Source organism: Nisaea nitritireducens (assembly GCF_014904795.1).
Lineage (GTDB): Bacteria > Pseudomonadota > Alphaproteobacteria > Thalassobaculales > Thalassobaculaceae > Nisaea > Nisaea nitritireducens.
Genome location: NZ_JACZFS010000038.1, coordinates 1 through 57671, shown reverse-complemented (window position 1 = coordinate 57671; position 57671 = coordinate 1). Strand labels below are relative to the sequence as shown.

Sequence of the window (57671 nt, the reverse complement as noted above, 5' to 3'; positions counted from 1 at the left end):
GAACGTTGGACAGGATCGGGATCGTGTTCCGCCGTTCCACAACACTTTGGACATGTCCGAGAGGCTTAAGCAAAGCCGCGCGATCGATAACGATTTTCATATTCTTCTACTTACCGGCTGGAAAGTTGATCCCCCAATCGCCGACCCAGCGGCGAACGAGCGCCTCCGCGTGAGACAAGCGCATGAAACTATAGCACAAGTGCATGGCGCTTGCGGTAGTTTCAAAGGCAAAAAAGTTCGTGCTGCTGACCCATTATGGACGGCACGCGGACCTGCCCTGAAAGATCACGATTCCAGCATGCGCCGGAGCAGATCGACATCGTCGTTGAATTGCTTGTCCAGGCCGCGCAATTCCTCGACTTTTCTCACTGCGTGCAGCACCGTCGTGTGGTCCCGGCCGCCGAATTTCCGGCCGATATCCGGCAGCGATTGCGAGGTCAGCTGCTTCGACAGATACATCGCTACCTGCCGTGGCCGGGCAATCGCACGGGACCGGCGGGCCGAATGCATCTCCGAAAGCCGAATCTGGAAATGATTCGCGACCTGGCGCTGGATTTCTTCGACAGTCACCCGGCGGTCATTGGCCCGCAGCAGATCGACCAGAACTTCCTGGGTCATCTCCAGCGAGATCTCCCGGCCGACCAGGGTCGAATGGGCGACGATCCGATTCAACGCACCTTCAAGCTCGCGCACGTTGGAGGAGATCTTGTGAGACAGGAATTCGAGCACTTTCTCCGGCATCTCGACACCGAGGCGCTCAGCCTTGGACTGCATGATCCCGAGGCGCAGCTCGTAGTTGGTCGGATGAATGTCCGCGACCAGCCCCCAGCCGAGCCGCGACCGCAGCCGCTCTTCCATGCCTTCGAGATCGGTCGGCGACTTGTCGGCGGAAATCACCACCTGACGGTTCTGGTCCACCAGCGCGTTGAAGGTATGGAAGAACTCTTCCTGGGTTGAGTCCTTGCCGCTGATGAACTGCACATCGTCGATCATCAGCAGGTCGACCGACCGGAACTGCTCCTTGAACGCGACCGTGTCGCGGAAGCGCAGCGCCCGGATGAACTGGTACATGAATTTTTCGGCGGAGAGGTAGATCACCCGCCTGCTCGGATGCCGCTGCCGGACATGCCAGGCAATGGCATGCATCAGGTGGGTCTTACCAAGGCCGACCCCGCCATAAAGGAACAGCGGGTTGAACGGTACCGTCTCGCTTTCGGCGACACGGCGCGCGGCGGCGAAGGCCAACTCGTTCGGCTTGCCGACGACAAAGTTATCGAATGTGAAACGCGGATCCAGCGGCGCCTCGAAGTCCGGGCGCTCGTCCGAGCCGGAGAAACCGTGAACTGCGGGAGCTTTCAGCGGCACGGGGCGCTGCGCCGGCTCGACCATGCCAGCCTCCAGCGCGGCATCCGCAGCCTCGTCCCGGCTGGTCTCTGACCTGCCGCGGCTCGACGCGAAGATGGCAATGGATTTCACATCGGGATGTTCGACCGACCAGATGGCCCGCAGGCGATCGGAATATTGCGACCGGACCCGATCACGGACAAAGGGGCTAGGCGCTCGCATGATCGCCGTGCCTTCATCGATGCCTTCGAAGGTCAGCGGCTTCAGCCAGTTCCGGAAAACCGCGTCACCCAGTTCAGTCCGGAGTCTGCCTCGCACACGCGCCCAACACAGCTCGTGATCGCTCGAAATGCCGGCAGTCATGTCCTGACCTCCGGCGACCTGTCGTTGCGGCCCGAATTCACCCCACACATCCAAACCTCTTCTCGACCCCTTCTCCTGCGCGATCCTGGTCATCTCAGAGCCCCATCCGATGTAACGACCAGCCGGCCGGAAAATACATGTTCCGGACACAGCTTCCCTCAGACAAAATCGCCCCGGCGATTTCTTGCACTCTTCGGGCTGTGCGAAATAAATCTTTGAAACGTTGAAGGTTTTACTTGGCGACCGTTCGGACCGCCCTGTCAAACCGCAACGTTAAACGAATACCGAGCCTGAACTTTTGAATGGTCTTGTTCATTTTGTTTTCACTCCGGCGCGGCAGTAGGCAGTCAAACTACCCAAGTGCTTTTCGGCGCGCAACCGTGACTCTTTCCAAAATGACGATTTTTTTTCGCCGATTCCGCCGATCTTTTCCTTGACAGAATCAATCTCCACTTTGAATCAACGCCTTGAATTCCGTCCTTCAAAGATGACATCGCCTTTCCATTCCACCCACCGGAAAGGCGCGCTCAATCTATTGAATTTATTAGAGTTTTCAGAAATCGGTGTTGATTGAGTCGCGCTGACCACAATATTTAGAAGGTCATTTTGCAACAAATATTCAATAAAAATGCAGCTAAAGCGTCATGGCGGCTTCACACGCACCGGCGGCCGTGCCAGTCCGCAGAACAGCAAAAGCCGCACCCCGAGAGGCGCGGCTTTCACTTAAAGTATTCGTCAGGGCGTCCGTTTTTAGGCGGAGATTGCCTTGATCCGGGCGGACAGGCGCGACAGCTTGCGCGACACGGTGTTCCGGTGAAGGACACCTTTCGTCACGCCACGCTGCATTTCCGGCTGCGCTGCTTTGAACGCGGCCTGAGCGACTTCCTTGTCCCCACTGTCGATCGCCGTCTCGACCTTCTTGACGAAGGTACGGATACGGCTGATCCGGGCGTGGTTCATGACCCGGCGCCGTTCATTACGGCGAATACGTTTTTTGGCAGACTGATGTTGCGCCATTTGCTTCTAATCCCAGCTCGATGCGCGGAAATTCAAGAGGGCGGCTTATAGACGAGCACCCCCGTCGCGTCAACCGCGTAAATCCGACTGATTTAAGAATCAGCGGTTCTTGAAACTGGGCTGTCGCTTTTCCGCAAATGCCGACATCCCTTCTTTCTGGTCTTCGGTCGCGAAGGTGGAATGGAACATCCGCCGTTCGAAGTTGATACCTTCAGCCAGAGTGGTCTCATAGGACCGGTCGACAGCCTCTTTCGCCATCAGGACCGACGGACGGGAGAGAGTAGCGATCTTGCCAGCCACCTTGAGCGCTTCGTCCAGCAAATCTGCAGCCGGAATGACGCGGCTCACAAGTCCCGCCCGCTCGGCTTCCTCGGCGTCCATCATCCGTCCGGTCAGGCACATTTCCATGGCCTTTGACTTGCCGACAAAACGGGTCAGACGCTGCGTGCCCCCGGCCCCTGGGATCGTTCCGATGGTGATCTCCGGCTGGCCGAATTTCGCCGTATCGGCGGCCAGAATGAAATCACACATCATCGCCACTTCACAGCCGCCACCGAGCGCATAGCCCGCGACCGCAGCGATCACCGGCTTGCGGCACTGGGTCAGATCTTCCCAGCCGCTGGTGATGAAATCCTGGCTGAACACGTCGGTGAAGCTCTTGCTCTGCATCTCCTTGATGTCGGCGCCGGCGGCGAAAGCCTTCTCGCTGCCGGTAAGCACCATGCAGCCGACCTCGTCATCCGCCTCAAAACCGGCGAGCGCCTTGCTCAGCTCCGCCATCAGCGGACTGGACAGGGCATTCAGCGCCTTTGGCCGGTTCAGGGTGATGAGGCCGACGGCCCCCTTCTTCTCAACCAGTATGTTCTCGTATGGCATCGGATCGCTCCCATTCATCCGTTGCGCGCCAGCGGGACAGGCCCGCCGGTCATCTGGGCAATAAGGAATACCGGACAAGCGTATCAGCACCGTCCGGCGTGAAGTCCAGCGTCAGGCTCTCCCCCTCGCGCTGGTAGGTATTCTCGCCCGCCCTCGTCCAGCCGAGCTGACCGAGGGTTTCCGCATAGAAAGTCTGAATGCCCGCGACCGGCAGCGGTCCGCGGGCAAAGGCAACCACGATCCGCCCGCTGGCTGCATCGAATGCCAGCGAGGCATCGGGAATCTGTTCGAGACCCGGCATCAGGGGCAAATCGGCAAAGCCTTCAACAAAGCCGTCCGCCGCCCATGCCGTCCGGGCAGAAGCCAGCAGCAGGACGAAGACGAACACTCTGACGAGGAGCCGAAGCGCCCGGAGTGCGGACCCGCGCTTGTTGTTTTGCCGGATAGACATGATGGCAGCTTCTACCTCACCGCTGGCAGCGTGGACAATAGAAAGTGGATCGGCCGGACTGAACAATACGGCGGATCGGCCCGTGACCGGGCTCCACCGGGCATGCCGTGCCCTCGCGGTCATAGACGGCGAATTCATGCTGGAAGTAACCGAGCTCCCCGTCCGGCCGGGCATGGTCCCGTAGCGTGGAGCCGCCAGCCCGGATCGCCGCCTGCAGCACCTCCCGGATGTCCCCTGCCAGCCGCTCGGCCCGCGCGCCCTGCACGTTAGCGGCCTTGCGAAGCGGAGAGATACCGGAGCGGAACAGAGCCTCGGAAACATAAATATTGCCCAGCCCCGCGACGACCTTCTGATCCAGCAGAGCTGCCTTGATCGGCGTCTGCTTGCCTTTCAGGGCGGCGGCCAGCGCCGGGCCGTTAAAGGCATTGGAAAGCGGCTCGGGCCCCATCCCGGTAAAATGCTTGTGAGCCGGAAGTTCGGCCTCAGACGCGAGATCCATGGAGCCGAAACGGCGCTGATCGTTGAACCGGATCACTGTGCCGTCCTCGGTGGTGAAGACCACATGATCGTGCCGGTCCAGCTCCGCCGGGCGGGTCTCGTCGATGGTGACCCGGCCGGACATGCCGAGATGCCAGATCAGCACCGTGCCATCTTCCATATGGACGAGCATGTATTTTGCCCGCCGCGACATGCTCGCAACCCGCTGGCCTTCGAGCCGGGCAACGAAATCCTCTGGAAACGGCCAGCGCAGATCCGGACGCCGCTGCTCCACACGCACCAGCCGCTTGCCCTCCATAAAAGGCTGCAGGCCGCGCATTACGGTTTCAACCTCGGGCAATTCAGGCACGTCGCACCCCTTCGCTTCGGCGTCTGTTCCTCTGTACGGGAGCAGGCAGACATGGGCAAGCATGACCGGATGGCCATTGCTTCTCCTGTTGGATTGCCGCTCACTCTGGGCTAGATCACGGGTGGGGCGATCCTTGGGACCGCCTCCATGCGGCAGCGGGATTTGCGCGATGACTGAGAACGCCACCACCCATTTCGGCTTCAAGGATGTGCCAGTCGGCGAGAAAGCCGGGCTGGTGCGCGAGGTTTTCGACTCCGTCGCCGGGCGCTACGACCTGATGAACGACCTGATGAGCCTCGGCATCCACCGGCTCTGGAAGGCCGCGCTGATGGACTGGGTGGCGCCGCGCCCGGACCTTACCCTGCTGGACGTGGCCGGCGGCACCGGCGACATTGCCTTCCGTTACCGGGAACGCGGCGGCGGGCCGGTGATTGTCTGCGATATCAACGAGGCGATGCTGACTGTCGGTCGGGAGCGGGCGGCCGAGAATGGGGTCGAGGACCTGACCTGGACCGTCGGCAATGCCGAGATGCTGCCGATCGAGAGCAATTCGGTCGATCTCTACACCATCGCCTTCGGGCTCCGGAACGTGACCGACATCGACGCCGCCCTGCGCGACGCGCGACGTGTGCTGAAGCCGGGCGGGCGTTTCCTCTGCCTCGAATTCAGCCGTCTCGCCCTGCCGGCGCTCGATCCGGTCTATGATTTCTATTCCTTCAAGGTGCTGCCGGAAATCGGCGCCCGTGTCGCAGACGACCGCGACGCCTATCTCTATCTGGCTGAAAGCATCCGAAAATTCCCGGATCAGGAGCGCTTCGTCGACCGGATCGACGACGCCGGCTTCGGCCGTATCCGCTACCGCAATCTCTCCGGCGGCATCGCGGCCATCCATTCAGCCTGGAAGATCTGACCGATCATGTGGCGCGCCCTTCGTAATCTCGTCCGTCTGTGCAGCTCTGCCTGGATCCTCGCCCGGCACGGCGCGCTGGCTCCGCTTGCCAACGTCCCGCAAGCACCGGCGCTGGCATTCGCGGCGCGGTTTGTCCTGATGTTCCGGGACCGGCGCTATGACCGGCTGCGCCCCGGCGAGCGCCTCGCGGCAGCGCTCAGCGCCCTCGGCCCCAGCTACATCAAGTTCGGCCAGTCCCTCGCCACCCGGTCCGACCTGATCGGCGAGGAGCAGGCACACGATCTTTCCCGCCTGCAGGATCGCCTGAAACCCTTCCCGGTCGCCATTGCCAGGCAGACGCTTGAGGAAGAACTCGGCCGTCCCATCGAAGACGTGTTCAGCAGCTTCGACGAGAAACCGGTTGCCGCCGCCTCCATCGCCCAGGTGCATTTCGCGATCACAACAGACGGCGAGGAAGTCGCGGTCAAGATCCTGCGGCCCGATATCGAGAAACGCTTCGCCCGCGACCTTGACCTGTTTCACTGGATCGCCGAGCTCCTGGAAGAGCACTGGCCCTGGATCCGCCGCCTGAAGCCGGTCGAGGTGATCGACCTTTTCGCCGAAACCGTCGAGATGGAAATGGACCTCCGGATGGAGGCCGCCGCCGCATCCGAGCTGGCCGAGAATTTCGCGGACGACCCGGGTTTCCGGGTACCGCGGGTGAACTGGAGCCGCACTACCGCCCGGGTGATGACTGTCGAGCGGGTGCACGGCACGCGGATCGACGATCTGGAAACGCTGATCGAAAATGGGCAGGAGCCGACGGAAATCCTGCGCCGGGCCGCCACCGCCTTCTTCAACCAGGTGTTCCGCGACGGCTTCTTCCATGCCGACATGCATCCGGGCAACGCCTTCGTGGACGCCGAGGGCCGCGTCGTGCCCGTCGATTTCGGCATCATGGGTCGGCTCGACCAGAAGACCCGCTATTTCCTCGCCGATATGCTGACGGGTTTTATTACCGGGGATTACCGCAAAGTCGCCGAGGTGCATTTCCGGGCCGGGTACGTGCCGGCACACAAAAGCATCGACGCCTTCACCCAGGCCTGCCGCTCCATCGGCGAGCCGCTGCTCGGCCGCCCGCTGCACGAAATCTCGGTCGCCCGTCTGCTGGCGCAGCTGTTCCGCATCACCGAACAGTTCGAGATGGAAACCCAGCCCCAGCTCCTGTTGTTGCAGAAGACCATGGTGGTGGCGGAAGGCGTCGGCCGGACGCTCAATCCCGAGGTCAATATGTGGGAGCTGCCCCGACCGATGATCGAGGACTGGATGCTGGAGCATCGCGGTCCCCAGGCCCGGATCAGGGAAGCTACCTCCCACGCCATCGCCCTCGCCGAGCGCCTGCCGCAGATGGTCGAGACCGCCGACAGGGTGATGGGCTCGCTGACCGAGGGCGGGGTAAAGCTGCATCCCGATACCGTTGCCCGCTTTGCGGAGGAGAGCGCGAAACGCCGCCGCTCTTTCTGGCCGGTCTGGCTGGCGCTCGCAATCGCTGTCGCGGCACTGCTCTTCGGCTGAAAAACCAGCCCCCTGCGCAGCCGGTGCAGTACTGAGCCCGGACACTATTCCACGTCTGAAGGTCCTGACTGTCACCAGTGCTGCCAACAACCGGCTCGACACTCTGGAAGGCAGGATAGACCCGCGTTCAAGTCAGCGCGGCAACGCCGTCGCGCAGATCGGGCGACGCATCGAAACCGCGCATGGCCAGCATCACGGTGCGCGGAATATCCTGCTCCCCCGCTTCATAGTTCTGGACCGTACGGCTGGTCAGCCCAAGTGCAGACGCCGCTATGGTCTGCGACATTCCGTGCCCCTTCCGCCAGGCGCGAAAGAACATGGCAAGCGCTGTCCTGTGCAATGACGTCGCATCGATTTCGATGCCACACGGCCATTCCACGGCAATACCGTCATCGACAATCTTGCCCGCCTCGAAAACCTTCGGGTCGAGAAGTGGCTTCAGCTTCGGCCGGTTCCTGGCCCGCTCGGCAAAATCTATTTCGAGCTTTTCTCCCGTGTGGAAAACCAGCTCGGCCACTGCGGAATGTCCTTCCGTGCGAAAGCAGGCATCCTGGATTCGAAACAGCTCCATCAGTTCAACTCCGCCCACTTCGCTACGATCAACGCACGGTGCTCCGCAGCCCAATCAAGTGCCTCACGAACCTCCCGTGCCGGAAGCCCCGCGAGAATCCTATTATCCTCAAGCGCGACCAGCGCTTCGCGATGATCGGTCGTGATCACATGGAAATGTGGCGGGAGATGGTCGTCGAAATACATCACTATCCTGCAATTCGTGAATATCCTGATTGTCGGCATCCGGTTGACCCGCGCTGCAAATAATACGAAAATTTTTCGTGTTTGTATCCTCAAATATGAGAGGAACAGGCCGGTTTTTCAGCCGCGCCGAGGAAACAACCCTCACGCAGAGTCTCCCGAAGCCATTGCAGCGGTTCCGCCATCTCCGGGATGATAGTGCCCCCTCCTTGCCTCCCGACTGCACCGGCCCTAGAGTCCGCCTCGTCTGAGACATCTGAAAGGTCCGGGACATGGCCTCCGGCAAACGGGTTCTGCTGATCGTCGGCGGCGGCATAGCCGCCTATAAGGCGCTGGAGCTGGTGCGGCTGCTGCGCAAGCGCGGCATTGCCGTGCGCGCGGTGCTGACGAAAGCGGGCGAGGAATTCGTCACGCCGCTTAGTCTCTCGGCGCTGACCGAAGACAAGGTCTATACCGATCTCTTCTCCCTCACCGACGAGGCGGAGATGGGGCATATCCAGCTTTCCCGTTCCGCCGATCTGATTGTCGTCGCGCCGGCCACCGCCGATTTGCTGGCGAAGATGCGGGCCGGGCTGGCGGGCGATCTTGCCTCCACATTGCTGCTTGCCACCGACACGCCGGTGCTGGCCGCACCGGCGATGAATGTCCGAATGTGGACCCATGCGGCGACGCAGGAGAACGTGAAAGTCCTGACGGAGCGCGGCATTTCCTTCATCGGGCCGGACGAGGGCGACATGGCTTGTGGCGAGTTCGGGCCGGGTCGCATGGCCGAGCCTGCGGCGATTGCCGAAGCCGTCGCGGCGCAGCTTGATCCAGCGTCGAAACCTCTGGCAGGCAAGCGCGCCGTGGTCACCAGCGGGCCGACATATGAGCCGATCGATCCGGTGCGCTATATCGCTAACAGGTCTTCCGGCAAGCAGGGCCACGCCATCGCGGCGGCGCTTGCGGCAGCGGGTGCCGAGGTGACACTGGTCACCGGCCCGACGCGGGAGCCCGATCCGGCAGGGGTCACCGTCCAGCATATAGAGACCGCACGGCAGATGCTGTCCGGGGTCGAAGCCGCCCTGCCTGCCGATATTGCCATCTTCGCCGCCGCCGTCGCCGACTGGCGCGTGGCCGAGGAAGCGACGCAGAAGCTGAAGAAGGATGGCAGCGGGGATATCCCGGCGCTCTCCATGACCGAGAACCCGGACATCTTGAAGACGGTTTCCGGGCTCGACGGCAAACGGCCTGCTCTGGTTATTGGTTTCGCAGCCGAAACGGAAAACGTCATCCCCCACGCCACCGAGAAGCGCGCTCGCAAGGGCTGCGACTGGATCATGGCCAACGATGTCAGCCCGGCGACGGGCACCTTCGGCGGGGACGCCAACACCATTCACCTGATCACCGGGGACGGCGCCGAGGACTGGCCCACCCTGAGCAAGAAAGAGGTGGCCGCAAAACTCGCCACCCGCATCACGGAGCATTTCACGGCATGACTTCCGCCACCATCGACGTCCGCGTCCGCCGCCTGTCGCACGGCGCCGATCTTCCGTTGCCGGAATACCAGACACAAGACAGCGCCGGCATGGATCTGATGGCCGCGATTTCCGAGGATGTCGTTCTTGCGCCGGGCGAGCGCACGCTGATTCCTACCGGCCTTTCGATCGCCTTGCCGCCAGGCTTCGAAGCGCAGGTCCGGCCCCGTTCGGGGCTGGCGCTGCGCAATGGCGTTACCCAGTTGAACACGCCCGGCACCATTGATGCGGATTATCGCGGTGAGATCGGCGTTATCCTGATCAATCACGGCCAGCAGCCCTTCACCGTGACCCGCGGCATGCGGATCGCGCAGATGCTGGTGGCGCCGGTGATCCAGGCGCGCTGGCAGGAAGTCGAAGAGCTGGACGAAACAGCACGGGGTAGCGGCGGCTTCGGTTCGACCGGGACCGGGTAGCGCAGCTGACTGGGCGCTGGCGCGCGAACATACACACACTTGTTCCGTATCGGCCGTTTAAGAGCCGGGCGGGATTGACCAGCTTGAGCGGGACAGGACATCCCCGAGGGAGGAACACCAGATGAGCGCAACCGAATTCCGCGGAAAAATCTACGACAGCATCCTTGATACGGTTGGCGGGACACCCCTCGTCCGCGTCTCGAAGCTGGCAGCAGCCAAGGGCGTCAAGGCGGACATCCTTGCGAAGCTTGAGTTCTTCAATCCGCTGGCCTCGGTAAAGGACCGGATCGGCAAGGCGATGATCGAAGCCGCCGAAGCCTCCGGAGAGCTCAAACCGGGCGCCACCATTATCGAGCCGACCAGTGGCAATACCGGCATCGGCCTTGCCTTCGTCGCGGCTGCCAAGGGCTACAAGCTGGTCCTGACCATGCCGGAATCCATGTCGATCGAGCGCCGCAAGATGCTGGCGTTCCTCGGGGCCGAAATTGTGCTGACCGAGGCACCGCTGGGCATGAAAGGCGCAATCGCGAAGGCCGAGGAGCTGGTCGCCAAAACGCCGGGCTCCTTCATGCCGCAGCAATTCGCCAACCCGGCGAACCCGGATATCCATGTCCGCACCACGGCGGAGGAAATCTGGGCGGATACCGGCGGCGATATCGACGCCTTTGTCTCCGGTATCGGCACGGGCGGCACCATCACGGGCGCCGGCGGCGTGCTGAAGCAGCGCAACCCGAAACTCCATGTCGTGGCCGTCGAGCCAGAAGCCAGCCCGGTGCTCTCCGGCGGCAGCCCGGCACCGCACAAGATCCAGGGGATTGGCGCCGGTTTCGTGCCGGACATTCTCGACACGAAGATCTATGACGAGATTATCAAGGTCAGCAACGAGACCGCTATCGAGACCAGCCGCGAGGCAGCCCGCATCGAAGGCTTGCCGGCCGGCATCTCCTCAGGCGCCGCCCTTGCTGCTGCTTTCGAGATCGGCAAGCGCCCGGAAATGGAAGGCAAGCGGATCGTCGTCATCATCCCGAGCTTCGCCGAGCGCTATCTCTCGACCGCCCTGTTCGAGGGCCTCGGGGAATAAGCGGCATGGAACTGAACGACGAACAGTTCCATCGATATGCCCGCCACCTGATTCTGGACGAGGTCGGCGAGGAGGGGCAGGAGCGCCTCCTCTCGGCCCGGGTTCTGGTGATCGGCGCTGGCGGGCTCGGCTCGCCACTGCTGCTCTATCTCGCCGCCGCCGGGGTCGGCACTCTCGGCATTGTCGATGATGATGAAGTCGATCTGACCAACCTGCAGCGGCAGATCGCTCACGGCACCGCTTCGATCGGTATCTCCAAGGTCGCATCGGCGGCGGAGTCCGTCGCCCGGATTAATCCAGGCATTCAGGTGAACCAGTACGAGGAACGGCTGACCGCTGAAAACGCGGCGGCCCTTTTCGCCGACTATGACCTGATCGCCGATGGCAGTGACAATTTCGCCACCCGCTATCTCGTCAACGATGCCGCCTATTTTGCCGGCAAGCCACTGGTCTCCGGCTCCCTGCTCCGCTTCGAGGGTCAGCTTGCGACATTCCGCGGCGGCGTCTCCGGGCATGAGGGCGAGCCCTGCTACCGCTGCCTGTTCCCGACCGAGCCGCCACCGGGGATGATCCCGCGCTGCGAGGAGGCCGGTATTCTGGGGGCGGTCGCCGGTGTCATCGGCACGCTGCAGGCTACCGAAGTGATCAAGGAATTGCTCGATCTCGGCAGCAGCCTTTCCGGTCATCTCCTGATCTATGATGCGCTGGGCCCGACCTTTCGGAAGATGAAAGCCGCCCGCGATCCAGGCTGCGCACTCTGCGGCACCGACCCGAGCATCCGCGAAATCGCCTGATCTCCGCCTCAATTCGGTCCTGATCGTCATGTGTCATATGCCACGTCGATGATCGATATCGGATTGGAAATAATCCGGCCCGTTACCATATCTTCATCTAATCGAGTGAGAATGATGAGGACGCGACTGATTCCGCAATCGGGCGAAATCCAGGTCGGTCCGGGAGAGTAAGAACCATGAATGGGCACAAAGCGAAAAAACGAAACGGCGGCAACGGCGTGGTGCCAAGCGAAGCCGATCTCCAGGCCAGCGGGTCCTGGGGGCTGCCCCTTCTCGGGATCACCCTGGTCCTGAGTCTGGTTCTGGTCGGCGTAATGGTCGGCTCCGGCGACGCCAGCGCGTTTTTCGGCCAGTAAGTGGCGGTCTGTAAACCGGAAGCCTAGAACTCGAGTTCGAGCACCCTGTCAGGTGGCCTGTGGCCGTCGACGAACGTCTTCACGTTCACGATCACCTTTTCCCCCATATCGATCCGTCCCTCGATCGTCGCCGAGCCCATATGCGGCAGCAGCACGACATTGGAGAGGTTCAGCAGCTTCGGGTCGACCTGCGGCTCGTGCTCGAACACATCCAGGCCCGCACCGGCGAAGTCCCGGTTTGACAGCGCCTGAACCAGCGCCTCCTCGTCCACCACCTCGCCGCGCGAGGTGTTGACCAGATAGGCATGCGGTTGCAGCAGCGCGAGCCGACGCGCATTCAGCATGTGGTAGGTGGCAGGTGTGCGCGGGCAGTTCACCGAGACGATATCCATGCGGGACAGCATCTGATCCAGATTGTCCCAATAGGTCGCTTCCAGCTCCTGCTCGATCTCGGGATGCAACCGCCGGCGGTTGTGATAGTGGACCGAAAGCCCGAACCCGCGGGCCCGCTTCGCCACAGCCTGTCCGATCCGGCCCATGCCGATAATGCCGAGGCGCTTGCCGTGGATGCGGTGACCAAGCATCACCGTCGGCCCCCAGCCTTCCCACTTTCCGGAGCGGACCAGCTTTTCGCCTTCGACCAGACGGCGCGGCACCGCAAGGATCAGCGCCATGGTCATGTCCGCCGTATCCTCGGTCAGCACGCCGGGGGTGTTGGTGACGATGATGCCCTTCTTCTTGGCCGCAGGCACATCGATATGGTCGACACCCGTGCCGAAAGAAGCAATCAGCTTCAGACCCGGGCCGGCATCCTCGATCAATTTGGCGTCAAGCTTGTCTGTGACGGTCGGAACAAGAATGTCCGCTTCGGCCATGGCGGCCTTCAGCTGCTCCCTCGAGAACGGCTCATCCGACATGTTCAGCCGCGTATCGAATAGCTCCATCATCCGGGTTTCCACCGGATCCGGAAGCTTCCGCGTGACGATGACAAGCGGCTTACTGGTTGTCATGGATTTATCCTTCGCCCCGAAACCCTGTTCTTCCGGGAAATATCAGGCGTCCGGTGAATTGTCCACAAAGTGGCAAGTATCTCCGCTATATAGCGGCGCGCCCTCTTACTCCACCCCAATCGTAGTGGTAGGGTGGGCCGTCAATCCGGGATACGCACTATGTTTCTGAAACCGCTCTCGCTGATCCTCGCCCTGCTGATCGTCCCGACTTCGTTACTGGCCGGCCTGAATACGGCCGTTCGGGCCGAGACCGTTGGCAGCGTAACCGGCCTGCCGATTCCCCGCTATGTCACGCTTCAGGCCGAAGAGGTCAATGTCCGGACCGGGCCCGGCGTGCGGTATCCGGTGGACTGGGTCTTCGTCCGGGAGAACATGCCGGTCGAGATCGTTTCCGAGTTCGAGAACTGGCGGAAAGTCCGGGATTTTGAAGGCACCGAGGGCTGGGTGCATCAGAGCATGCTGTCAGGCCGGCGTTCCGTACTGGTGATTGGCCGCAACCGGACGCTCCGCCGCGAGTCCGCCGACAGCGCGCCGGCAGTGGCGCATCTGGAGCCGGGCGTGATCGCCTGGCTGGAAAGCTGCGCGCGGGAATGGTGTGAGATTGAAGTATCCGGCCTCAGCGGCTGGGTACACAGATCGGCGATCTGGGGTATCCGCGTGGACGAGTCCCTGCGCTGATAATAGAAGGGCGCTAAAACACAGGGGCGCTAGAATCTCGCGGGCTTTTGATCCGCCCTACAGTTCTTTCGCCTTGAGACGGATAATCAGATCGACCCGCTCGATTTCCGTGCCTTCCGGCGCATCCGGAAGATTGACGAAACCAACCCTCTCCGCCGGGATATCCGTCAGACGCAACTCGTCCTCGACGAAGAAATGATGGTGATCCGTGGTGTTCGTATCGAAATAGGAACGACCGGATTCAACCACGACTTCCCGCAGCAAACCGGATCCGGTGAACTGATGCAAAGTGTTGTAAACCGTGGCGAGCGAAACCGTGATCCCGGCTTCGCCAGCTTCCTTGTGAAGCTGCTCTGCCGTCACGTGACGGTCGCCCGCCGCATACAGAAGATCCGCAAGGGCAAGACGCTGACGCGTCGGGCGCAGTCCGGCCTTCGTCAGGCGCCCGGACAGGCTCTGCGTTTCGCTATGGGTTTCAGCACTACTCATTCCCGGTATCCCATTCGGTCTCTCGGGGTCTCGCCATTCAGGCGCCTCAATCCTTAGACAGAGCGTTAATCCGTCCCATATGTCAAGTCATCGGGCATCTTGCGCCACCTGATTGCTTGCGCTCCCTACTATATTTAGGGTAGGCGGTGCATGAAACGTGAGAGATGGCGCGGTCGCGCGGTTGCAGTCTATCATGGGGCCGAACAAGGTCCCGCCAGACGATAAGCGCTGACGTACGGGAAGGAACGGCATTGTTGGACTTCAAGGAAAAGAACAGCTTCGATTACGAAGACCTGATCAAATGCGCCAAGGGAGAGCTTTTCGGCCCCGGGAATGCGCAGCTTCCAATGCCGCCAATGCTGATGTTCGACCGCATTACCAACCTCTCGACCAGCGGCGGCGCCTACGACAAGGGTGTCGTGACGGCTGAGTTCGACATCAAACCGGATCTCTGGTTCTTCGATTGCCATTTCGTCGGCGATCCGGTGATGCCGGGATGCCTCGGCATGGATGCTCTGTGGCAGCTGCTCGGCTTCACGCTCGGCTGGATGGGCGGACCGGGCTCAGGCCGCGCGATCTCTGTCGGCGAAGTGAAATTCTCCGGTCAGGTACTGCCCTCGGCAAAGCGGCTGACCTACACGCTGGACCTCAAACGCGTTATCATGCGCAAGCTCTATATGGGGATCGCCGACGGCCGCGTTGATTGCGACGGCACCACGGTCTTCGAGGCCAAGGATATTCGCGTCGGACTGTTCCAGAACACGGCTGCCGAAGGAGCAAATTGATATGCGTCGCGTCGTCGTCACCGGGCTCGGGATCGTCTCCAGCATCGGCAACAATGCAGAGGAAGTGACCGCTTCCCTGCGTGCCGGCAAGTCCGGCATCGAATTCGCACCGGACTATGCCGATCTCGGTTTCCGCTCCCATGTCCACGGCTCGATCAAGCTGGACCCGGCGGAACATATCGATCGCAAGCTGATGCGCTTCATGGGTAACGGCGCGGCCTACAATTACATCGCGGCCCAGCAGGCTATCGAAGACGCTGGCCTGGAGCCCGAGGATATCAGCAACCCCATGACCGGCCTGGTCATGGGCTCCGGCGGCCCGTCGACATCCAACATGATGCAAGCCTTCGATACGGCGCGCGAGAAGGGTCCGAAACGGGTCGGCCCCTACATGGTGCCCCGGGTCATGTGCAGCACCAATTCCGCCACCCTGTCGACGGCCTTCAAGATCAAGGGCCTGAGCTATTCCATCTCATCGGCCTGCTCGACCAGCTCGCACTGCGTCGGCAACGCGTATGAACTGGTCCAGATGGGCAAGCAGGACGTCATGCTGGCTGGTGGCGGCGAAGAGCTGCACTGGACGCTCTCCGTTCTGTTCGACGCCATGGGCGCGCTTTCCTCGAAATATAACGACACGCCCGACAAAGCATCGCGCGCATACGATGCCAATCGCGACGGTTTCGTTATCTCCGGCGGCGGCGGGGTGCTCATCCTCGAAGAGCTTGAGCACGCGAAGGCACGCGGCGCCAAGATCTACGGTGAGATCGTCGGGTACGGCGCCACGTCCGACGGCGCCGACATGGTCGCGCCCTCCGGCGAGGGCGGCGTGCGGTGCATGCAGATGGCACTGAAAGACGTTGAAGGTCCGGTCGACTACATCAACGCGCACGGCACCAGTACGCCGGTCGGCGACACGATCGAGCTGGAAGGCATCCGCGAAGTCTTCAAGAACCGAAACGCAATCCCGCCGATCAGTTCTACAAAATCCCTGAGTGGCCATTCGCAAGGCGCGACCGGCGTTCACGAGGCGATTTACACGCTCCTGATGATGAAGAACGACTTCATCGCAGCCTCAGCCAACATCGAAACCGTCGACCCCGAGGTCGAGGACATGCCGATCGTTCGGGAGCGCGTCGACAATGCCGGGCTCCGCGTTGCCATGTCGAACAGTTTCGGATTCGGCGGTACGAACGCCGTGCTAGCCTTCCAGAAATACGACGCCTGATAGCGGAGCGACCGGGATGACCGACCTGATTGACGACGTGGCTGATCAACAGGACACGCAAGCGGCACCCTATAAAGGCCTGATGGCCGGCAAGCGCGGCCTGATCATGGGGGTCGCCAACGACCGATCGATCGCTTGGGGGATCGCAGCCGCAGCCGCCTCGCAAGGCGCCCAGCTGGCTTTCACATACCAGAACGAGTCCCTGAAAAAGCGGGTTCATCCTCTGGCGGAGAGCGTCGGCTCCCCGCTCGCCGTTATGTGCGACGTCTCGGACGACGACGCGCTGGATCGGGCATTCGATGAAATTGGCACTGCCTGGGGCGGTCTGGATTTCGTGCTGCACGCCATCGCCTATTCTGACAAGAACGAATTGAAAGGCCGCTACGCGGACACCTCGCGGGAGAATTTCCTCAACACGCTCGACATCTCCTGCTTCTCCTTCACCAACATCGCCCGCCGGGCATGGCCTCTGATGAAGGACGGCGGCAGCATGCTGACCCTGTCCTATCTCGGCGCCAACCGGACGACGCCGAACTACAATGTCATGGGTGTCGCCAAGGCTGCTCTGGAAGCGAGTGTCCGGTATCTGGCGGCCGATCTGGGCGAACACGGTATCCGGGTCAATGCGATCTCCGCCGGTCCGATGAAGACCCTTGCCGGATCGGCCATCGCCGATGCCCGTCATACCTTCCGCTTCGCAGAGACCAACGCACCGCTGAAACGCAATGCGTCCCTGACGGAAGTCGGGCAGGCCGGCCTCTATCTGCTGAGCGATCTGTCCGCAGGCGTGACAGGGGAAATCCACTATGTGGATGGCGGGTTCCATACCGTCGCCATCCCCAAGCCGGAACGGACGACGGAAGACTGATTCGCGAAGAGAGGTTCGTAAAAGGCCTCAGGAGCGCCGGCTGCGGAGGTCTACAATGCCTTCGCCGCTTTTCAGGTCATATCCCGGCAGCTTTTTCTTCAGCAGGTCCACGGCCAGTCCAGAGGACTGTGGACGCGTGATGCTCAGGATTTTCGGCGACCCGTCACTGGCTTCGAAGGGGAAGAGCAGGCGGAGGAAGTTCCGCTCTTCGCCGTGCGCATAATTACGGTGCACGATCGATAGGTTTGGCCATTTGGTTTCGCGGCAGACCAGGTAATCCTCGAGCTGGCAACGCCGCAGCGCTTCGTCATCAAGCTCAGCGAATTTCATCCCGGTCATATCCGCACCTTTCCAGAAGCCGGTGCCGGCATCCCAGTGCTCGATAAAATAGTTGTCGGGATCTTCCTCACCCACATCGAAAACATGGATGGCGCACTGCGGGGCAATGGCCCTTAGCACTTCGATCTTGAATTTGCCTTCGATCAGGCGCCCCTCGGGATCGCGGGCCTTCTCTATATAGAGTGCGCAGCGCTCCATCTGGTCCGGATCGAGCCCGTGCAGGAGTTCATCGCGCACATAGATCTTGCGGCTGCGGCTAAGATCGCTCTCCCAGACCTTGTAGCCAATGACCGGGTCGACCTGCCCTGGAACCAGAATTTTTCCGCCACTGCCCGTACCGACCGGCTCCCAGTCTTCCGGGATAACCTCGTCCAGCCGCTGCAAGGTTTTCATCGACGCCTCAAAATCGGGGCTATCGATGCCTTTGAGCAATGTGTCGGATATACCCGCTGCTGAAGCGAGTTTGTATTTCCGAATTCCCGTCTCGACGTAATAGCGGTGGCAACGGTGCCGCAATTCCGCTTCGAGCTTCGATATCGCTTGTTTGAATCGGCCCATACCTAAGACCTTATTCCCATTTCTCTGGGAATGCAATTTCCATTTTTCTGGGAATGATTTTCTCACCCATTAGTCTGGCGTAGATTTTTTAAAAATCTTTTATCCAATGTTTTCAAGGGATTTACTGTTTATCGTGCACCGTTGTATGCAATATAGACACGCTAGACGGGTATCCTGAACAATTTACGCTTGCGCTTTCCCATTTTTCTGGGAATAGTGACGATTATAAGAACCCTACTACTTGGAGACACCTCATGGCAGAGAGCTTGAAATCGTCCGAACAGGGTAAAGACATACTCGGATCCGCCCTTAAGACGGTTGAAGACGGTGACCGCGACGCCAGCCGTATGGTGCGCCGCCATTTCCGTTTAGAAAGCAGGCGCACGAGCATCTGCCTCCATCCGGAAGAGTGGTCGATGTTCGATCTCGTCTCGAAAAGGCTCGGCTACAATACCAAGGCGCTGATCAACGAGATTGACCGGACGCGCGGCTCCAGCTCGGTTCCTTCAGCAATGCGGGTTTTCATGCTTGGCTACTGGCGGGATCTCGCCCGGATGAATGCCGGCCGGGCAACTCAGGCCAGCGCAGCGGCCGCCAAGGGTTCATCGGTAATGACCGCATCCACACCCCAGCCAATGAGGCTTGCAGCCCGTTCCGGATCGTTCACCGTATAGGTAAGAATACGGAAGCCTGCCTCTTGGATAGCCGCAATTAAATCGGCATCCAGGCGAGCATGGTTTGGGTGAACCGAAAAACATCCAAGCTCCTCAGCCCCCTCTCGCCATCCCTCTGCCATAGAGTCTGACAAATAGCCTCGGAGAAAATCCGGGGCTTTTTCTTGCGCAATCCGCAAACAGCCCGGCACGAAGCTGGAGACAATGATCCGGTCCGTCAGGTCCGGGCAGAGATCGTTCAGCATGTCCGAGACCAGCTCGGCTGTGTGCACTTCCCGTCCCTTGGTCGGCTTGATTTCCACATTCATGGAGAGCCCCAGAGCACGGCAGCAGGAGATGGCCTCCGCGAAGGTCGGGATACGTTCTCCCGCAAAGCCGGGGCCGAACCAGGCACCGGCATCGAGGGTCTTCAGCGCGGACAGCGTGTGGGCCGCAACCGGTCCGGAGCCGTTGTTCGTGCGGCCCAGTGTCTCATCGTGATGCAGCACCGGCACATCGTCCGCGCTCAACATCACATCAAACTCGACCCACGAAAAACCGGCCTCCGCCGCAAGGCGGAAGCCGGTCAATGTGTTTTCAGGAGCCTCTGCGGCAATCCCGCGATGTCCGACAAAGCGGGACAGCCGGAGGCTCATGGGAAGCGCTCTTACGCTTCTTCTGCTGCGGAAAGATCGGCGCCGGTTTCCTGGTCGACGACCTTCATGGACAGCTTGACCTTGCCGCGATCGTCGAAGCCCAGGACCTTGACCTTAACCTCGTCACCGACATTGACCACATCGGTGGTCTTGCCGACGCGCTCGTTCTTCAGCTCGCTGATGTGAACGAGGCCGTCCTTGGCACCAAGGAAGTTCACGAAGGCGCCGAAATCGACGGTCTTCACGACCTTGCCGTTATAGATCACGCCGACTTCCGGCTCCGCGACGATATAGCGGATCCGCTCCAGCGCTGCTTCGGTGGAAGCGGTATCGACCGCTGCGACCTTCACGGTGCCATCGTCGTCAATGTCGATCTTCGCACCCGTGGTCTCGCAGATCTCACGGATCATCTTGCCGCCCGGGCCGATGATTTCACGAATCTTGTCGGTCGGGATGCTGATGGTGGTGATCCGCGGAGCATTCTCGGAAACACCTTCGCGAGAAGAGGTCAGAGCCTTCGACATTTCGCCGAGGATATGAACACGACCGTCTTTCGCCTGATCCAAAGCGATCTTCATGATCTCCTCGGTGATCGAGGTGATCTTGATATCCATCTGCAGCGAGGTAATGCCGTTCTCGGTACCCGCAACCTTGAAGTCCATGTCGCCGAGATGATCTTCGTCACCGAGGATGTCGGACAGGACGGCGTAGTCGTCGCCTTCCTTGATCAGGCCCATGGCGATACCGGCAACCGGAGAGGACAGCGGAACACCCGCGTCCATGAGAGAGAGGGAGGTGCCGCAGACCGTCGCCATCGAGGAGGAGCCGTTCGATTCCGTAACCTCGGAGACCACGCGGATGGTGTAGGGGAAGGCTTCCTTGGAGGGAAGCAGCGGACGCACCGCGCGCCATGCCAGCTTGCCGTGACCGATTTCACGGCGTCCCGGGGACCCCATGCGGCCCGCTTCACCGACCGAATAGGGCGGGAAGTTGTAATGCAGCATGAAGTTCTCGCGATATTCGCCTTCGAGCGCATCGATGATCTGCTCGTCCTGACCGGTGCCGAGGGTGGCGACGGCCAGAGCCTGGGTTTCACCGCGGGTGAACAGAGCGGAACCATGGGCACGCGGCAGAATACCGACTTCGGAGACAATCGGGCGCACCGTCTTGGTGTCGCGACCGTCGATCCGCTGTCCGGTCTTCAGGATCGCACCACGCACGACATCGGCTTCGATGCCCTTCATCAGGCCCTTGGCAAGATCCTTGTCTGCGGCGTCCTCGAACAGGGCCATGCCCTTTTCCCGGACCACAGAAACGTTCTGCTGGCGCTGGGTCTTGTTCGGCTCGGCATAGGCCTTGGTCATGTCGGCAGAGATACCGGCCTTCAGTGCATCGCGCACCCGACCCAGATCTTCGCTTTCGGCCGGCAGATCCATCGGCTCCTTGGCACATTCTTCGGCCAGGTCGATGATCGCATCGATCACCGGCTGGAACGCCTTGTGCCCGAAGCTAACGGCGCCAAGCATAACCTCTTCGGACAGCTCGGAGGCCATGGATTCGACCATCAGCACGCCTTCCTGGGTGCCGGCAAGCATCAAGTCCAGATCGGAATCCGGCAGATCGCTCTGGCGCGGGTTCAGGATGTATTCGCCATCCTTGTAACCAACGCGGCAGGCCGCGATCGGGCCGAGGAACGGCACACCGGAAATCGTCAGTGCGGCGGAAGCGCCGATCATGGCGACAACGTCCGGATCGTTTTCCAGGTCATGGGACAGAACGGTGCAGACGACCTGCGTTTCGTTCTTGAAGCCCTTGACGAAAAGCGGGCGGATCGGACGGTCGATGAGGCGCGACGTCAGCACCTCTTTCTCCGTCGGACGACCTTCGCGCTTGAAGAAACCACCCGGGATCTTGCCGGCGGCAAAGGTTTTTTCCTGGTAGTTCACGGTCAGCGGGAAGAAGTCGATCCCCGGCTTCGGCTGCCGCGCGTACACAGCGGTACACAGAACAGTCGTCTCACCCATCGTCGCCATGACGGCGCCGTCGGCCTGACGCGCAACTTTACCTGTCTCGAGCGTCAGCTTGCGCCCGCCCCAGTCGATCTCTTTTTTATGTATCTGAAACATTCAGCTTTCCTTCAAAGCCGAACCGCTCGGATCCGATCCTCGTTCTGTCCTTTGTTTGGCTTGGAATGGGGCAATCCGGTCCGGTTCTTCGAACGCATCGCCTCACGGGGCGCGGGAGAACTGGTCAGGGGGCCCATGGTTACCGAACACAGGGTCGAGCGAGGTGACACACGGCTCATATTTATCGGTGTCTCATCGGTACGGTTCTTCGGTTTTTTTCCTCTATTGAGCGGGCCTTCAATCGCATGGATCGCCGGGGGCGTCAAACCCAATATGGCGATCCCGAAAGCCCTGCAGAAACGCAAACCGCCCCACGGAAATCGCGGGGCGGACGCGTAACTGTTTTTGGCAGCGCTGCAGGGATTAGCGGCGCAGGCCCAGTTCCTTGATGATGACCTGATAGCGCTCGACGTTTTTGCTCTTCAGATAGTCGAGAAGACGGCGGCGCTGGCCAACCATGATCAGAAGCCCACGGCGGGAGTGGAAGTCCTTCTTGTGGGTCTTCAGGTGTTCGGTGAGGTTCACAATCCGCTCGGTCAGGATCGAAACCTGAACTTCGGGAGAGCCGGTATCGCCCTCTTTGCGGCCATACTGTTCGATCAGCGCAGTTTTGCGCTCTTGCGTAATCGACATCGGATACTCCTAGGTCAAAGGTTGAGTACGCGCATCGGACAAATACAGCCGCCGTCGATCCGTCCGATCGCAACGGGACTGCCCCCGGAAACGGCGTACATAATGTCGCCTTCCCGAAGATCTCCGAAACGGTCAAGGTCCATGGCCCGGAAAACCGGAACGGACTGACCGCATCTGAGCTTATTTGCCTCCGCACCGGCCAGAGTGAGCGCCGGGATGCCGTCCAGCGCTGTTTCTACCGGTAATAGGTGCTCGAAAGCGGCGGGACTATGCTCCAAAGCTTTCAAGGAATCCAGCGAAATCGCATCCGCTTCGAGGAACGGGCCGACACGGTGCCGGCGCAGCATCGAAATATGTCCGAGCGTCCCGGCGGCACGTGCCAGATCCCGCGCGAGACTGCGCATGTAAGCGCCCTTGCCGGAGCCGACACGGAACAGCGCATGATCTGCGTCCCGGGCTTCGACCAGCTCAAAGAAATCGATCCGCACCTCGCGCGGCGAAAGTTCGACCGGCTCTTCCTTCCGCGCCAGATCGTAGGCCCGCTGGCCCTGGATCTTGACGGCGGAGAATATCGGCGGAACCTGCGTGATGACGCCCTGAAACTGGGGTAACGCCGCCTCAATCGCTTCGATGTCCGGACGTGCATCCGTGGTACCGCAAACAGTACCTTCGAGGTCATCTGTGGTGCGCTCTTCGCCCCAGGTCACTTCGAAGGTGTATTCCTTCGAGGCATCCATCACGTAAGGCACGGTTTTCGTTGCCTCGCCGAGTGCAATCGGCAGAATTCCGGTGGCCAGCGGATCAAGTGTTCCGGCATGCCCGGCCTTCTGGGCATCGAACACGCGCCGAACGGCGGACACCGCATGGGTCGAGGTCACGCCGGACGGTTTATCCAGGATGACCCAGCCATTGACCGGGTTGCCGCGCTTCCTACGCGCCATTGCCGCCCTCTTCCGTCTCGTCTTTATTCTCGAGATCCGCGCGCACCACCGGGTTCTGGAACACCTCGTTGATCCGGTTGGCAGTCTCGAATGCATTGTCGATGATAAAGCGGAGACGCGGCACGGTACGCAACGTCATCTGCTTGGCCAGCATGGTCCGCAGGTACGGCGCCGCACGTTTCAGCCCGCCGAGCACATCATCCGCGTGGCTGCCGCCGAGAGGCATGACGAACACGTTCGCATTGCGCAGATCCGGACTTACCGAGACCTCGCTGACCGTGATCGAAGCGCCTTCCAGTTCTGGATCGTGCAAATCACCGCGCTGAAACACGCCGGCAAGTACATGACGTACTTCCTCGCCGACACGTAGCTGGCGTTGTGACGGCGCCCGTCCGCGCCGCCCCGCCTTATCAGGGTGCGATCCAACCATTTTTAGCTCCCGTCAGACTGTGTGACAGTCAAACCCCGCCGCTCAGGACGAGGTGCTGGCCCGCTGGACTGATTCGAGGCTCCGCGCCACTTCCTTCACCTCGAAACACTCGATGAGGTCGCCAGCCTGGATATCGTTGTAGTTCTCGAAGGCGGTGCCGCACTCGTAACCCTCGCGGACTTCCTTAACTTCGTCCTTGAAGCGCTTGAGCGTCTTCAGCGTACCTTCGTGAATCACGACGTTATCGCGCAGCAGACGTACCTTGGCCGCACGCCGGAGCATGCCTTCGGTAACCATGCAACCGCCGACCTTGCCGACCTTGGTGATGTTGAAGACCTCGCGGATCTCCGCATTTCCAAGGAACTCTTCCTTGAGATCCGGAGACAGCATGCCGGTGAGCGCCGCTTTGATGTCGTCGATCAGCTCATAGATGATCGAGTAGTAGCGGATCTCGAGGCCTTCCTGCTGCGCCATGTCACGCGCCTGCGGGTTTGCCCGGACGTTAAAGCCGATGATCAGCGCGCCCGAGGCCTTGGCCAGAGCGACATCGGACTCGCTGATGCCGCCAACGGCACCATGCAGGATGCGCACGGCGACAGCATCATTGGAGATCTTTTCGAGTGTCGAGCGGATCGCTTCGAGGGAGCCGTGCACGTCGGTCTTGATGACCACCGGCAGTTCCTCGGCCTGTCCGGCCGCAATGGCCGACAGCATCTGTTCGACGGAGCCACGCGCGCCGGCAACAGCCGACTTCTCGCGCATCACACGCTGCCGGTATTCGGCGATCTCGCGTGCCTGGGCTTCAGTCTCGACCACTGCGAATTCATCACCCGCGACCGGCGTACCCTGCAGACCAAGAACTTCAACCGGAATACTCGGGCCGGCATTGTCCGTACGCTGGCCATGATCGTCCAGAAGCGCCCGCACCCGGCCCCATTCGGCACCGGCAACGAAGATATCGCCAACATTGAGCGTACCCTTGGTGACGAGAACGGTCGCGACGCTGCCGCGTCCCTTCTCCATCTTCGCCTCGATCACGGCACCTTCGGCGCGGCGATCCGGGTTGGCTTTGACTTCAAGCACCTCGGCTTGCAGAAGAATAGCTTCCTCAAGCTTGTCGAGGCCCGCTTTGGTCTTCGCGGACACATCCACGGCCAGAACGTCGCCGCCCATTTCCTCGACCACGATCTCGTGCTGCAGGAGTTCCTGACGCACGCGGCTCGGATCTGAGCCCGGAAGGTCGCACTTGTTGACCGCGACGATGATCGGGCAGCCAGCAGCTTTCGCATGCCGAATGGCTTCAATCGTCTGCGCCATGATGCCGTCATCGGCCGCCACCACCAGGACAACGATGTCCGTGACGTTGGCGCCGCGCGCCCGCATCTCAGTGAAGGCTTCGTGACCCGGCGTATCGAGGAAAGTGATCTTCGCGCCAGACGGCACGGTCACCTGATAGGCACCGATATGCTGGGTGATGCCGCCTGCTTCGCCACCAGCCACATCGGAGCGCCGGAGCGCGTCGAGCAGCGAGGTCTTGCCGTGATCGACGTGGCCCATGACCGTGACAATCGGCGCACGGGACTGCATGTCCTCCGGGGCGTCGTCCTTGCCCTGGAGCTGAAGTTCAACGTCGGACTCGGAAACGCGCTTGGAGCGGTGCCCAAACTCGGCAACAACCAGCTCGGCCGTGTCGCTGTCGATGGACTGCGTGATGGTTGTCATCATGCCCATTTTCATGAGCGTCTTGATCACGTCGCCGCCACGTTCCGCCATACGGTTCGCGAGTTCCTGGACGGTAATCGCGTCCGGAATGACCACGTCACGGATCTGTTTGGCCTGCTCGCCGCCCTCTTCCCGCAACCGCTGCTTTTCGCGTTCGCGGGCACGGCGCACGGAAGCAAGACTGCGGGAGCGTTCACCACCGCGATCGTCCAGTGCCTGGGAAACGGTCAGCTTGCCGGACCGGCGGCGCTGTTCGCCACGCCGGTTCGGGGTCGGCGCCGGGCGCCGATCCGGAGTGGCAGGGGCGCCGGAGGGGCGGCCAGGAGCACCGGAGGTGCGGCGCTTGGGGCGCCGGCCATCCTCGTCGTCGGCAGCCGGTGCCGGTTGCGCCGGATCCGCCGCGCGTGCCGCCGGAGCATTGCGGGTTTCCGCCGGCCGGGCTGCAGCTTGCTCGGCCTTGGCTTTGGCCTCGCGTGCGGCGGCCTCTTCGGCGAGCCGTGCTGTTTCCTCATCACGGACGCGACCTTCGGCATCCGCAATCTTACGCATTTCTTCAAGCTCGGCCTGTCGCCGATCAAGAGGCTCGGGAGCCGCTGCCGGTTCGGGAGCAGCATCGGCAATGGCTTCGGCGGCTGGAGCAGCCTGCGGAGCTGCAGCGGCGGCGGCCGTCGCGGCCTCCTCCTGCTGACGCAAGCCCTCTTTCAGCGCCCGCGTCCGGCGTTCCCGCTCTTCCGCGCTCAAGCCACCAGCGTCGCCTCCGAAACCGCCGGGACCACCGGCGCGCTTTTTGCGCCGCTCGACCTGAACAGTCTTGGAGCGCCCGTGGGAAAAGCTCTGCTTAACCTGATCCGTGTCGGCAGACTTTCCGAGGGAAAGCTTCTTACCGGACAGGCTCAATTTCTTGCGATCAGTCTCGTTGCTTGTTGTCATTCTAGGTCGCGCGTCTTTTCCGTAATACCGGGCTGGGGCCTCAATACACCCCTAGCCGATGTTTTCCAACCCGAGTCGCGAAATATCGCCCCGGAATCCTGAGAGTCTTGCAAATTCTCGTGTCAAACGGACCGTCAGGCCCTTCGAATGGTCTCCCGCCGCCAGGATGGCTGCGTGTACGGTCTGCTCCCGATCGAACGCCGCTCCAAGCTCGGAGCGCGTCAGAAGAGCTTCAGCCGGAACGCCGTCGCCGAGGCGCGTCATGCGCTGCCGAGCATCGACGGCGCCATCGGACGCCTCAATAAGGAGCGAGGCCTTTCTGTGCCGCAAGGCGTCTTCCACCTTGGCATGACCTGCAATGGCCGCACCGGCCCGGCGAGCCAGGCCGATAAGAGACTGGGTCGAGGCGACAAGCATGGCTTCCACAGCCTCGACGAGATCCTCTCGAACCGCGACTTTCTGCTTCGCCGCCCGCGAAAATGCCCGCTTCTTGCTGGCTTCGACAAGCGCATCACGGCTCGCCGTCACCCACAGGCCACGACCCGGGAGTTTTTCGGACAGATCCGGAACCACCGTATCATCAGGCCCAATAACGAACCTGATCATCCGCTCCGTCTCGCCGCTTTCGCCGGTGGCGATGCAGCGCCGCAGATTACGGCCTAGATCATCGCCCTCGACTAATGCGAGGCGCTCATGTTGCTGGGGTCTCGTCATGAGCCTCCCCAGCAGCGTCTTCGGCGCCAGCGTCGGGCTCTTCGCCCTCTTCATCTTCAAACCAGTGGGCCCGGGCCGCCATGATGACGCCATTGGCGGCATACTGGTCGAAACCGGCCTCAGGCAGCATTTCGATCAGCTCGTCACCGGCAAGATCGGCCAGATCGTCTAACGTCTTCACGCCCTGTTCGGCAAGCTTCACCACATGCGCCAGCGTCAGGCCTTCGAAAGCAAGCAGGTCTTCGGCAACGCCGAGTTCCTTGGTCTGGTCCTGCAGGCGGTTACGCTCCGCCTCGGCAAAGACCAGTGCCCGGTTCTGCAGCTCTTCGGCGATATCCGCATCGAAACCTTCGATGCTGACCAGATCCTCAAGCGGCGAGTAGGCAATCTCGTCAACCGTGCTGAAACCTTCAGCAACCAGCAGATGAGCAATCACGTCATCGATATCAAGAGACTCGATGAATGTCCGCGACCGGGTCTTGAACTCTTCCTGGCGGCGCTCGGATTCCTCGGCCTCGGTCAGGATATCGATATCCCAGCCGGTCAGGATCGAGGCGAGACGCACATTCTGGCCGCGGCGGCCGATGGCCAGGCTGAGCTGATCGTCCGGCACCACCACTTCGATGCGGCGCTGCTCTTCATCGAGAACAACCTTGCTGACTTCAGCCGGGGCCAGACCATTGACCACGAAGGTCGCCGGATCCTCGGACCACGGAATGATGTCGATCTTCTCGCCCTGCAGCTCGCCGACCACGGCCTGCACGCGCGAGCCGCGCATGCCGACGCAAGCGCCGACCGGATCGATGCTGCCGTCATAAGAGATGACCGCAATCTTCGCACGGCTGCCCGGATCGCGGGCGACCGACTTGATCTCGATGATACCGTCGTAGATTTCCGGCACTTCCTGCTTGAACAGGTTCGCCATGAACTGCGGATGGGTACGGGACAGGAAGATCTGCGGGCCGCGCTGTTCTTCGCGGACGTCATAGATGTAGGCCCGGACCCGGTCACCGTTCCGGAAGCTCTCGCGCGGCAGCAACTCGTCACGGCGCAACACCGCCTCGGCCCGGCCGAGATCGATGGTGACATTGCCGAACTCGACCCGCTTGACGATGCCGTTGACGACTTCGCCGACCCGATCCTTGAACTCGGCAAACTGACGAGTGCGCTCGGCTTCGCGGACCTTCTGCACAATCACCTGCTTGGCGGTCTGCGCAGCGATACGGCCGAAATCGATCGGCGGCAGCGGATCAACGATCAGATCGCCGACCTTCAGTTCCGGATCCCGTTTTTGAGCGGCGGCAACCGGGATCTGCGTCATCTCGTCCTCGACCTCGTCGACGACTTCGGTGACGCGCATCAGCTCGATGGCACCAGTCTGACGATCGATATTCGCCCGAATATCGTGATCATGGCCGTATTTGGAGCGACCGGCTTTCTGGATCGCCTGCTCCATCGCCTCAAGCACCTCGTCACGCTCGATGCCTTTTTCGCGCGCAACAACATCAGCGACTTGAATCAGTTCAAGCTTGGGTTGGGTTGCCGTTTCCATGGATCGCGTCTTCTTGCCGTTGAATTCTGTTTTTTTACCGAAACCGGTGCTCAGATCTCGCCGCGTTCAGCGGCAGCAATCAAATCATCGGTCAAAACCAATTTCGCCGTCCGGATCGACGCGAACGGGAAACTCAAAAGCTCCCCCCCCTTATCGATCACAATGGTATCACCGTTCTCAGCCCCGCGCACTTCGCCCCGGAACTTCTTCTGTCCGTTCACCGCAACCTCGAGCTCGATCTTCGCTTCGAAGCCGACGAACCGGTCGTAATCATCCGGGCGAACCAGCGGCCGGTCGATACCGGGAGAACTGACTTCCAGATTGTACTCCCCGGAGATCGGGTCCTCGACATCAACAATGAGAGAAACCGCCCGGCTGATGCTTGCGCAATCCTCAACCGTCATCTGAGCCCGGTCTGAACGCTCCGCCATGATCTGGAGGACCGCCTTCTTGCCGCCGGTGAACATCACCCGCACGAGATCGTAGCCCATCGATTCAATTGAGGGGCCGATCATCGCGGCGATCTTCTCGTTCAGTTGTTGCGTCACCCGTATCCTCTAAGTCTCGTAAGTCTCGCCCCGGATTGAACCGGAATTCCCTCTGGCAAAGCACAAAAAAAAAGTGGGCCGTTGGCCCACCCTATCAGCTTTACCGATTGGGTCTTGTAATGGAAGCTGCACTATAGCGGAACGCGCGCTCTCTTCAAGAAGATTCGCTCAATCAAACGTTTCAGGGTCAAACGTTTCAAGACGCTCGAAGCGGAGGAATGCCGGGCGGCGCCCCTGATCTCGTGCCTTGGCCTCATATCGGGTCTCCGGCCAGTCCTCCGGCCGCACCCGCCAGTCCGAGGGGCCTTGCGCCTTCCAGCGGAAACCCCGATGCGCGGTCGCCCGCGCCAGCATCCAACGCAGATACCCCATATCGTCGGTCGCCAGGCGCAGCTCTCCACCGGGCGCAATCAGCCGGTGAAATTCAGCAATGCTTTCATGCTGGATGATACGGCGGGAGTGATGGCGTTTTTTCGGCCACGGATCGGCAAAAAGCACGGCAATCCGGGCGAGTGAGGCATCCGGCAGCAACGGCAGCAGATCGCGCACATCGTCCGGGTAGATACGCACATTGGAAAGCTCGCGATCCTCACAATGCCGGATCAGGCTGGCAACGCCATTCATGAACGGCTCGGAGCCGATGAACCCGACATCCGGCCTCGCGGCGGCCTGGGCCGCCAGATGCTCGCCGCCGCCGAAACCAATCTCCAGCCAGATCTCTTTGATACTGTCCGGAAACAGCGAAGCCGGGTCCAGCACCGCCCCCGGTTCCGCGGGCAGTGTTACAATGAGTTCCGGAAGCCGCTCCTCGAGCAGCGTTTCCATACCTGCGCGCAAGCGACGACCGCGCCTTCTGCCATAGAAGACGCGGTCACGCTGTACGATGTTTTTTGGATCTTCCTTGCCCGTGGGCACGGCTCAGTCCCGCTATTTAGAGGCCTCAGGCGAACGCGCTCTTGAGTTCATCCGCCAGATCAAGCTGTTCCCAGGTGAAGTAACCCTTACCGCCGTCCTCGCGACCGAAATGGCCATAGGCAGAGGTCGGACGATAGATCGGGTTGCTCAGCGCCAGACGCTCACGAATGCCACGGGGCGACAGATCAACCATCTCCCGGACAACGGAGGCCAGCTTCGCTTCGTCGACCTGACCAGTACCGTAAGTGTTGAAATACACTGACAGCGGATGCGAGATACCGATCGCGTAGGAGACCTGAATGGTGCAACGGTCGGCAAGACCGGCCGCAACCACATTCTTCGCAACCCAGCGGGCCGCATAGGCAGCCGAACGGTCAACCTTGGTCGGGTCCTTACCGGAAAAGGCACCGCCACCGTGAGGCGCCGCACCGCCATAGGTATCGACAATGATCTTGCGGCCGGTGAGCCCGGCATCGCCGACCGGACCGCCGATCACGAACCGGCCTGTCGGATTGACGTAGAAATGGTCTTCCGGGCACATCCAGCCTTCGGGCAGGACCTTTTCCACGTGACGGCGGACCATCTCGCGGATTTCGTCCTGTTCGAGATCTTCATCATGCTGCGTCGACACCACGACGGAGGTCGCCCGAACCGGCTTCCCGTTTGCATATTGCAGGGTCACCTGGCTCTTGGAGTCGGGGCCAAACCCTTTGTCCGCGCCGGACTTCCGTGCATCGGCCATGGATTTCAGGATCCGGTGTGAAAAATGGATCGGCGCCGGCATCAGCACTTCGGTCTCGCGGCAGGCAAAGCCAAACATGATGCCTTGGTCGCCCGCGCCCTCGTCCTTGTTGCCTGCTGCGTCGACACCGACGGCAATATCGGTCGACTGCTCGTGCAGAAGAACATCGATATCCGCAGTCTTCCAGCTGAAGCCTTCCTGGTCGTAGCCGATATCCTTGATCGCTTCGCGAGCGGACTCGATAATTGCATCCTTCGTTACGGATGCGGGGCCGCGCACTTCTCCGGCAAGAACGACCTTATCGGTCGTCGCCAGTGTCTCGCAGGCAACCCTGCTCAGCGGATCGGCGGCAAGGAACATATCGACAACCGTGTCGGAGATCCGGTCACAGACTTTGTCCGGATGACCTTCGGAGACGGATTCGCTGGTGAATTCGTAGTCGGATTGAGTCAACGGGGGCTCTCCTAGAATATGAGTTGCACTCATGCCTGCTCGAAGACGTACCCGTGAACGCCCCGCTTCATTTCGAAGCAGCTCGACATGAATCTCTTTCCGGTGAATCGAATGAAGGCACCGAGAGGTAGGACTTCCTGCCGGTTTTGGGAATCTTGGTCAAGAGGAAAGCGTGTACAGCCTATTCCGAATCCTCGCCGTCGAAGGCGTTGGCGATGGAGCGCATAAGGTCGAACAGGCGGCGACGCGACTCCGGATCTTCAATCCGGTAATAGGCCCTGACAAGCTCAAGAGTCTCGCGCCGGTTCATCGGATCGTCGGGGATCTGATAGGCTTCCGGCTCCTGTTCTTTTTCGAACAGACGGCCGGGCGATTGCTCCTGAACTTCCTGCGCCATGTCCTCGAAGAAGAAGTTTACCGGCACCTCGAGAATGCGGCTGAGGTCATAGAGACGGCTTGCACCGATCCGGTTTGCACCGCGCTCGTATTTCTGGACTTGCTGGAATGTAAGCCCAAGCGCCTGGCCAAGCTTCTCCTGACTGATCCCAAGCAACGTTCGTCGCATTCGCACACGCGATCCGACGTGGACATCAACCGGATTTGGCTTTCCAAGGCTCGCCATCCGGCCTCCCGGGCGGCGTTTGCTTGAGGGCTGCTCCATATTACAAACCAATAGTCTCAAATTGCGCTAAAATCAGTTACCCATACAAACGTATGCAGTCAATATAAAAGCCGTAGCAAAAAAAAGAAAAAAGCCGCTTATTTCCGGCGCAGGAAGAATGCGGCACAGAAGGATGCGATCACGAGCAAGATCGCGCCAAGCTCTCCGGCACGCGCATAAAGTGTTTTATTTTCCAACGCTTCTGGAAGAGGACTGTCTATCGTCCCTGTTCGCTCCAGCGGCAGGGACGCCAAAACGCGCCCATAGGCATCAATCACCGCGGAAATTCCGGTATTCGCAGCCCGCAATACCGGCAAGCCTTCTTCGATTGCCCGCATCCTGGCCGCGACCAGATGTTGATAAGGCCCTGAACTCACGCCGAACCAGGCATCATTCGTCACATTCACCAGAAGTCCGGGACGAGGCCCTTCGGCCTCGGTTACGGCGCCGGGAAAAATGATCTCGTAGCAGATCAGAGCACCGATGCGCGGCAAGCCGGCATGGGTAAAACTGCTGGGCCCGGGCCCTGCCGTAAATCCACGACCCGTCTTCGCAATCGTCTCGACAGGCAACCATTGACTGAGAGGCACATATTCACCGAACGGGACCAGGTGAAACTTGTGCAGCCTGGCGACAATCCCGCCACGCTCATCGAGGGCAACAACGGCATTGAAACTACGATATTCCGCCGGATCATCCGAAAGCTGATCGCGCAGCGGCGTCCCGGTCATCAGCAGCCCTCCCGGCTGGAGCAGAGAGCCGAGATACGCCGCCAACCGCGGCTCGCGGTTGAGCGCGTAGGGAACTGCGGTTTCCGGCCAGACCACGAGACTGGGCGGTGTGAGATCACCCACCCCGGCTGGCGTAACAGTGGCGCGCGGCGCCCGCGTCAGGGTGGCGTATTTAGCCAAGTGCCCCTGCAGGAGATTCGGCTTCCACTTTTCCGTCTGAGCCACGTTCCCCTGAACCACCCGGACGGTGGGCCGACTGCTGTCGGGATCAGTTGCTTCCGCAAGGCGCATGGCCCCGTAGCCAAAGAAAGCCAAAGGCAGGAGCAGACAAACAGCACCCAAACCGCGCTCCCAGTGCCCGGTCCGCCGCAACAGCATGAGTGGCGACAACGCGAAGAGAACCACGAAAAAGCTGTATCCATAGGCACCAATCAGGGCCAACGGCTGCAGCAGGGCGTCGGAAAAAGACCAGGCCGAGGCCGGCAGGTTCCAGGGAAACCCCGTGGCAACATGCCCCCGCAGCACTTCCGAGAGGGTCCAGACCCCCGCCAGCGCAGGCGCCCTTACCCATCCGCGCGGCCGGAGCCAGCCGTAGAGCAGAGCGGCCAGACCGCCAAACAATCCAAGAACGGCGGGAAGGCCGGCAGCGGCAAACGGCACCACCCAGGCAAACCGGTCACCATCTACCAGAAGCGCGTTGGAAATCCAATAGAGACCGGCGACGTGATACCCGAAGGCAAAAGCCCAGCCAGCCAGGAAAGCGCCGCCGAGCGAGCGGCCGCGGTCAAGCGTCAGCAGCAGAAACGCGAAAAAGAACAGGGCCGGCAAGACGCCAAGCGGCGGCAGCGCCAATGCAGAGAGCGCGCCGGATACTGACATCACAACCGCGCTGCGGAAACCGGCCAGCCCGGCCAGCCTGTTGATGCTTGTGCGGACGCCCTCGCCCCGCCGGGCGGCGAACGCCCATGCAGTCACAGCGCGGCCTCCGTCTCAGCCTCGTCCGTCGACACGCGCCGGATGCGGATCCGCTTGATCCTGCGTGAATCGCTTTCAAGCACCTCGAATTCAATACCGGCCGGATGTGTCAGGAGCTCTCCCCGGGACGCGACACGGCCCGCGAGCGAGAAGACGAGGCCTCCGAGGGTATCGATTTCCTCGCGCTCTTCGTCATTCAGCACATTGCCGAACAAGGCTTCAAATTCCTCGATCTCGGCGCGGGCATCGGCAACGGCCGTATCCGGCCCGACCATGGCGATCTTCGGGCCTTCCTCGACATCGTGCTCGTCGACGATATCCCCGACGATTTCCTCAACCAGATCCTCAATCGTGATCAGCCCGTCAATCCCGCCGAACTCGTCGACGACGAGCGCGAGATGGCGGCGCGTCAGACGCATTTCCTGCAACAGGTCCATCGCTCGTATCGATGGCGAAACGAACAGGACTTCTCTCAGCAGGGAGCTGAGCGGCACGTCCTTGCCGGCATGGACGTGCGCCAGCACATCCTTCATGTGGATCATGCCGACCACGTCGTCGAGCGTATCGCGGTAGACGGGCACCCGGCTGTGAGAGTCTTTGACCATGTCGGTCACCAGCGCGTCGAGGCTGGTATCGACCGCAACACCGGTAATATCGGCACGCGGTACCATCACATCTTCCGCCGTGATGTCTCGGAGGCCAAGAATATTGCGGATCAGCGCCCGCTCGTGCGGGTCAATGGCGAGATCCTCATCCGTGGTCCCGTCGCCATCCTCAATCAGCTCTTCCAGAGCGTCACGGGCTGATGCACCGCCATTCCGCCTGAGCTTCAACGCTTTGAAAAACTGCCTGAAACGGGCCCAGGATGGCTCCCTGCGCCCTTCAGACTCGAAACCGTCGCCATCGGAAACGCCAACAATATCAGCGGACACAGGCCTGCTCTCCGGATCTGAACTCATAGGACCGGCTCCAGCACGGGACTGTAAGGATCGGAGATTCCCATTCCGGCAAGGATCTCGATCTCGCGCCGCTCCATCTCCGTGGCCTCATCGTCGCTCTCATGATCATATCCGAGCAAATGAAGAACGCCGTGCACGACAAGGTGCCGCAAGTGGGACTCCAGGGATTTTCCGTCACGATCCGCTTCCATGGAAACGGTTTCAAGGGCGAGAATTACATCGCCGAGCATATCGGTTCCGGAAAGATCAGATGAAAGACCCGAGGGGAAGGACAACACATTGGTTGCCTTGTCCTTACCACGGTAATCGCGGTTCAGAACGCGAACTTCCGCGTCGGAGCTCAGAACAATGCTGAGTTCGGTCGGCTTCGTCACCGACCCAAGCACGGCAAGAGCGCTCTCGACACAGAATTGTTCCACGTCGGGTAATGCCGACTCCCAGGCAGGGTCGGAAACGGCGACAGCAATGTCGATAATAGAGTCCGGTTGCTCCGGCTCTTCCTGCGGATCCTGCGCCGCAATCTCGCTGCGGCTACTACTACTCGGCTCCGGTTCGTCGGGCACGCGCGGACTCTCCACTGTTTCTCTAACTGGACCCGTCATCAAGACGAGCCGATTCACGTTCACTGTACGCATTGACGATTTTCGTTACCAGAGGGTGGCGCACAACGTCTCTGGCCGTGAATTCTATCAGGCTGACATCGGGAATGCGGCCAAGCACATTCATCGCATCCGTCAGACCCGATTTTGCCCCGAAAGGCAGATCGATCTGGGACGGATCGCCGGTAATCGCCATCCGTGAATTCTCTCCCAGCCGGGTAAGGAACATTTTCATCTGGGTCGGCGTGGTATTCTGTGCCTCGTCCAGAATGATATAGGAATTGGCCAGCGTCCGACCGCGCATGAAGGCAAGTGGTGCCACTTCGATCTCGCCGGCCGCCAGCCGCCGCTCGACCTGCTCGCCCGGCATCATGTCGTAGAGCGCGTCGTAAAGCGGGCGAAGATAGGGATCGACCTTGTCTTTCATATCGCCAGGCAGGAAACCGAGCCGCTCGCCAGCTTCCACCGCCGGACGCGACAGGATCAGCCGCTCGACCCTGCGCTCCATCAGCATGGACACGGCCATGGCAACGGCCAGATAGGTCTTGCCCGTACCCGCCGGGCCAAGGCCAAGCACGAGTTCGTCTTTCGACAGGGCCTGGATATAGCGGTGCTGATTCGGCGAGCGCGGCTGGATGGCCCGTTTCCAGGTCGGCACAAAGGCGGAGCGATCATTGAAACCGTTGTTGTCGCCATTCGCGGCATCGCCCGTGTTCTGCGCCCACTTCACGGCAGCATCGACGGTCCCGACATCAAGGGCCTTGAGCTTTTTACCGGCCTTGATATCGCCTTCAAGCCGACGGTAGAGCGAGGTCAGCGCCGATTGCGCCGTAACCACCGCGTCCTTTTCACCTTCGATCGTGACCTTGTTTCCGAAGCAGGAAAGCGAAACCTGAAGCTTCTGCTCGATCCGCGCCAGATTGCGATCATGCTCGCCGAGCAAAGCCGGGACCAGATCATGGTCGGCAAATTCCAGATGAATGACTTCGGTAGCCTCGTCAATGATGCTCAAGCAATCGCCCTTTCATGGTCGGAGGTGAGCGGTGTCGGACCTGATGCGCCGGCGCATTCGCCGGTCACGACAGCTCCCGAAAGAGAGTTGGCGTATCCCCGTTCAATCCGGACATCGGCAATCGCGCCGATCAGCCGGTCCGGTCCGGCAAAGTGTACAGCCTGCATATAGGGTCCCCGGCCGACAAGTTGACCCTCTTTTTGCCCCTTGCGTTCGACCAGCACCGGTTGAACCCCACCGACGCTCGCCGCATTGAAGGCAAGCTGCTGGGCATTCAGAAGCTGTTGCAGGGTTTCCAGACGGTCTGACTTCACGGCCTCGTCGATCTGCAGATCCGTCCCGGCCGCCGGTGTGCCGGGGCGGGGACTGTATTTAAACGAATAGGCCTGAACATAACCGACATCCGTTACAAGTCTGAGCGTGTCGGCAAAATCCGCGTCGCTCTCGCCGGGATGCCCGACGATGAAATCGGAGGACAGGGCCAGGTCCGGGCGCGCCTCACGCAACCGGTCGACAATGCGGCGATAGGAATCCGCATCGTGCTTGCGGTTCATCTGGCGCAACACACTGTCGGAGCCGGACTGCACCGGAAGATGCAGGAAGGGCATCAATTGCGGCACGTCGCGATGCGCCGCGATCAGGTCCTCGTCCACATCGTTCGGATGCGAGGTCGTGTAACGAATGCGCTCCAGCCCGTCGATTTCGGCCAATGCCCGGATCAACCTGCCGAGACCCCATTCTCCGCCAGCCGCCTCGCCGTGATAGGCGTTGACGTTCTGGCCCAGCAGCGTGAGTTCAGACGTGCCGGCGGCCACCAGGCGGCGCGCCTCGGCGATTACCTGTTCCGCCGGACGGGAAAACTCCGCGCCGCGCGTATAGGGCACCACACAGAAGCTGCAGAACTTGTCGCAGCCTTCCTGGATACTGAGAAACGCCGCCGCAGCATTCGAATGACGTTCTTCCGGCAAATGATCGAATTTGCTCTCCGCCGGGAAATCGGTGTCGACGACACCCGCACCCCGTGTCCCGCGACCACCCGATGTCGCCCGCTGATCCGCCGCCTTTTCCTCCGCCGCGCGCACCAGTTCAGGCAAACGGTGATAGGTCTGCGGTCCGAATACCAGATCGACATAGGGCGCCCGCTTGACGATTTCCTCGCCCTCGGCCTGCGCGACACAGCCTGCAACAGCGATCAGCAACGGCTTGCCTCCCGCTGCGCGGGTTTTCTTTTCCTTACGAAGTCGGCCGAGTTCGGAAAAGACCTTCTCCGTCGCCTTTTCCCGAATGTGACAGGTGTTGAGAATCACCATGTCGACATCGTCCGGGGTGGTCACCGGGTCATAGCCGAGAGATACCAGACTGTCCGTCATACGCTCACTGTCGTAGACGTTCATCTGGCAGCCGTAGGTTTTGATATAAAGTTTTTTGCTCACGCGCGCCGCGCCTTATGGTCGCTCGAAGGGTCGAATTTCAGGGATACGGCGGGAGCAATACGCCGAGTGCAACTGAAATTCCAGCGTGCGTTTCTGTTCATCCCCGAAATGCTAACACCGGGAGGCGCCCAGTCAAGCCGCGTAACCGATCTGATGCGCGGAATTTTGAACGGCGCTTCAGCGGTCAGGATGTAACGTCGCCGCGGCCGGAAAGCGCTCGCGAAACACCGTTTGCGACAATACGCTGACAATGCGCGGCCAGTTCCTTGCGGTTTGGGAACTCTGCCGGGTCCACCGGCTCGTGAAACTCGACATCGACATCGACCCGGCCAAGCGCCAGAGCGTCAACCAGATGCGGCAGCAGGTCCATGTCGCCGTACCAGGCATAGAACGGCCTGAGCCCGCGCCCCATCGGCATGCCATTCAGCCGGGTGTAGGTGACAGAGACCGGTTGGATGCGAAGGTCGGCACTGGCCGGTGCATCGTTCCGGGACGGTTTCGCAGCAGCGAACAATGAGCTTTTGAAAGGCAGCGTCCGGTTGCCGTCATTGCTCGTGCCTTCCGGGAACAGGATCAGCCTGTCCCCTGATGAAAGCCGGTCGGCGATGACGTTCGCATGCTCTTTCGAGCGGGCTCTTTGCCGCTCGACGAAGACAGTCCGCTGCAAGGTCGCGAGCAGACCGAAGCCAGGCCAGGTCTTGACCTCGCTTTTGGCGATAAAACTGGCGCGCAGCAGGCTGCCCAGCACGACAATGTCGAAATAGGAGACATGGTTGCTGGCGTAGAGCACCGATCCCTTGCGCAGCGGTGTGCCACGGGTCCGGACCCGGAAGCCGAGCAGGCGGGCGCAGAGGCTGTGATAGAAAAGCGGCAGACTGGCGGATAGCGGCGCGCGGAAAGCCAGTGCCAGCATCTGCACCGGCAACAGGCCAAGCGTCAGGAAGCTGTAGAGCGCGAGCCTGCGCCAGAGCAGAGTCCGGGACGGCTCGATCATGCCGGCCGCTTCTACCGGCTCCGCACCGCGGTCCCAGGTCCCGAGCAATCCGGAATCAGCGAAGACATCGTCTTCGTTCAGTTCCTCAAGGGCGCCGGCGACGCTCATTGTATGACGACCCCGCGCGCCTCGCGTTCGTAATGCTTGTAGTACTTGTCGGAAACATTGCTGGTCTCGACGATGACACAGACATCGGTCGTGTTGAACTGGTGATCGACCACAGCACCGTGACCGACATAACCGCCAAGCCGCAAATAGCCTTTGATCAGGGGCGGCAGCGCGGCGGCAACGCGGCGCGCATCGATCTCTTCAGCCGACACCTGATTCATCTCGGTGAAGCGCTCCGGCAGGGCAGTCGCCCGGATCCGCTCCGGCGCCAGGTGGTTGTGGTGCAGGTAGCCGAGCTGTGTCCGAAGCGCGTCCGCGTCGTTCCCTGGCAGGCTGGCACAGCCGAACATCAAGGCAATGTCGTTCTGGAACACGTAAGCGGCAATGCCTTTCCAGAGCAGCTGCATGGTCGGCCGGGTGCGATAACCGTCCGCCGTGCAGGAACGGCCAAGTTCGAGAATCTCACCGGGCTGTGCCTCGAGCTTGGCAATATCGAATTCGTCAGCGGTATAGAAACCGCCAGCCTCGACGGCGCCGGCACGCCGGATCAGGCGATAGGTCCCTACCACAGCTTCAGGGCCTTTGCCGCGCGCGTGATCCAGCACCAGAAGATGGTCCGCAACATCGTCAAACGGGTCTTCATCAAGACGGCTAGCACGAGCAGCCGGCGACGGAATCGCACCCATTTCCTCATAGAAAACCTGATAGCGCAGGCGCTTGGCCGCGTGGATATCTTCCTCGGTCGTCGCGATCTTCACTTCGAGCGAACCGGAGACAAGCGTCTGGTCGGACAGCGGCGCCGCCCCGGACATGACGACCGGTGCTGTTTCGGCCGATACGGTTTCGGAAAGTGCCGTTCTCGTCGGAATCGAGAATCCCATGATATGTCGCATCCCTGTTGTCGAGGCCGCAGGCTACCGGAGCCAATTGCACCGCCACCGCGGTACCCCTCATTCCTCAGATTTAGCTACGCGTACTCCCGTTACGAGGAACATCCTCCGAACAGTATGGGAACCGCGCGCCGGACGGGACCCCAAGAAGCCACCCGGTATCGGCTTATACCGACTTAACGGTGACAGTTTTCACACACTCTCATGACAAACTGGTTGCAGTCAGAACCCGCATGAATCCGAATGATTTGAGGATTCTTCAAAGCTCTCGGTTTGTCTGGTCATCAATTATCGAAGAATAACTGCATCAATATGGCATCGGCATGGCTACCGTCCGCCGTTCTGTAATAGTTCCGGCGCCGGTCGAAAGCCGTCATTCCGAGGCTTTCATAGAGCTGGATTGCCGGCAAATTGCCGTCCTGCACCTCAAGCAGCAATTTTGCGGCCCCGGTATCGCGGGCACATTCAAGCGCCTGCTGCATGAGAATGCGCCCCAGCCCCCTGCCCCGATGATCCGGCAGTACGGCAAGAGTCAGGATTTCAGCAAAATCACCGATGCACTGAAACAGGACAAACCCGGCAAATGCCGGCTCGCGCGCCCCGGACAGGATGACCGCGCCGTCCGTGCCGGACATCACAAGCAAATCCTGCAAGGCATCCCGCGACCAGGGCCTGTCAAAAATAGCGCCGTGCAGTGCGGAAGCTTCGTCGAGATACGCCTCGATATCCCGCTCGAGCCTGTAACCGCCGGGCTCCGTCATCCCGCCCTCGGAGCCGTCACATCCGGCGCGCGGAGGTATAACGGCTGTATTGGCGCCGGGTCATCTCCGCTCGCCGCCATTTCCAATGCGATCAAGGCAACCTGACGGGCATCCGGCGCGGTGACCGGGCTGCGCACTATTCCTGCGCCCTGCTGATCGAGCACCGCCAGCACCTTGTCCGCCGCATCGCCGGCAAGCACCAGGGGAGCCGCGTGCGCCTGGCGAAGCCTGGCCGCGATTTCCTCCGGCGGCAGCGCCACAGGCGGGCCGTCCGGAGCCCCGTCGGCGGTGAATACCTGCAGGAACAAGTCCGCCCGGCGGCTTTCCAGAATAACGGCGACACCGTGGCCTGCCGCACCTTCAGTTGCCAGAGCGGCCCGGGCGACCGCATCGAATCCCGTCACGCCGAAAACCGGAATACCGAGAGCCTGACCGAGCCCTTTGGCGAAGGCCATGCCAATGCGAAGTCCGGTGAAAGAGCCGGGGCCACGCGTCACGGCGATGGCATCCAGATCCGGAAAACCGATCCCGGCCGTCGCGAGCCCAGCTTCCGCCATCGGCGCCAAACGCTCGGACTGGCCCCGCGCCATATCTTCGTGAAGATGAGCCAGTATCACGTCGCCGCGGCACACCGCGATAGAGCAGGCGCCGGTGCTGGAATCGATGCCGAGAATTGTACCGGAAGTAGAGAGCATCTTAATTTCCGCCGCAAATAGCGTATGTTAGGGTGACAGAGCGGCCTGAAAGTGCAACTTTTCCAGTCGCATCGCTGCCTGTAAACCACGTTGGCGGACGAGAGCAAAGGAATATAGCTTTTATGCCGTACCGCATGCACTTTCACCGCGCGTTCCGTTGTGGAGCTTCCATGCCAAGACAGATCCGGACAGCCACCGCTGCCGCCTTGGGACTTATTGCCTGCCTTGCTGGCCCTGCAGACAGGCCAGCTGCCGCAGAAGAGATCTCCGGCGCCGTTGTGACCATGTATCACCGGTTCGGCGAGAACGACTATCCGTCGACCAGTATCCGCATCGCTCAATTCGAGGAACATCTCGAGGAGCTGAAGAACGAGCGGTACAAGGTTCGTCCTCTCCCCGAAATCGTCGAGGCGCTGAAAACCGGCAAGCCGCTCGCCGACCATACCATCGCGATTACCGTCGACGATGCCTATCTCTCCGTCTACGAGCATGCATGGCCCCGACTGAAAGCCGCCGGTCTGCCGTTCACCCTGTTTGTTGCCACCGGCGTCATCGACCGCAAGGTCCAGGGCTATATGAGCTGGGACCAGATCAGGGAGCTGAAAGACGGCGGTGTGACCATCGGTAGCCAGACCAGATCACACCCTCACATGACCACGCTCGATCGTCAGGCGCTGGAGCGCGAATTGGCCGATTCGAACCAGCGCTTCATGGAAGAGCTGAAGGAAAAGCCCGCTCTCTTCGCCTACCCGTATGGCGAATACAGCCTGATGGTCCGAAAGGCGGTCGCGGATGCAGGGTTCGAGGCAGCTTTCGGCCAGCACTCCGGCGTTGCCTATGACGGCATGGACCCTTTGACCCTGCCGCGCTTCGCCCTGAACGAACGATATGGCGGGATCGACCGGTTCCGCCTGGTCACCAACGCCCTGCCGTTGCCCGTGTCCGATGTTCTGCCGAAGGATCCGCTGCTGGGCGAAAACCCGCCAGCCTTTGGCTTTACCCTGGACAGCTCTGTCGGCGATCCAGGCAGCCTGTCCTGCTTCGCCTCGAGCGAAGGCGAGACCCATCTCGAGTATCTGGAGCAGCGGGTCGAGGTTCGGCTGAAGCAAGCCTTCCCGCCGGGCCGTTCGCGCATCAACTGCACCATGCCCGGACCGGACAACAGATGGCGCTGGTTCGGCACGCAGTTCGTCGTGCCGAGATAAGGTTCGGGGTTTTAGCCGGATACGGTCACGAGGGGGCGTTCCAGGATTGCTCCCTCGAAATCGCCCAGCCGGTTCTTGGTGATCACAAGACGCAGCATATCCACATAAGCCTGACCGATCTCGGCATAGGCCAGCAGCCCGCCGGCCAGGACCTTGCCGTCAAGCGTCCGTCCCGCCGTTCGCAGCGAGGCGCGGCGCAGCCGGAAATCCCGATAGCTCGGATGGCTGTTCAGGTTGTGGACATAGGATGCAACGGAACCCAGCAGGCTTTCATACTTGCGCACGACGTGCTTTTCGCCGCTGGCGCGTTCTTTCGGAGCAATGCCCGCTTTCTCCGACCAGGCCCGTTGCCCGAACAGCGCGTTACCGTTGCGGGCGAAGCGGGAGGCTCCCCAGCCGCTTTCCACCGCCGCCTGCGCCAAAGCGAGCGAAACCGGGATTTCGTCGACTTTGAGCAGGAGTTCGGCAAACAGGGCGGGGCCGATCTCAGCGTCATCCGCATCAACGCCATAGCTGTCGGCAAGCTCCAGCAGCCACTCCCGCTCGACCGGGCGTAGCTGGGCGCCGTCAAAGGCACGATCCCTGAACCTGATCAGTTTCACGCGATCACGCGCCACTTTTTCATTGGCGCGCAGGACGAGTGGCAAAACGGCGGAGAAGAAGAGCTGTTTCTTGCGTTTGACCTGGTTAAGACTGCCGAGATCTTCCGGCAGACTGGCAAGATAGAGCGCAGGCACCAGATCGGAGCCCCGCCGGATATCGTTCAAATCGAACCCGGTCTCTTCCAGAATAACCTCGAAATCGTCCGCTTTCGCAACGTCCAGACGTGCATTGGCTGGAGCGGCCGGGCGCTCGACCGGAGGTTCCTCAACAGAGAAACTGACCGGGGCAGGATCGGGGCGATTGACCAGTCCGGGGACCTGACTTGCCAGCAGAATGATACCGCCGACAAAAGCGGCCGTGTGAAATGACGGCATGTGCACACAACGTTCAGTGAAGGGGAGTGCCACGACGCATTCTGCCGACAGTGGACGGCATTTTAGATAACTGTGTCGTTTATTCCCCGCCACCGCGTTTACGGCATAGCTGCTATTCGCGGCATGCCGTCGTTACATGGCGGCGGCACGAACCTCGCGGACTTCCGGGATATAATGGCGCAGCATGTTTTCGATACCCATCTTCAGGGTCGCGGTCGAGCTCGGGCAACCGGCGCAGGCGCCGCGCATGAAGAGCGTGACCACACCTTCATCGAAGCTTTCGAACACGATGTCGCCGCCATCCATGGCAACTGCCGGACGAACGCGCGTATCGAGCAGTTCCTTGATCTGGGAAACAACTTCACTGTCCTCGCCACTGCTGGCATGGCCGGAATCGGAGTCTTCCGTAACAACCGGCCGTCCTGCGGTGAAATGCTCCATGATGACGCCGAGCACAGCCGGCTTCATCAGGTACCATTCCTTGTCGTCGCGCTTCGTCACGGTGACAAAATCACCGCCGAAGAAAACACCGGTCACGCCGTCGACATCGAACAGGCGCTCCGCCAGCGGAGATTTTCCGGCCGACTCCTCCTCGGAGCGATACTCCGCGGTTCCGGCTCCCATCACATCCCGTCCGGGAAGGAACTTGAGCGTCGCCGGGTTCGGCGTTTCTTCAGTCTGAATGAACATTCCGTTCTCTCCTTGAGAGGCTCGCTCCGGCTGGCGCCTTCTTATCCGGGCGCCGGTGCCGTCGGGGCCTTGAGTACCGCATATCGCCGGGCACCAAATTGGTACCATATAGAGTGACCTTGCAGGCGCGGATTTCAAGCCCACTTTTTGCAATCGTCCGACTGCCTTATCATCAAATTGCCGTTCGGGGGCAAGGAAAGACACTCTTTCCAAAGCCGGCGCCGGGCAAGTAACGGAGAACCACGCTGGCACAAAACTTCCCGGAAGATCCGAAACGGCCGCATATCCGCGTCATGCATCGCGGTGCGGACCCCGTCGATCAACTGCCCGCCGACAGTTCCCTGACCGAAGAAGATCTGGTCCTTGCGCCCGACCGCTGGCTGCTGGAGCGCTCCGGCGGCATCCTTTCCATGCGGGCGCTGATACGCGATCTCTGCAATCTGCTCGTCGCCCAGGGCATGCCGCTGCAACGCGTTTCCTGCTTTATCCGGACGCTGCATCCGCAGGCAAGCGGCCGAACGGTGGTCTGGCGCAAGACGATGCGCGATCCGGAAGAACTCATGGTGCTGCACGGCATCGAGGACTCGGAAAGCTTCAAGGCCAGCCCACTGCCCGTCATCTTCAACGGTGCGGGCGCAATCCGGCGCCGGCTGGCGGACCCGGCTCTCCTGCTGGACTATCCCGTGCTGGCCGATCTGAAAGAACAGGGCGCGACGGACTATGTGGCGATGCCGCTGAAATTCAGCGATGGCGAGATCCATTTCGTCACCTGGACCACCGATATCCGGGACGGCTTCAATACGGACCAGCTCAGCATTCTGGATGGCCTGTTGCCTGTCCTGGCGCTCAGGATCGAAATCCTGGAGCGTCAGAAACTGACCGAGGAACTGCTGCAGGTCTATCTCGGTCACAATGCCGGGCGACGGGTGCTGAACGGTGCCATCCGGCGCGGCAGCAGCGAGACCATCCGCGCGGCCATCCTCTATGCCGATGTGCGTGGCTTTACCGCAGCCTCCGATGCGCTGCCCGGAACCGAAATCATCTCGCTGCTGAACGATTACTTCGAAATCATGTCGCAGCCGATCGAGGAGCGCGGCGGCGAGATCCTGAAATTCATCGGCGATGGACTGCTTGCCATCTTCCCGCTTGGTCAGGACAGCGCCGAGGAAGACGCCGATGCGGCGCTGAAGGCGGCAATAGAAGCGCAGACCCTGCTGCGCGGGCGCAATGCCATTCGCAAGAAACACGGCAAGCCAGTCATCGACCATGCGCTGGGCCTGCATGTCGGCGATGTCAGCTATGGCAATATCGGCAGCCCGACCCGGCTGGACTTCACCGTTATTGGGCCAGCGGTCAATCTGGCCAGCCGGCTGCAGGGTCTCGCAAAGGAACTGGGCCACCCGATTGTCGCGTCGGAACTGATTGCCCGGATGGTGAAGCTGCCGGTGAAACCGCTCGGACGGCATCCAATCCGCGGCCTGCGTGCTCCGGTGGAAATCTTCGCACCATACGGCGTCGAAACAGTTACGACCTGAGGAAGCCGACGATTTCCTTGGCTTCCTGAACGATTGGCTCGGCGATTTCCCGGGCCCGTTCGGCGCCTTTGCTCAGAACCGCATCCACCGATGCCGGATCGTCCGTCAGACGCTTCATCTCGGTGCCGATCGGCCCCAGCGTCTCCACCGCGAGCTCGGCGAAGGCCTTCTTGAAATCCCCGAACCCCTTGCCCGCGAACTCTTTCAGAACGGCGTCCGTCTCGATACCCGACAGCGCCGCATAGATCGCGATCAGGTTGCGGGCTTCCGGCCGGTCTGCCAGCTCTTCCGCCGTCTCCGGGATCGGATGCGGGTCGGTCTTCGCTTTCCGGACCTTCTGGGCGATATCGTCCGCTTCGTCGGTCATGTTGATGCGCGAGTATTCCGAGGTATCGGACTTGCTCATCTTCTTGGTGCCGTCGCGCAGGCTCATCACCCGGGTCGCTTCGCCGAAGATCATCGGCTCCGGCAGCGGGAAGAAATCGACGCCATACATGCTGTTGAAAGCCTGCGCGATGTCACGCATCAGCTCCAGATGCTGTTTCTGATCGTCTCCGACGGGCACATGGGTGCCTTTGTAGACCAGCACGTCGGCAGCCATCAGGATCGGATAATCGTAGAGACCGACGGTTGCGTTCTCGCGGTTCTTGCCGGCTTTCTCCTTGAATTGGGTCATCCGGTTCAGCCAGCCGATGCGGGCGACACAGTTGAAGATCCAGGTCAGCTCGGCATGGGCCGGGACAGCGGACTGATTGAAGATGATGCAATCGTCCGGATCGACCCCGGCCGCAATCATACCGGCCGCAACCTCGCGGGTGGCGCGGCGCAGATCCGCCGGGTCGTGCGGCGGCATGGTGATCGCATGCATATCGACGACACAGAAGATCGATGAATAGTCCCGCTGCAACTGCACCCAGTTGCGGATCGCACCCAGATAATTGCCGAGATGCAGGTTACCTGTGGGCTGAACACCCGAGAAAATGCGGTTCATCTGACGCTATCCATGGGTTGAAGCGGGAAAACGGCCTGCTTTATCGCGGCCCCCTCGCCAACGGTCAAGACCGGACTGGTTCAGCTCTGGCGGCGATTACCGCGAAGCACCGTGCGGAAATCCGACAGTTGCATGGCCCCCGTCATAAGCGCCATGCCGAAATAGACGGCAAGCGCCAGCAGAATCAAGGCAACCAAACCGGCGATCCCGGCGGCAGCGCCGGCAAAAAGATCGGGGAGCATCTGTTCCGTTAGCTGCAGCGCGCCAAAGAGACAGCCGCCCATCAGCAGTGCGCAGAACAGGATTCGGGGAAGCCGCTTGCGGGAGCGGGCATCCAGCCGGAAAGCGCCGTCCCGGCCGAGCAGACGGGCCAGGACCAGAGCATTCATCCAGGAGGAAATGGCCGTCGCCAGAGCGAGGCCGACATGGGCGAGGTACTGCATCAGGATCAGGTTCAGCACGAGATTGAGCACAACCGCCGCCGCCGCCACCTTCACCGGGGTTCTTGTATCCTCCCGGGCAAAGAAGCCCGGCTGCAAAACCTTCACCAATACGAAAGCCGGCAATCCACCGGCGAACGCGATCATCGCCGCGGCCGTGGCAGCCGTATCCGCAGCCTCGAAGGCGCCGCGCTCGAACAGGACCGTGATGATCGGGGTCGCGAGCACTCCAAGGCCAACTGCCGCCGGAACCGTCAGCAAGGCGCCGAATTCCAGCGCCCGGTTTTGCGTCTCAAGCGCCGCCGCACCGTCGCCCGCCCGCCATTGCCGGGATAGCATCGGCAGCAAGGCAGTGCCGATGGCAACACCGATGACCCCGAGCGGAAGCTGGTTCACCCGGTCCGCGTAATAGAGAAAAGAGATTGAGCCGAGCGGCAGGGTCGAGGCCAGCACCATGTCGATCAGCAGATTGATCTGCACCACGCCAGCGCCGAGCATCGCCGGCACCATCAGTCGGAACAGCTTGCGCACGCCGGGCGTCGCCTTTGGCAGGCGGAGCGAGAGGGTCCAGCCATCGCGCCGCGCCGCCATGATCAGCCAGATCAGTTGCGCCAGACCGGCCGCCGCCACACCCCATGCCAGCACATGACCCGGGGTCTCCAGCCGGTCCGCGAAGCCAACCATGGCGCCGATCAGGATCAAGTTCAGCAGGATCGGTGCCGACGCCATGGCCGCAAAACGGTCAATGCTGTTCAGGATACCGCCATAGAGCGCGACCAGTGAGATCAGCGGCAAATAGGGAAAGGTGATGCGGGTCAAATCGACTGCCAGCGCAAATCGATCCGGCGTCGCAACGAACCCCGGCGCCATGACATGCATGACCCACGGCATGGTCAGTTCCATGGCGAGGGTCAGGGCGGCCAATGCGGCGCACATCATCGCCAGCACGTCGCTGGCAAAGCGCTTGGCCGCCGCCACGCCGTCTGCCTCCAGCGTTCCGGCGAAGAGCGGCACAAAGGCGACCGTGAAGGAGCCCTCCGCCGTCAGCCGGCGGAAGAAATTCGGCAGTTTGAAAGCCACAAAGAAGGCATCCGCCACCGGCCCCGCGCCAAGAATGGCGGCGATCAGCACGTCGCGCACAAAGCCGGTAACCCGGCTCATCATGGTAAAACTGCCGACGGTGGCGGCGGCGCGGATCAGGGACATGTCAGCTCTGTCTTAGGATCTGGAACGGGAGAAGACTACGCATCAATCTGGGCGTGATCGCGGCGCTCAAGACGAGTTGCTTTCTCCCGGAGGGGAGGCGGCGTCCTCGGCGAGCGCCGTCAACAACGCGCTGCGGATCTCCTGGATCCGTGTCTCGGAATCGATCTTCAACCCGAACAGATCCTTCACATAGAACACATCGACGAAGCTCTCCCCGTAGGTCGAGATCTTGGCGGAGGAAATCTGGATCTTGATCTCCCGGAGCGCCCGCGCGATCCGGTAGAGCACGCCGGGGCGGTCCGTCGCGTTCACCTCAATCACGGTGTGGGTCACACTTGCCTTGTTGTCGATCAGCACGCGGGTCGGGATCTTCATGACCCGGGCCCGTCGTTCGATATTGCGCCGGCGCTTCACCAGTTCGGCCAGCAGGTTCAACCGGCCAGTCAGCGCCTGTTCGATGGCAACGGAAAGCTTCGCCAGCTTGTCCGGCCGGTCGAAGGCCTTGCGGTCCTCGTCCTGGATCCAGAATACATCCAGCGCCATACCGTTGCTGAAGGTGGCAATCCGGGCATCGACAATGCTCGCGCCGGAAACTGCCATAGCCCCGGTCACGCGCGAGAACAAGCCCGGATGGTCAGTGGTATAGACGGTGATTTCAGTCACCTCACGAGCAGTGTCCACACGGCTCTCAACCGCAAGCTCTCGCTGCTCGGCCTCGGCCGCATGCACCATACGAGCATGGCGGACATGGGTTTCCGCATCGAACGCCAGCCAGTAATCCGGATAGCCGAGGGCCTGATACCACTCGATATCCTTTTCCTGCCAGTCCGGCAGCATTTCCGCCAGAGCGTTCTTGGCTTCTTCCGTGCGCCGTTTGCGGCCCGCCTCCTCGCCAAGACCGGAGAGAGTACCGTCCGCCGCCCAGTAAAGTTCGCGCAGCAACGCCGCCTTCCAGCCATTCCAGATATTCGGCCCGACCGCCCGGATATCGGCGACCGTCAGCACCAGCAGCAGACGCAGCCGTTCCGGCGACTGCACGATGGCGGAGAAATCCTGGATCGTCTTCGGGTCGTTCATGTCACGCTTGAAGGCCGCATAGGTCATCAGCAGATGCCAGCGCACCAGCCAGGCGACAGTCTCGGTTTCCTCGTCACTCAGCCCCAGTCTCGGGCAAAGCCGGCGGGCCACCCGCTCGCCGAGCTTGGAATGATCCCCGCCGCGCCCCTTTGCAATGTCATGCAGAAAGACGGCGACATAGAGCGCCCGGCGCGACAGCACCTTGTGCACGACCTCGCTGGCGATGGGCGCCGCCTCGGCCAACTCGCCCTTCTCGATCTTGTGCAGGATACCGAGCATGACGATGGTGTGCTCATCGACCGTATAGGTATGGTACATGTCGTATTGCATCTGGGCGACGACGCGGCCGAAATCCGGCACGAATCGGCCGAGGACCTGGGCTTCGTTCATACGCCGGAATATCCGCTCCGGGCCCTGCGGCGCCTCCAGCATCTCGACGAAGAGCCTGTTTGCCTCCTCGTTCTTGCGCAATTCCTTGTCGATCTTCTTCAGGTTCTGCGTCACAAGACGGAGCGCGTGGGGATGCAGTTCCAGATCGTACTTCTGGGCCGTGTGGAAGAACCGGATCAGATTGACCGGATCTCGGGCAAACATATCGTCGTCCGTGACGTTGAGACGATCCCCGTCGACCCGGAAATCGCCGACATCGGGCTTGCGGGAAAACGCCCATGAGAGCCGGAGCCGCGGCCGCTTCTGGTTTTCCGCCTCAATATTGGCGCAGAAGATCCGGGTCAGATCGCCGACATCCTTGGATGTCAGATAATAATGCTTCATGAAGCGCTCGACCGCGACCGCTCCGGCCCGGTTGGTATAGCCCATGCGCTTGGCGATTTCTGTCTGCAGATCGACGGTCAGGCGCTCCTCGCCCCGGCCCGTCAGATAGTGCAGGTGACAGCGGATGGTCCAGAGCATCTTCTGGGCCTTGGCGAACTTGCGGGCCTCCGCCGCCGTCAGAACGCCCCGGTCCACCAGATCCTTCACCTTGTCGACCTTGTAGACGTACTTGCCGATCCAGAACAGGCGGTGCAGGTCACGCAATCCGCCCTTGCCTTCCTTGATATTCGGTTCGATTACGTAACGGCTGTCGCCAAGCCGCTCATGCCGTTCTTCCGCCTCCGCCAGCTTGGCCTCGACGAATTCCATGGCGGTGCCGGTTTCGACATCCTGGCGGAAACGCTCGCGCAGATCGGCGAAGAGAGGCTCGGAGCCCCAGAGATAGCGTAGTTCGAGCAGAGATGTGCGGATCGTCATATCCGCCTTGGCCTGCCGCACACACTCGTCGACGGAACGGGTGGAATGACCGACTTTCAGCCGCAAGTCCCAGAGCAAATAGAGAATATATTCAACAACTTGCTCGCTATACGGCGTTTGCTTGTAGGGTAGCAGGAAGAGCAGGTCGAGATCGGAAAACGGCGCCATCTCGCCGCGCCCGTATCCGCCGACTGCGGCAATGCAGATTTGTTCGCCCTGGGTCGGATTGGCGTTCTTGTAGATCTTCTTCGTCGCCGTCTCGGCGGCCCTGTGGACCAGCACATCCATCAGATAGGCATTGGCCCGGATCGCCTCGGCACCGTCATTGCTGTCGAGAAACCGGCGCTCAATCTCGGAGCGGCCATCATCAACGGTCCGGCGCAACAGCACGAGCAGTTCGGTGCGGAAACTTTCCGCATTGCCGGCCGCCTCCCAGAGGGCGTCGACGGCCTTTTCGAGCTCTACCGGATCAACAATTGTTTTGCGGCTTTTGATTTTCGGAGGCGGAGTGATGACCGCAGCATCCGTCACCGGCTCGCTCACCGGCAGTGGTTGATCGGAAGCCATATAATCCTCACACCTCGCTTGAATCCTTGCCGAACCTTAGTGCACTTTCTCCCGCCGCGCCATGTCCGGCACCTGTTTGGAGCGGGCTGGACGCGCGAACGGCTGAGGGATATGAGGAGGAAGGTATGTTCCGCTGATTTCCCGGAGTGCAGCGCCTTGGCAGATCACAAAAACAGCGATGTCGTTATCGTCGGGGGCGGTGTGATCGGCAGCGCTATTGCATATTTTCTTGCCGCCAATCCGGCCGGGCCCAGCGCGATTACCGTGATCGAACGGGACCCGACCTACGAGCTGGCATCAACGCCACGGTCCGCGGGCGGCATCCGGCAGCAGTTTTCCAATCCGGAGAATATCGAGATCGGCCTTTTCGGCCATCACTTCGTTACCCACCTTCCGGAGTACCTGTCCGTGGACGGGGAATGCCCCGACCCCGGCTTCCGCGAAGGCGGCTATCTCTTCCTTGCCGGGCCGGACGGACTTGAGATTCTTGGCCAGAACCATGAGGAGCAGGTCCGCCACGGGTGCGGCATTGACCTGCTCGACCTCGTTTCACTTGAGAAACAACTCCCCTGGCTCAATCTTGACGGGATTGCCGGTGCCGCGTTCGGAAGGCGGGGAGAGGGCTGGCTTGATCCGAACACCCTGATGCAGGCATTCAAGCGCAAGGCCCGAAGCCTCGGGGTCAAATATCTCGAGGGCGAGGTGATTGCTCTGGAGCATAATTACAGCCGGATCGCGGCAGTGATCCTTGGAGATGGGCAGCGCATTGCCGCAGGCACCGTCGTGAATGCAGCGGGCGCCAATGCGGGCAAGGTCGCGGCCCTGGCCGGCGTCGCGCTGCCGGTCTCCCCCCGCAAACGCAATGTCTTCGTCTTCGATTGCCGTGAGCCGCTGGACCCGGCAGTACCCTTGCTGATCGATCCAAGCGGCGTCTATGTCCGGCCCGAGAGTGGAGGATATATTTGCGGGGTTTCACCCCCTGCAGATCAGGATCCGGACGGGGATACCAGCGAGCTTGATGTCGATTACCACTGGTTCGAGGAGGTGGTCTGGCCAACCCTCGCGCACAGGATACCGGCCTTCGAAGCGATCAAACTGTCCGGCGCCTGGGCCGGGTATTACGATTACAACAGTGTCGACCAGAACGGCATTGTCGGTGCCCATCCCGCGCTTGCGAATTTCTACTTTGCCAACGGCTTTTCGGGCCATGGCCTGCAACAGGCACCGGCCGTCGGCCGAGCAATGGCGGAATTGCTGATCTCCGGCGCTTTCAGAACCATCGACCTGTCCCGCTTCGGCTTCGAGCGGTTTGCCAGCGGTGACCTGGTTCTGGAGCGCAATATAGTTTAACGATTACTTTCCCGTAACGAAATCAACTCATAGAGTAGGTCAAGCGCCTCGCGCGGCGTCAGATCGTCTGGCCGAATCTCGGAGAGACGCGCTTCCAGCGGGCTGACCCGCTGCTGCGTCTGCGGCCTTGCCGGCGCCATGGCCTGAAACAGCGGCAGCTCCTCGGCAAGGCTGGAAGCGGTGCTGGACGCCTTGCTTTGTTCCAGAAGCTTCAGCACTTCCTCCGCTCGCGCCACCACCGCTGGCGGCAGGCCGGCCAGCTTGGCGACGTGGATGCCATAGGACCGGTCGGCCGCACCGGCCACCACCTCATGCAGGAAAACGACATCGTCGTTCCATTCCTTGATGCGCATGGTGTGGCAGGAGAGACTGCCGAGCTTGGCCTCGAGGCCGGTCAGTTCGTGATAGTGGGTCGCGAACAGGGCCCGTGCCCGGCTGATTTCATGCAGATGCTCGACGGTCGCCCAGGCAATGGACAAGCCGTCGAAGGTCGCCGTGCCCCGGCCGATCTCGTCGAGAATGACCAGCGAGCGTTCCGTCGCCTGGTTCAGGATGGTCGCGGTTTCCACCATCTCCACCATGAAGGTGGAGCGACCGCGGGCCAGATCGTCAGCAGCCCCCACCCGGCTGAACAGACGATCGACAACACCGATATGAGCCGCTTCCGCCGGCACGAAGGACCCCGCCTGAGCCATCAGGGCGATCAGGGCATTCTGGCGCAGGAACGTACTTTTACCAGCCATGTTCGGGCCGGTGATGAGCCAGAGTCGCTCGGCGTCTTCCAGCACACAATCGTTCGGCACAAACCCGCTGTCGCCCGGATTGAGCGCCTCGACCACCGGGTGCCGCCCGCCACGAATTTCAAAAGCGAGCGAGCCATCAACCTCCGGCCGACAATAACGGCGCTCGACGGCAAGCTCGGCCAGCGCCGTCGCCACATCGAGCCGGGCCAGGGCGGCAGCCGCCAGGGATACCGCCTCTGCCTCCGCCAGGATCGCCTCGACCAGTTCCTTGAAGTGCCCCTGCTCCAGCGCCACGGCCTTGTCGGCTGCCTGGGACAGGTCCCGTTCCAGCTCACCCAGTTCCACGGTAGAGAAACGCACGGCATTCGCCATGGTCTGGCGATGAATGAAATTCTCCCGCCCAATCAGCTTTTCGCCATGGGCAGCCGTCACTTCGATGAAATAGCCGAGCACGTTGTTGTGCTTGATCTTCAGCGCGCTGACACCTGTTTCAGTAGCGTAGCGGGCTTGCAGCCCGGCAATCAGGCGCCTGCTCTCGTCCCGCAGGGTGCGCAACCGGTCCAGCTCGGGCGCGTAACCGGACGCGATGAAACCGCCATCTCGGGCCAGCAGCGGCAGCTCGGCCGCCAGCGCCCGGGTCAGCGTGTCGACCAGCATCTCGTGATAACCCAGCTCTTCGAAGATCGCCCGCGCCTCTTCCGGCGCGCCGCCTGCATCACCGGTCAGGCCCCCCGCCATGGCATCGGCCCGGGCGAGTTGATCACGCAACGGTCCGGTACCTGCCAGCCCGTCACGAATTGCCGCCAGATCACGCGGCCCTCCGCGTCCGAGCGCGATGCGGGAGAGCGCACGTTCGACATCCGGCAGGGCCTTCAATGTCTCGCGGATCTCCCCGCGCAACCTCTCACCCTCCCGGAAATGCGCCACCGCATCAAGACGCCGGCCGATTTCCCCGACATCCGTGACCGGCGCCGAAAGACGCTGGCCCAGCAATCGTCCGCCGGCCCCCGTCACGGTTCGGTCAAGGACGCTCAGCAACGCACCGCGCTTCTCCCCACTGAGCGTGCGCAGGATCTCCAAATTCCGCCGGGTCGAGGCGTCGATCTCGACAAGACCGCCAGCCTGCCAGCGGCGCGGCGGCAACAGGCGAGGCATGGAGCCGATCTGGGTCAGCTCCAGATAATCGACCAGGGCTCCGGCTGCCGCCAGTTCCGCCCGCTCAAAGGCTCCGAAGCCTTCAAGCGACGAGACTTCGAACAAGGCCTCGAGCCGCTTGCGACCGTTCTCGCTGTCGAAACGGCTTGCGGGTTGTGGCACCACCGCCGCGTCCCAGTCTTCAAGCACGCCTCTGAGATTGCTAGACGCTTCCATCATCGCATCCGGGACCAGCAGCTCGCTGGGGCCAACCCGGGCAAGAGCCGCACCGATGCCGTTCATCGCCACCGGCTGGGCATGGAAATCGCCTGTCGAGACATCGATCCATGCCAGACCGAGGCCGCCCTGTGCCATGCCCAGGGCCGCGAGATAGTTGTTGCTGCGCGCATCAAGCAGCGCATCTTCGGTAATGGTGCCGGGCGTGACCACACGCACCACTTCACGCCGCACCACCGATTTTGCCCCACGCTTCTTGGCCTCGGACGGGTCTTCCGTCTGCTCGCAAATAGCCACCCGGTAGCCTTTGCGGATCAGCCGCGCGAGATAGCCTTCCGCCGCATGATGCGGCACGCCGCACATCGGGATCGGCTCACCGCCATGCTGGCCTCGTTTCGTCAGCGTAATGTCCAGCGCGGCGGCCGCTGCTTCCGCATCCTCGAAAAACAGCTCGTAGAAATCTCCCATCCGGTAGAACAGAAGCGCATCGGGATGGGCATCCTTGACGGCGAAATACTGCTGAAACATCGGCGTCGCCGCCGCCCGGTCATGGGAGGAAGCGTTGGACGCGGGAGTCTGCTCGGCTGCTGGGGAGATCGTGTTCACGGCCAAAAAGTCGCTAAGGTCAGATGATTGCAGGAAAAGTCGGCGACCATAACATGACGCCCGAGGCAACTTCCAATGCCGAACGACACCATTGTCCCAAGATTTGTGGAACCTGCTCCCGCGATATGAAATTGCCCGTGGCATTAGCCGGGCCTATCGTTCAGTAATCGGGTTCCGAATGTCCCGCGCGGACCGATTGCGGTCTGCCAATTAAACCAAGCCCTTGGGGGAAGCGTCATGGATGATGCGAAGCGCATGCTTGAGACTGAAGCACTGGAATTTCATGCCTCCGGCCGCCCCGGTAAACTCGAAATCGCCGCGACCAAAAATCTGACCACGCAGCGCGATCTGGCGCTCGCCTATTCTCCGGGTGTGGCCTATCCGTGCCTCGCCATAAACAAGGACGAGAGCAAGGCCTACGAATACACGGCCAAGGGCAATATCGTCGCCGTCATCTCGAACGGCACCGCCGTGCTCGGCCTCGGCGATATCGGCGCGCAGGCCGCGAAGCCGGTGATGGAAGGCAAGGCGGTTCTGTTCAAGCGGTTCGCCGATATCGATGGTTTCGATCTCGAGGTCGACACCAAGGATGTCGAGGAATTCGTGAATTCCGTCCGCTATCTCGGCAAGACCTTCGGCGGCATCAATCTGGAAGACATCAAGGCCCCGGACTGCTTCATCATCGAGCAGCGCCTGAAGGAGCTGATGGACATTCCCGTCTTTCACGACGATCAGCACGGCACGGCGATCATCACCGCTGCCGGCATGATCAACGCGCTGGACCTGACCGGCCGCTCGCTCGAGACCGCCACGATGGTGGTGAACGGCGCCGGCTCCGCCGCCATCGCCTGCGTCGAGCTGCTCAAGTCCATGGGTATGAAGGACGGGAACGTCATCCTGTGCGACAGCCGCGGCGTGATCTATCAGGGCCGCGAGGCCGGCATGAACCAGTGGAAATCGAAGCACGCCGTCGACACCCCGATGCGTACCCTTGAGGAAGCGATCAAGGGCGCAGATATTTTCTGCGGTCTCTCGGCGAAGGACGCCATGACCAAGGACATGGTGAAAAGCATGGCCGACCGGCCAATCATCTTCGCCATGGCCAACCCGGACCCGGAAATCACTCCGGAAGATGTCGCCGCCGTCCGCTCGGACGCCATTGTCGCCACCGGCCGGTCAGACTATCCGAACCAGGTCAACAACGTGCTCGGCTTCCCTTATATCTTCCGAGGTGCCCTTGATGTCCGGGCAAGCGAAATCAATGACGAAATGAAGATCGCCGCTGCGAACGCACTGGCGGAACTCGCTCGCGAGGACGTACCGGACGAGGTTGGCAAGGCCTATGGCCGCACGCTGCATTACGGTGAAGGCTATATTATTCCGGCGCCGTTCGATCCGCGTCTGATCGTCAAGGTGTCCTCCGCCGTGGCCCAGGCCGCCATGGATACCGGCGTTGCCCGCAATCCGATCGCGGACATGGACGCCTACCGGGCCGAGCTCGGCGCCCGGCTTGACCCGACTTCCTCCAGTCTGCAGGTCATTTTCGACCGGATCCGCGCCAATCCGCAGCGCGTCGTCTTCGCCGAGGGCGAGGAGGAGCGGGTGATCCGTGCTGCCGTCGCTTTCCGGAACGGCGGCTACGGCATCCCGGTGCTGGTCGGCCGCGAGGATGTGATCAAGGAGAAGATCGTCGAGCTCGGCATCAAGGGTGCCGAGACCCTGGAAATCAACAACGCCCGACTCTCGGAGCATAACGAAGCCTATACGGAAATGCTCTACAAGCGCCTGCAGCGCAAAGGGCACATCCAGCGCGACTGTCAGCGCATGGTGAATCAGGACCGCAATGTGTTTGGCGCCTGCATGGTGGCGTCCGGACATGCGGAAGCCATGGTCACCGGTCTGACCCGGAATTTCGGCGTGACCCATGAATATGTCACCCGCGTGCTCGACCCGAAGCCCGGCCAGCGCCTGATGACCTATTCCATCGTCATCAACCGGGGCCGCACGATCTTCATCAGCGATACCAACGTGAACGAGCTGCCCAGCGCCGAGGAACTTGCCGATATCGCGGTTCAGACGGCCGAGCACGCCCGCTCCTTCGGTCATACACCGCGCGTTGCTCTGCTCTCGTTCTCGAATTTCGGCTATCCGCCACGGGAAAAAGCAGTGCGCATCCGCGATGCGGTCGCGATCCTAGACGCGCGTGGTGTCGACTTCGAATATGACGGCGAAATGTCCGCGGATATCGCCCTCGATTACGAGGCGATGAAACGGAATTACCCGTTCTGTCGGTTGACCGGCCCGGCCAATGTTCTGGTCATGCCGGCTCTGCATTCCGCCAACATCACTTACAAGATGTTGCAGTCGATGAGCGGCGCCGCGGTCGTCGGGCCGATGCTGGTCGGACTGGAGAAGCCGGTTCAGATCGTGCAGATGAGTGCGACCGTCACCGACCTGGTCAATGCCGCGGCCATCGCGGCGCATACGGCCATCGGAGAATAGACCTTTCCCCACATTGATCCGCCTTTCGCGCCATAATCGGCGCGAAAGGCCTCTATTTTTACCTTTTTCAGCCTATTTTAGACTGGGGTCCGTGTT

General features: G+C 61.2%; 54 protein-coding genes (1 of these 54 running past the window's edge). 16 read left to right on the top strand and 38 right to left on the bottom strand.

Annotated features, from left to right (window positions below):
- The 6 genes from dnaN to mutM all read right to left on the bottom strand — a co-directional run.
- On the bottom strand, positions 1–100 hold the start of the coding sequence (dnaN, locus tag IG629_RS13510; RefSeq protein WP_193172467.1) for a DNA polymerase III subunit beta. The gene continues 1019 nt to the left of window position 1, outside the view; the window shows 100 of its 1119 coding nt (coding positions 1–100); the start codon lies at positions 98–100; its stop codon lies off the left edge, out of view.
- Positions 101–285: 185 nt separating this feature from the next.
- A complete protein-coding gene (gene dnaA, locus IG629_RS13505) occupies positions 286–1707 on the bottom strand; it encodes a chromosomal replication initiator protein DnaA (RefSeq protein WP_193172466.1) in 1422 nt (473 codons plus the stop codon).
- Between the two features lie 750 nt (positions 1708–2457).
- The gene (gene rpsT, locus IG629_RS13500) at positions 2458–2724 is read right to left on the bottom strand and encodes a 30S ribosomal protein S20 (protein WP_193172465.1); all 267 of its coding nucleotides are present in this window, start codon (positions 2722–2724) and stop codon (positions 2458–2460) included.
- Positions 2725–2823: 99 nt separating this feature from the next.
- Positions 2824–3600 carry an enoyl-CoA hydratase gene (locus IG629_RS13495; RefSeq protein ID WP_193172464.1) on the bottom strand — a complete coding sequence of 259 codons (777 nt, stop codon included), beginning with the start codon at positions 3598–3600 and terminating at the stop codon, positions 2824–2826.
- A 49-nt stretch (positions 3601–3649) separates the two neighbouring features.
- Positions 3650–4051 carry a hypothetical protein gene (locus IG629_RS13490; RefSeq protein WP_226886692.1) on the bottom strand — a complete coding sequence of 134 codons (402 nt, stop codon included), beginning with the start codon at positions 4049–4051 and terminating at the stop codon, positions 3650–3652.
- Positions 4052–4067: 16 nt separating this feature from the next.
- Entirely contained in the window at positions 4068–4898 is an 831-nt protein-coding gene (gene mutM, locus IG629_RS13485; RefSeq protein WP_193172463.1) for a bifunctional DNA-formamidopyrimidine glycosylase/DNA-(apurinic or apyrimidinic site) lyase, read from the bottom strand.
- A gap of 169 nt (positions 4899–5067) precedes the next feature.
- Between mutM and ubiE the strand changes: the two genes are divergently transcribed.
- Positions 5068–5808 carry a bifunctional demethylmenaquinone methyltransferase/2-methoxy-6-polyprenyl-1,4-benzoquinol methylase UbiE gene (gene ubiE, locus IG629_RS13480; RefSeq protein WP_193172462.1) on the top strand — a complete coding sequence of 247 codons (741 nt, stop codon included), beginning with the start codon at positions 5068–5070 and terminating at the stop codon, positions 5806–5808.
- 6 nt (positions 5809–5814) lie between these two features.
- Positions 5815–7362, top strand: a complete 1548-nt coding sequence (ubiB, locus tag IG629_RS13475; RefSeq protein WP_193172461.1) for a 2-polyprenylphenol 6-hydroxylase — start codon at positions 5815–5817, stop codon at positions 7360–7362.
- A gap of 127 nt (positions 7363–7489) precedes the next feature.
- Here the strand turns inward: ubiB and IG629_RS13470 are convergent, their stop codons facing one another.
- Both IG629_RS13470 and IG629_RS13465 read right to left on the bottom strand, forming a co-directional pair.
- Positions 7490–7933, bottom strand: a complete 444-nt coding sequence (locus tag IG629_RS13470) for a helix-turn-helix domain-containing protein (RefSeq protein ID WP_193172460.1) — start codon at positions 7931–7933, stop codon at positions 7490–7492.
- The gene (locus tag IG629_RS13465; protein WP_193172459.1) at positions 7933–8118 is read right to left on the bottom strand and encodes a DUF4160 domain-containing protein; all 186 of its coding nucleotides are present in this window, start codon (positions 8116–8118) and stop codon (positions 7933–7935) included. The genes IG629_RS13470 and IG629_RS13465 overlap by 1 nt, the downstream gene beginning before the upstream one ends.
- Positions 8119–8387: 269 nt before the next feature.
- Here IG629_RS13465 and coaBC point away from each other — a divergent pair, with 269 nt between their 5' ends.
- From coaBC to IG629_RS13440, 5 genes are all read left to right on the top strand, one after another.
- Positions 8388–9593: a bifunctional phosphopantothenoylcysteine decarboxylase/phosphopantothenate--cysteine ligase CoaBC gene (gene coaBC, locus IG629_RS13460; RefSeq protein ID WP_193172458.1), complete on the top strand. Its 1206-nt coding sequence runs from the start codon at positions 8388–8390 to the stop codon at positions 9591–9593.
- Positions 9590–10048, top strand: a complete 459-nt coding sequence (gene dut / locus IG629_RS13455) for a dUTP diphosphatase (protein WP_193172457.1) — start codon at positions 9590–9592, stop codon at positions 10046–10048. Before coaBC ends, dut begins: the two co-directional genes overlap by 4 nt.
- Before the next feature lie 121 nt (positions 10049–10169).
- Positions 10170–11129, top strand: a complete 960-nt coding sequence (gene cysK / locus IG629_RS13450) for a cysteine synthase A (protein ID WP_193172456.1) — start codon at positions 10170–10172, stop codon at positions 11127–11129.
- 5 nt (positions 11130–11134) lie between these two features.
- Positions 11135–11923 (top strand): HesA/MoeB/ThiF family protein, encoded by a 789-nt coding sequence (locus IG629_RS13445; protein WP_193172455.1) that lies wholly within the window; start codon positions 11135–11137, stop codon positions 11921–11923.
- Positions 11924–12099: 176 nt separating this feature from the next.
- Positions 12100–12279 (top strand): hypothetical protein, encoded by a 180-nt coding sequence (locus IG629_RS13440; RefSeq protein WP_193172454.1) that lies wholly within the window; start codon positions 12100–12102, stop codon positions 12277–12279.
- A gap of 23 nt (positions 12280–12302) precedes the next feature.
- Here IG629_RS13440 and IG629_RS13435 read toward each other — a convergent pair whose 3' ends face one another.
- Positions 12303–13289, bottom strand: coding sequence for a 2-hydroxyacid dehydrogenase (locus tag IG629_RS13435; RefSeq protein ID WP_193172453.1), 987 nt, complete (start codon positions 13287–13289; stop codon positions 12303–12305).
- Positions 13290–13448: 159 nt separating this feature from the next.
- Here IG629_RS13435 and IG629_RS13430 point away from each other — a divergent pair, with 159 nt between their 5' ends.
- Positions 13449–13967: an SH3 domain-containing protein gene (locus tag IG629_RS13430; RefSeq protein ID WP_193172452.1), complete on the top strand. Its 519-nt coding sequence runs from the start codon at positions 13449–13451 to the stop codon at positions 13965–13967.
- Positions 13968–14024: 57 nt separating this feature from the next.
- Here the strand turns inward: IG629_RS13430 and irrA are convergent, their stop codons facing one another.
- Positions 14025–14456 (bottom strand): iron response transcriptional regulator IrrA, encoded by a 432-nt coding sequence (gene irrA, locus IG629_RS13425; protein ID WP_193172451.1) that lies wholly within the window; start codon positions 14454–14456, stop codon positions 14025–14027.
- A gap of 254 nt (positions 14457–14710) precedes the next feature.
- Here irrA and fabA point away from each other — a divergent pair, with 254 nt between their 5' ends.
- The 3 genes from fabA to IG629_RS13410 all read left to right on the top strand — a co-directional run bounded on the left by fabA (position 14711) and on the right by IG629_RS13410 (position 17334).
- On the top strand, positions 14711–15241 hold the full coding sequence (gene fabA, locus IG629_RS13420) for a 3-hydroxyacyl-[acyl-carrier-protein] dehydratase FabA (protein WP_226886691.1): 531 nt from the start codon (positions 14711–14713) through the stop codon (positions 15239–15241).
- A 1-nt stretch (position 15242) separates the two neighbouring features.
- On the top strand, positions 15243–16466 hold the full coding sequence (gene fabB / locus IG629_RS13415; protein ID WP_193172449.1) for a beta-ketoacyl-ACP synthase I: 1224 nt from the start codon (positions 15243–15245) through the stop codon (positions 16464–16466).
- Positions 16467–16548: 82 nt separating this feature from the next.
- On the top strand, positions 16549–17334 hold the full coding sequence (locus IG629_RS13410; protein WP_193172519.1) for an enoyl-ACP reductase FabI: 786 nt from the start codon (positions 16549–16551) through the stop codon (positions 17332–17334).
- Between the two features lie 27 nt (positions 17335–17361).
- On the opposite strand, the gene IG629_RS13405 is transcribed toward IG629_RS13410, so the two are convergent.
- Positions 17362–18231: a hypothetical protein gene (locus IG629_RS13405; protein WP_193172448.1), complete on the bottom strand. Its 870-nt coding sequence runs from the start codon at positions 18229–18231 to the stop codon at positions 17362–17364.
- 254 nt (positions 18232–18485) lie between these two features.
- Here IG629_RS13405 and IG629_RS23015 point away from each other — a divergent pair, with 254 nt between their 5' ends.
- Entirely contained in the window at positions 18486–18905 is a 420-nt protein-coding gene (locus IG629_RS23015) for a ribbon-helix-helix domain-containing protein (RefSeq protein WP_193172447.1), read from the top strand.
- Here IG629_RS23015 and ugpQ read toward each other — a convergent pair.
- From ugpQ to tsaB, 21 genes are all read right to left on the bottom strand, one after another.
- Positions 18806–19540, bottom strand: coding sequence for a glycerophosphodiester phosphodiesterase (gene ugpQ / locus IG629_RS13395; RefSeq protein ID WP_193172446.1), 735 nt, complete (start codon positions 19538–19540; stop codon positions 18806–18808). The genes IG629_RS23015 and ugpQ overlap by 100 nt on opposite strands.
- 11 nt (positions 19541–19551) lie before the next feature.
- Positions 19552–21666 carry a polyribonucleotide nucleotidyltransferase gene (pnp, locus tag IG629_RS13390; RefSeq protein WP_193172445.1) on the bottom strand — a complete coding sequence of 705 codons (2115 nt, stop codon included), beginning with the start codon at positions 21664–21666 and terminating at the stop codon, positions 19552–19554.
- A 363-nt stretch (positions 21667–22029) separates the two neighbouring features.
- Positions 22030–22299, bottom strand: coding sequence for a 30S ribosomal protein S15 (gene rpsO / locus IG629_RS13385; RefSeq protein WP_028466284.1), 270 nt, complete (start codon positions 22297–22299; stop codon positions 22030–22032).
- A gap of 14 nt (positions 22300–22313) precedes the next feature.
- Positions 22314–23240, bottom strand: a complete 927-nt coding sequence (gene truB, locus IG629_RS13380; protein WP_193172444.1) for a tRNA pseudouridine(55) synthase TruB — start codon at positions 23238–23240, stop codon at positions 22314–22316.
- Complete coding sequence (rbfA, locus tag IG629_RS13375; RefSeq protein ID WP_193172443.1) at positions 23230–23670, bottom strand: 30S ribosome-binding factor RbfA; 441 nt, start codon at positions 23668–23670, stop codon at positions 23230–23232. The genes truB and rbfA overlap by 11 nt, the downstream gene beginning before the upstream one ends.
- Before the next feature lie 42 nt (positions 23671–23712).
- The gene (gene infB / locus IG629_RS13370; protein WP_193172442.1) at positions 23713–26322 is read right to left on the bottom strand and encodes a translation initiation factor IF-2; all 2610 of its coding nucleotides are present in this window, start codon (positions 26320–26322) and stop codon (positions 23713–23715) included.
- 51 nt (positions 26323–26373) lie between these two features.
- Positions 26374–27036, bottom strand: coding sequence for an RNA-binding protein (locus IG629_RS13365; protein ID WP_193172441.1), 663 nt, complete (start codon positions 27034–27036; stop codon positions 26374–26376).
- The gene (gene nusA / locus IG629_RS13360) at positions 27014–28588 is read right to left on the bottom strand and encodes a transcription termination factor NusA (protein ID WP_193172440.1); all 1575 of its coding nucleotides are present in this window, start codon (positions 28586–28588) and stop codon (positions 27014–27016) included. The genes IG629_RS13365 and nusA overlap by 23 nt, the downstream gene beginning before the upstream one ends.
- Before the next feature lie 50 nt (positions 28589–28638).
- Positions 28639–29136, bottom strand: a complete 498-nt coding sequence (gene rimP, locus IG629_RS13355) for a ribosome maturation factor RimP (RefSeq protein WP_319025083.1) — start codon at positions 29134–29136, stop codon at positions 28639–28641.
- A gap of 168 nt (positions 29137–29304) precedes the next feature.
- Entirely contained in the window at positions 29305–29961 is a 657-nt protein-coding gene (trmB, locus tag IG629_RS13350; RefSeq protein WP_226886690.1) for a tRNA (guanine(46)-N(7))-methyltransferase TrmB, read from the bottom strand.
- 115 nt (positions 29962–30076) lie between these two features.
- The gene (gene metK, locus IG629_RS13345; RefSeq protein WP_193172438.1) at positions 30077–31246 is read right to left on the bottom strand and encodes a methionine adenosyltransferase; all 1170 of its coding nucleotides are present in this window, start codon (positions 31244–31246) and stop codon (positions 30077–30079) included.
- Positions 31247–31427: 181 nt separating this feature from the next.
- Complete coding sequence (locus IG629_RS13340; protein WP_404923903.1) at positions 31428–31907, bottom strand: helix-turn-helix domain-containing protein; 480 nt, start codon at positions 31905–31907, stop codon at positions 31428–31430.
- Between the two features lie 98 nt (positions 31908–32005).
- On the bottom strand, positions 32006–33613 hold the full coding sequence (gene lnt, locus IG629_RS13335; RefSeq protein WP_193172436.1) for an apolipoprotein N-acyltransferase: 1608 nt from the start codon (positions 33611–33613) through the stop codon (positions 32006–32008).
- Positions 33610–34572 carry a hemolysin family protein gene (locus IG629_RS13330; protein WP_193172435.1) on the bottom strand — a complete coding sequence of 321 codons (963 nt, stop codon included), beginning with the start codon at positions 34570–34572 and terminating at the stop codon, positions 33610–33612. The genes lnt and IG629_RS13330 overlap by 4 nt, the downstream gene beginning before the upstream one ends.
- On the bottom strand, positions 34569–35048 hold the full coding sequence (gene ybeY, locus IG629_RS13325; RefSeq protein ID WP_319025089.1) for an rRNA maturation RNase YbeY: 480 nt from the start codon (positions 35046–35048) through the stop codon (positions 34569–34571). The genes IG629_RS13330 and ybeY overlap by 4 nt, the downstream gene beginning before the upstream one ends.
- 109 nt (positions 35049–35157) lie before the next feature.
- The gene (locus tag IG629_RS13320) at positions 35158–36177 is read right to left on the bottom strand and encodes a PhoH family protein (protein ID WP_404923904.1); all 1020 of its coding nucleotides are present in this window, start codon (positions 36175–36177) and stop codon (positions 35158–35160) included.
- 2 nt (positions 36178–36179) lie between these two features.
- Positions 36180–37616: a tRNA (N6-isopentenyl adenosine(37)-C2)-methylthiotransferase MiaB gene (gene miaB / locus IG629_RS13315; RefSeq protein ID WP_193172433.1), complete on the bottom strand. Its 1437-nt coding sequence runs from the start codon at positions 37614–37616 to the stop codon at positions 36180–36182.
- Between the two features lie 184 nt (positions 37617–37800).
- Positions 37801–38718, bottom strand: a complete 918-nt coding sequence (locus tag IG629_RS13310; protein WP_226886688.1) for a lysophospholipid acyltransferase family protein — start codon at positions 38716–38718, stop codon at positions 37801–37803.
- Positions 38715–39530 (bottom strand): GNAT family N-acetyltransferase, encoded by an 816-nt coding sequence (locus IG629_RS13305; protein WP_193172515.1) that lies wholly within the window; start codon positions 39528–39530, stop codon positions 38715–38717. Before IG629_RS13305 ends, IG629_RS13310 begins: the two co-directional genes overlap by 4 nt.
- Before the next feature lie 362 nt (positions 39531–39892).
- Complete coding sequence (locus IG629_RS13300) at positions 39893–40369, bottom strand: GNAT family N-acetyltransferase (protein WP_193172432.1); 477 nt, start codon at positions 40367–40369, stop codon at positions 39893–39895.
- Complete coding sequence (gene tsaB / locus IG629_RS13295) at positions 40366–41064, bottom strand: tRNA (adenosine(37)-N6)-threonylcarbamoyltransferase complex dimerization subunit type 1 TsaB (RefSeq protein ID WP_193172431.1); 699 nt, start codon at positions 41062–41064, stop codon at positions 40366–40368. The genes IG629_RS13300 and tsaB overlap by 4 nt, the downstream gene beginning before the upstream one ends.
- 170 nt (positions 41065–41234) lie before the next feature.
- On the opposite strand from tsaB, the gene IG629_RS13290 reads away from it, so the two are divergent.
- Positions 41235–42269, top strand: coding sequence for a polysaccharide deacetylase family protein (locus tag IG629_RS13290; protein WP_193172430.1), 1035 nt, complete (start codon positions 41235–41237; stop codon positions 42267–42269).
- A gap of 11 nt (positions 42270–42280) precedes the next feature.
- Here IG629_RS13290 and IG629_RS13285 read toward each other — a convergent pair whose 3' ends face one another.
- On the bottom strand, positions 42281–43246 hold the full coding sequence (locus IG629_RS13285) for a glucosaminidase domain-containing protein (protein WP_193172429.1): 966 nt from the start codon (positions 43244–43246) through the stop codon (positions 42281–42283).
- 132 nt (positions 43247–43378) lie between these two features.
- Positions 43379–43936 carry a NifU family protein gene (locus IG629_RS13280; protein ID WP_193172428.1) on the bottom strand — a complete coding sequence of 186 codons (558 nt, stop codon included), beginning with the start codon at positions 43934–43936 and terminating at the stop codon, positions 43379–43381.
- A gap of 293 nt (positions 43937–44229) precedes the next feature.
- On the opposite strand from IG629_RS13280, the gene IG629_RS13275 reads away from it, so the two are divergent.
- Positions 44230–45471 (top strand): adenylate/guanylate cyclase domain-containing protein, encoded by a 1242-nt coding sequence (locus IG629_RS13275; protein ID WP_193172427.1) that lies wholly within the window; start codon positions 44230–44232, stop codon positions 45469–45471.
- Here IG629_RS13275 and trpS read toward each other — a convergent pair.
- From trpS to IG629_RS13260, 3 genes are all read right to left on the bottom strand, one after another.
- The gene (trpS, locus tag IG629_RS13270; RefSeq protein ID WP_193172426.1) at positions 45461–46462 is read right to left on the bottom strand and encodes a tryptophan--tRNA ligase; all 1002 of its coding nucleotides are present in this window, start codon (positions 46460–46462) and stop codon (positions 45461–45463) included. The genes IG629_RS13275 and trpS overlap by 11 nt on opposite strands.
- A gap of 80 nt (positions 46463–46542) precedes the next feature.
- Positions 46543–48108: a murein biosynthesis integral membrane protein MurJ gene (murJ, locus tag IG629_RS13265; RefSeq protein ID WP_193172425.1), complete on the bottom strand. Its 1566-nt coding sequence runs from the start codon at positions 48106–48108 to the stop codon at positions 46543–46545.
- A 66-nt stretch (positions 48109–48174) separates the two neighbouring features.
- Positions 48175–51003 carry a [protein-PII] uridylyltransferase gene (locus tag IG629_RS13260; protein ID WP_193172424.1) on the bottom strand — a complete coding sequence of 943 codons (2829 nt, stop codon included), beginning with the start codon at positions 51001–51003 and terminating at the stop codon, positions 48175–48177.
- Positions 51004–51159: 156 nt separating this feature from the next.
- On the opposite strand from IG629_RS13260, the gene IG629_RS13255 reads away from it, so the two are divergent.
- On the top strand, positions 51160–52353 hold the full coding sequence (locus IG629_RS13255) for an NAD(P)/FAD-dependent oxidoreductase (RefSeq protein WP_226886687.1): 1194 nt from the start codon (positions 51160–51162) through the stop codon (positions 52351–52353).
- Here IG629_RS13255 and mutS read toward each other — a convergent pair.
- Positions 52350–54995, bottom strand: coding sequence for a DNA mismatch repair protein MutS (gene mutS, locus IG629_RS13250; RefSeq protein WP_226886699.1), 2646 nt, complete (start codon positions 54993–54995; stop codon positions 52350–52352). The genes IG629_RS13255 and mutS overlap by 4 nt on opposite strands.
- Positions 54996–55310: 315 nt before the next feature.
- Between mutS and IG629_RS13245 the strand changes: the two genes are divergently transcribed.
- Complete coding sequence (locus IG629_RS13245; RefSeq protein WP_193172421.1) at positions 55311–57575, top strand: NADP-dependent malic enzyme; 2265 nt, start codon at positions 55311–55313, stop codon at positions 57573–57575.
- Positions 57576–57671: the final 96 nt, after the last annotated feature.

Excerpts from the sequence above, each read along its gene's own strand:
- dnaA (WP_193172466.1), bottom strand. The coding sequence starts at position 1,707 with ATGACTGCCGGCATTTCGAGCGATCACGAGCTGTGTTGGGCGCGTGTG.
- rpsT (WP_193172465.1), bottom strand. The coding sequence starts at position 2,724 with ATGGCGCAACATCAGTCTGCCAAAAAACGTATTCGCCGTAATGAACGG.
- IG629_RS13495 (WP_193172464.1), bottom strand. The coding sequence starts at position 3,600 with ATGCCATACGAGAACATACTGGTTGAGAAGAAGGGGGCCGTCGGCCTC.
- IG629_RS13490 (WP_226886692.1), bottom strand. The coding sequence starts at position 4,051 with ATGTCTATCCGGCAAAACAACAAGCGCGGGTCCGCACTCCGGGCGCTT.
- ubiE (WP_193172462.1), top strand. The coding sequence starts at position 5,068 with ATGACTGAGAACGCCACCACCCATTTCGGCTTCAAGGATGTGCCAGTC.
- ubiB (WP_193172461.1), top strand. The coding sequence starts at position 5,815 with ATGTGGCGCGCCCTTCGTAATCTCGTCCGTCTGTGCAGCTCTGCCTGG.
- IG629_RS13470 (WP_193172460.1), bottom strand. The coding sequence starts at position 7,933 with ATGGAGCTGTTTCGAATCCAGGATGCCTGCTTTCGCACGGAAGGACAT.
- IG629_RS13465 (WP_193172459.1), bottom strand. The coding sequence starts at position 8,118 with ATGTATTTCGACGACCATCTCCCGCCACATTTCCATGTGATCACGACC.
- coaBC (WP_193172458.1), top strand. The coding sequence starts at position 8,388 with ATGGCCTCCGGCAAACGGGTTCTGCTGATCGTCGGCGGCGGCATAGCC.
- dut (WP_193172457.1), top strand. The coding sequence starts at position 9,590 with ATGACTTCCGCCACCATCGACGTCCGCGTCCGCCGCCTGTCGCACGGC.
- cysK (WP_193172456.1), top strand. The coding sequence starts at position 10,170 with ATGAGCGCAACCGAATTCCGCGGAAAAATCTACGACAGCATCCTTGAT.
- IG629_RS13445 (WP_193172455.1), top strand. The coding sequence starts at position 11,135 with ATGGAACTGAACGACGAACAGTTCCATCGATATGCCCGCCACCTGATT.
- IG629_RS13440 (WP_193172454.1), top strand. The coding sequence starts at position 12,100 with ATGAATGGGCACAAAGCGAAAAAACGAAACGGCGGCAACGGCGTGGTG.
- IG629_RS13435 (WP_193172453.1), bottom strand. The coding sequence starts at position 13,289 with ATGACAACCAGTAAGCCGCTTGTCATCGTCACGCGGAAGCTTCCGGAT.
- IG629_RS13430 (WP_193172452.1), top strand. The coding sequence starts at position 13,449 with ATGTTTCTGAAACCGCTCTCGCTGATCCTCGCCCTGCTGATCGTCCCG.
- irrA (WP_193172451.1), bottom strand. The coding sequence starts at position 14,456 with ATGAGTAGTGCTGAAACCCATAGCGAAACGCAGAGCCTGTCCGGGCGC.
- fabB (WP_193172449.1), top strand. The coding sequence starts at position 15,243 with ATGCGTCGCGTCGTCGTCACCGGGCTCGGGATCGTCTCCAGCATCGGC.
- IG629_RS13410 (WP_193172519.1), top strand. The coding sequence starts at position 16,549 with ATGGCCGGCAAGCGCGGCCTGATCATGGGGGTCGCCAACGACCGATCG.
- IG629_RS13405 (WP_193172448.1), bottom strand. The coding sequence starts at position 18,231 with ATGGGCCGATTCAAACAAGCGATATCGAAGCTCGAAGCGGAATTGCGG.
- IG629_RS23015 (WP_193172447.1), top strand. The coding sequence starts at position 18,486 with ATGGCAGAGAGCTTGAAATCGTCCGAACAGGGTAAAGACATACTCGGA.
- ugpQ (WP_193172446.1), bottom strand. The coding sequence starts at position 19,540 with ATGAGCCTCCGGCTGTCCCGCTTTGTCGGACATCGCGGGATTGCCGCA.
- pnp (WP_193172445.1), bottom strand. The coding sequence starts at position 21,666 with ATGTTTCAGATACATAAAAAAGAGATCGACTGGGGCGGGCGCAAGCTG.
- rpsO (WP_028466284.1), bottom strand. The coding sequence starts at position 22,299 with ATGTCGATTACGCAAGAGCGCAAAACTGCGCTGATCGAACAGTATGGC.
- truB (WP_193172444.1), bottom strand. The coding sequence starts at position 23,240 with ATGGCGCGTAGGAAGCGCGGCAACCCGGTCAATGGCTGGGTCATCCTG.
- rbfA (WP_193172443.1), bottom strand. The coding sequence starts at position 23,670 with ATGGTTGGATCGCACCCTGATAAGGCGGGGCGGCGCGGACGGGCGCCG.
- infB (WP_193172442.1), bottom strand. The coding sequence starts at position 26,322 with ATGACAACAAGCAACGAGACTGATCGCAAGAAATTGAGCCTGTCCGGT.
- IG629_RS13365 (WP_193172441.1), bottom strand. The coding sequence starts at position 27,036 with ATGACGAGACCCCAGCAACATGAGCGCCTCGCATTAGTCGAGGGCGAT.
- nusA (WP_193172440.1), bottom strand. The coding sequence starts at position 28,588 with ATGGAAACGGCAACCCAACCCAAGCTTGAACTGATTCAAGTCGCTGAT.
- trmB (WP_226886690.1), bottom strand. The coding sequence starts at position 29,961 with ATGGAAACGCTGCTCGAGGAGCGGCTTCCGGAACTCATTGTAACACTG.
- IG629_RS13340 (WP_404923903.1), bottom strand. The coding sequence starts at position 31,907 with ATGGAGCAGCCCTCAAGCAAACGCCGCCCGGGAGGCCGGATGGCGAGC.
- IG629_RS13330 (WP_193172435.1), bottom strand. The coding sequence starts at position 34,572 with ATGAGTTCAGATCCGGAGAGCAGGCCTGTGTCCGCTGATATTGTTGGC.
- IG629_RS13310 (WP_226886688.1), bottom strand. The coding sequence starts at position 38,718 with ATGAGCGTCGCCGGCGCCCTTGAGGAACTGAACGAAGACGATGTCTTC.
- IG629_RS13305 (WP_193172515.1), bottom strand. The coding sequence starts at position 39,530 with ATGTCCGGGGCGGCGCCGCTGTCCGACCAGACGCTTGTCTCCGGTTCG.
- IG629_RS13300 (WP_193172432.1), bottom strand. The coding sequence starts at position 40,369 with ATGACGGAGCCCGGCGGTTACAGGCTCGAGCGGGATATCGAGGCGTAT.
- tsaB (WP_193172431.1), bottom strand. The coding sequence starts at position 41,064 with ATGCTCTCTACTTCCGGTACAATTCTCGGCATCGATTCCAGCACCGGC.
- IG629_RS13290 (WP_193172430.1), top strand. The coding sequence starts at position 41,235 with ATGCCAAGACAGATCCGGACAGCCACCGCTGCCGCCTTGGGACTTATT.
- IG629_RS13285 (WP_193172429.1), bottom strand. The coding sequence starts at position 43,246 with ATGCCGTCATTTCACACGGCCGCTTTTGTCGGCGGTATCATTCTGCTG.
- IG629_RS13280 (WP_193172428.1), bottom strand. The coding sequence starts at position 43,936 with ATGTTCATTCAGACTGAAGAAACGCCGAACCCGGCGACGCTCAAGTTC.
- IG629_RS13275 (WP_193172427.1), top strand. The coding sequence starts at position 44,230 with ATGCATCGCGGTGCGGACCCCGTCGATCAACTGCCCGCCGACAGTTCC.
- trpS (WP_193172426.1), bottom strand. The coding sequence starts at position 46,462 with ATGAACCGCATTTTCTCGGGTGTTCAGCCCACAGGTAACCTGCATCTC.
- murJ (WP_193172425.1), bottom strand. The coding sequence starts at position 48,108 with ATGTCCCTGATCCGCGCCGCCGCCACCGTCGGCAGTTTTACCATGATG.
- IG629_RS13260 (WP_193172424.1), bottom strand. The coding sequence starts at position 51,003 with ATGGCTTCCGATCAACCACTGCCGGTGAGCGAGCCGGTGACGGATGCT.
- mutS (WP_226886699.1), bottom strand. The coding sequence starts at position 54,995 with ATGTTTCAGCAGTATTTCGCCGTCAAGGATGCCCATCCCGATGCGCTT.
- IG629_RS13245 (WP_193172421.1), top strand. The coding sequence starts at position 55,311 with ATGGATGATGCGAAGCGCATGCTTGAGACTGAAGCACTGGAATTTCAT.